Here is a 57,671-nt window from a genome sequence, read left to right as displayed (position 1 = left end):
AGCCGAAGAACTGGCGCGAGAACTCGATCCTCAAGTTCGAGGACGAGAACGTGATCCAGGCCTCGGTCGAGAACAAGAACGGCCTGTTCAGCTTCTCGAAGAACGGCGACAAGTGGGCCGGCACGTTCGCGCCCCGCGACAAGGGCGGCAAGCTCGGCGCGGCCTCCGCCAAGTGGGAGAAGTTCGACGAGGCGAAGGTGAAGGACCTGCTCCGCGCCTTCAAGACCCTCGGCGCGGAGGACTTCGGCGACGGCAAGTCGGACGCCGACACCGGGCTCGACGCGCCGACCACGAACGGCGGCATCGTCACGATCAAGCTCAAGGACAACGCGGGCGACCACACCATCAAGGTGGGCAAGACCGCGAAGGGCCAGAGCCGCTACGCCGTCAAGGAAGGCGGCGACGGCACGATCTACGTGCTGTCGTCGTGGTCGGCCGACTGGGCCCTCGCGGACCAGAAGAGGTTCGAGAAGAGCGAGAAGAAGGACGACAAGAAGGACGCGAACCCCCACGACGACGAGGCCGCGGGCCACATGGGCATGCCGGGCATGGGCATGCCGGGCATGGACGACGGCGAGTAGCCGGCGACGTCGCGCATGAGATCGGGAGGCGCCGGGCGACCGGCGCCTCTTCGTTTTTGTGCGTCGAGGCGGGCGGCCGCCCGCGCTGCGCGAAGCCCGGTTCGCACACCTGGGCCGATGTGACGAATATTCGACGCACTCTGCGCACGGATTTTCGTCACCCGGGACGCCAGGATCAGGCGGATTCATGAGCCTGCATCGCGGAATCAGGCTCAAACCCGAATTCCATTGTTTTCTGTTTGCCCTGGCCCGGATTTCGCTTATGGCTGCGCTCACTCAAGCCCCGGGCGTCCTTGTCGGACGGATACCTACGTCCGGCCGGTCTGAGCCAGCAGAGAGCCATGCGAACGTTCGTCGAAGTTCTCCAGCAAAATTCGGTGCACGCCGACCGAGCGATCACGTTCATGCGCAGCTCGGGAGACGAGCGGTCGGTCAGCTACGCCGAGCTCTGGCTCGAGGCGCGGCGCAGGGCCCACGCGCTGCGCAAGCTCGGGCTCAAGAAGGGCGACCGCGTCGCCCTGATCCTGGCCGAGGCCGACGAGTTCGTCCTGACCTTCGTGGGCGCGCTCACGGCCGGCATCGTCGCGGTCCCGATGTATCCGCCGCAGTCGCTGGCCAAGCTCGAGGCGTACAGCGAGACGGTGCAGCACATCCTCGCCGCCTCCGGCGCGCGCGTGCTCGTCACGAACGAGCCGCTCAAGGAGATGATCGACGCCCACCTCGCCGCGAGCGGCGATGGCCCGGCGGCCCTGCGCGTCGTCCTGGAGCGCGATCTGCGCGAGCCCGAGGGGTTCGACGCGTCGGACGCGGCGGAGCCGTGGCGGGTGTCCCTCGACGACCTCGCGTTCCTGCAGTTCACGTCGGGGAGCACCTCGCGGCCCAAGGGCGTGATGGTGACCCACCGCAACCTGACGGTGAACAGCCACGCGATCATGTTCGACGGGCTGCGCTCCACCCCGGAAGACCGCGGGGTCAGCTGGCTGCCGCTCTACCACGACATGGGGCTCATCGGCTTCGTCATCGCGCCGCTCTACGCGCTCGTGCCGGTGATGTTCCTGCCGACGACGGCGTTCATCCGCCGCCCCTCGCTCTGGCTCGACGCGATCCACAGGTTCCGCGGCACGATCACGTTCGCCCCGAACTTCGCCTTCGCCCTGGCGACGCGCGCCGTCACCGAGGCGCAGGCGGGCCAGTGGGACCTCTCCTGCCTGCGCGCGCTCGGGTGCGGGGCCGAGCCGATCCAGGCCGACGTGCTCCGCGCGTTCCTCGATCGCTTCGGCAAGCACGGGCTCCGCCCGGAGAGCATCCTGCCGTCGTACGGCATGGCCGAGGCCACGCTGGCGATCACGTTCAGCGACCTCGCGGCCCCGCTCACCACCGACCGCGTGGACGCGAAGGCGATGCAGTCCGGCAAGGCGCGGCCCGCGAACGGCGGCGCGTCGCTGGAGCTCGTCTCCTGCGGCCGTCCCCTCCCCTGTCACGAGCTCATCATCGCGGGGCCCGACGGCGCGCCGCTCGGCGAGCGCGAGGTGGGCGAGATCTGGGTGCGCGGCCCGAGCGTCGCCGCCGGGTACTTCAACGAGCCGGAGGCGACCAAGGCCGCGTTCGGAGGGGGCTGGCTGCGGACGGGCGATCTCGGCTATACCGTGGCCGGCGAGGTGTACCTCTGCGGCCGCTCGAAGGATCTCATCATCCTCGGCGGCAAGAACTATTTCCCCCAGGACATCGAGCGCGTCGCCTCCTCCGTGGAAGGGGTGCGCGAGGGCCACTGCGTCGCGTTCTCGTGCCTCACCGCGTCGGGGGCCGAGCGGGCGGTCGTCGTCGCCGAGGTCAAGCGTGGCGTGGCCAGCGTGGCGCAGGCGATCCTCCAGGCGGTGCGCGCCCAGCTCGGCGTCCAGCTGTCCGAGGTCGCGCTCATCAAGCGGGGGACGCTGGCCAAGACGTCGAGCGGCAAGGTGCGGCGCCGCGAGATGAAGCGGCGATTCGAGGCCGGCGAGCTCGAGGTCGCCTCGGACGTTGACGAGGGCGTCACGCCCTCTCCCCAAGCCGACGCGGTCCGCGCGAGCGGAGCGGCGGCGCGAACCGAAGGGGGCCGCGCGGGCGGCGCCCCGGCACGTGTCGAAGGAGTCATCGATGGGATCCAGTAAGTCCGAGGTCGAGGTCAGCTACGACGTCTCGAACGAGTTCTTCAGGCTGTGGCTCGACGAGCGCATGAACTACACCTGCGCCGTCTACGAGTCCCCCGAGCAGTCGCTCGAGGCCGCGCAGCTGAACAAGCTCCGGATCCTGTCGGACTTCGCCAAGGTGGGGCCCGAGAAGAAGGTCCTCGACATCGGCTGCGGGTGGGGCGCGGCCCTCGAGTACGTGGCCTCGGCGCGCGGCGTGAAACGCGCGGTCGGCGTCACCCTGTCCACCGCGCAGGCCGCGGAGGTGAACGCCCGCAAGATCCCCGGCGTCGAGGTGATCGGCGGCGACTTCCGGACCTTCACGACGCCCGAGCGGTTCGACAGCCTGATCTCGATCTGCATGATCGACCACCTCTGCTCGCCGGAGGAGGCGCGCCAGGGCAAGGCGATCGACATCTACCGGGCGTACTTCAAGAAGGCCTGGGAGCTCACGAACAAGGGCGCCTGGTTCGGCCTCCAGACGATCCTCCGCAACCGGACGCCGCGGATGACGCCCTGGGGCGGGCTCCCGGCCGGCACGAGGAAGGAGCTGGAGGACATCTACTTCGTCACCAAGGAGATCTTCCCCGGGGGCTTGAACCCGCGGCTCGAGGACATCATCCAGGCGGCGAACCCCTACTGGGAGGTGATGCAGGTGAACACGCGGCGCGAGCACTACCAGCGCACCACCGCGGAGTGGCTCCGCCGGCTCAGGCTGAACGAGAAGACCATCCGGTCGACGTGGGGGGACAAGGTCTTCGACGACTACGATCGTTACCTGTCGACGTGCGTGAACGCGTTCGACAAGCACTACAGCTCCCTCGCTCAATACGAGCTTCGCAGGATCGACTGAACCATGACGGACAAGACCAATCTGCTCGAGATGTTCAAGACGGTTGCCGCCCGCGTGGACAAGCGCGAGTTCCCCAACGTCACCGCGGCGTCGGTGATCACGGAGCTCGGCATCGACTCGCTCTCGATGATGCAGATCGTCGGAGAGATGGAGACCGAGCTCGGGATCATGATTCCGGACGAGGATCTGGTCGAGCTCATCACCGTGGGCGACCTCTGCAAGAAGGTCGGGGAGCGGCTGGAGGCGAGCGCATGAGCCGGCTCGAGGAGAAGATCTTCCGGGAGTACATGACGTTCTTCGAGAAGGCGGAGCGCGAGCGCCGCTGGAACATCTTCGAGGACATCCCCTGGGACCGCGTGAACAAGGAGGCGAGCGAGGAGCTCGCGCTCTGCGCGGAGACGTTCTGCTCGGTCGAGATGTACCTGCCCGACTACGTGTCGAACGGCATCAACCTCGTGCGCAGCTACTTCGGCCAGGCGTGGTTCCAGGCGAACTGGGCCTACGAGGAGTCGAAGCACTCGCTCACGCTGATGCAGTACCTCCTGCGATCCGGCAAGCGCACCGAGGAGCAGCTCACCGATCTGCAGCACCAGATCTTCGCGAAGAAGTGGGACCTCCCGTTCCACACGCCGCGGCAGATGACGTTCTACGGCTGCGTGCAGGAGATGGCGACGTTCGTCATCTACGTGAAGCACCGGGAGCGCGCGGCGGGGGAGGGCGACGAGTGCCTGCGGGCGATCTACGACTACATCGCCCGCGACGAGATCGCTCACTGCCGCTTCTACCAGAGCGTCATCAAGGTGCTGCTCGAGGAGGACCGGCAGGGCACGCTCGCCGACATGGCGCACGTGTTCGCGAACTTCGAGATGCCGGGCGTCGGGATCGTCCCCGACTACGACTCGCGCATCCTGAAGATGCGCGAGGCGGGCGTCGATCGGAACGTGTTCATCCAGAAGGTCTACATGCCGATCCTCAAGTACCTCGGGGTGAGCCGTCACGAGATGCTCGCGGCCCAGCGCGCCGCGCTCGATCTGCGCCGCGGCGGAGAGCGCCGCCGCGACACGTCGATCGAGGGCCTCGCGATCGCCCCCAACCTGAACGACGCCGCCCCGCAGGCGCTGTCCGCCTGAGCGCGTCCGCCCCTCCCTGAACCCCTTCCCCTTCCTAAAGCGAGCACGAGCAGTCCGATGCGAAGGCGCGTCGTCGTGACCGGGATCGGCGCCGTCTGCCCGCTGGGCAACGACGTCGCGACCACCTGGCAGAACCTCCTCGCCGGCCGATCCGGCGTGGACTACATCCGCGATTTCCCCGTCGACAAGCTCCGCAGCGACATCGCCGCCAGCGTGAAGGGGTTCGACGTCGGGAAGTACCTGTCGCCCAAGGAGGCGGACATCTACGGCCGCGTGACCCACCTGAGCCTCGCGGCCGCGGTGGAGGCGCTGCGCGAGGCGGGCATCGCGCCGCTCCAGCGTGCCCCCGCCGCCGACGACGAGGCGGCGGAGGGCGGGGCGCCGGGCGCGGCGCCGCCGGGCGACGGCGTCCTCGACCGGACCCGCATCGGGTGCCTGATGTCGACCGGGATGGGCTCCGTCGAGATCTTCGAGGAGCAGGTCGCGAGGAGCGCGGCGCGCGGCCCGAGGGCCGTGTCGCCTTACTTCATCCCGGGCGTCATGCCGAACGGCGCGGCGGCGCTCATCGCCATGCGCTACGGGCTCATGGGGCCGTCGTACAACCTCGCGAGCGCGTGCGCGACGGGCACGCACTCGATCGCGACCTCGGCCCTGCTGATCGAGGCGGGGGAGGCCGACGTGATGGTCGCGGGGGGCGCCGAGGCCGCGACGCGGCTCAACACCGTCGCGGGGTTCGGCAACGCGAAGGCGCTCGCCAAGGCGGTCGACGGCGACCCGACGCGCGCGAGCCGCCCGTTCGACCGGCGGCGCCAGGGCTTCGTGATGGGCGAGGGCGCGGGCGCGCTCGTGCTCGAGGAGGAGCAGCACGCGCGGGCGCGCGGCGCGAGGCCGCTCGCCGTCGTGGCCGGCTTCGGGATGACCACGGACGCCGAGCACCTCACGCGGCCGCACTCGGAGGGGCTCGGGCTCGCGCTCTCGCTGGAGCGCGCCCTCGCCAGGGCGGGCGTCGCGCCGGCGGCGATCGGGTACATCAACCCGCACGCGACCTCGACGCCGCAGGGCGACGCCGCCGAGGTGCTCGCCCTCCGGCGCGTCTTCGGCGAGCGCCTCCCGCGCATCCCGATCTCGGCGACGAAGTCGATGATCGGGCACCTGCTCGGCGGCGCCGGCGCCGTGGAGACGATCGCGGTCGTGTGCTCGCTGCGCGACCAGCTGCTGCACCCGTCGATCAACGTGGATGAGCTCGATCCGGAGTGCGCCCTGGACATCGTCCGCGAGCGCCGTTCGGTCGATCTGCGTCACGCGGTGAAGTGCTCGGCGGGCTTCGGCGGGCACAACTGCGCGCTCGTGCTGGAGCGGGCGTAGCCCGGCGCGGCCAGGCCCGCCGCCGCCCGCCGCCCGGCTGGCGGCCCCCCTCGCCCGGCGCTAGGTGGGCCCCATGGCATCCCCCACGAACCGGCTCGCGAGCGAGTCCTCGCCGTACCTCCTGCAGCACGCGCACAACCCGGTCGCGTGGTACCCGTGGGGCGCCGAGGCGCTCGAGCTCGCGCGGCGCGAGGACAAGCCGATCCTCCTGTCCATCGGCTACGCCGCATGCCACTGGTGCCACGTGATGGAGCGCGAGTCGTTCGAGGACGAGGCGATCGCCCGCCGCATGAACGAGCTCTTCGTGAACATCAAGGTCGACCGGGAAGAGCGGCCCGACCTCGATCACATCTACCAGCTCGTCGTGCAGCTCATGGGCCGGAGCGGCGGCTGGCCGCTGACCGTGTTCCTCACCCCCGACCAGCGGCCCTTCTTCGCGGGCACGTACTTCCCGCCGAGGGACAAGCACGGCATGCCCGGCTTCCCGAAGGTCCTCGACGCGGTCGCCGACGCCTACAGGAACCGGCGCGGCGACGTCGAGCTCCAGGCGAAGGAGATCACCCAGGCGATCGAGCGCGTGCAGCGCGCGCCGGCGAGCGCCGCGGGGCCGGCGAGCGCCGCGGGGGCGGCGAGCGCCGTCGAGCCCGCCTCGTCGGACCTGCTCCAGCGCGCGTCGCGGCAGCTGCTCGCGCGCTTCGACAACCGCCACGGCGGCATCGGCACGCGGCCGAAGTTCCCGAACACGATGTCGCTCGACGTGCTGCTCCGCCGCGGCGTGCTGGAGGGCGATCGCGTCGCGGCGGAGAGCGTCGAGCTCACGCTCGATCGGATGCGCGACGGCGGCATCTGGGATCACCTGCGCGGCGGCTTCCACCGCTACTCCACGGACGAGCGCTGGCTCGTGCCCCACTTCGAGAAGATGCTCTACGACAACGCGCTCCTCCTGCGCCTGTACGCCGACGGCTTCCGCGCGTTCAAGAAGCCGATCTACGCCGAGACGGCGCGCGAGATCGTGGGCTACCTGCTCGCCGAGATGCGCGCCCCGGAAGGCGGGTTCTACGCGTCGCAGGACGCCGACTCCGAGGGGAGCGAGGGCAAGTTCTTCGTGTGGACGCTCGACCAGCTGCGCGCGGCCGTCGGCGAGGATCCGCTCGCCTACGACGTGGCCCGCCTCGTCTTCGGCGTCACCGAGGAGGGCAACTTCGAGCACACCGGCGCGACGGTGCTCTCGCAGCACCGCACGCTCGAGCAGGCCGCGGCGATCCTCGACGCGGGCCCCGGCGGCGGCTCCGCGGCGCACCTCGAGCGGTGCCGCGAGGCGCTCGCGCGCGCCAGGGTCAAGATGCTCGCCGCGCGCGAGGCGAGGCCCCGGCCGGCGCGCGACGACAAGGTGCTCGCGAGCTGGAACGGGCTGCTCATCGGGGCACTCGCCGACGCGGGCCGCGCCATGGATGAGCCCGCCTGGGTCGACGCGGCGGCGCGCGCCTTCGCGGCGCTCGAGCAGAAGCTCGTGCGCGGCGGCCGCGTCGGCCGGTACCTCAAGGACGGCGCGCCCGCGGGCGCGAAGGCCGCGGGCGGCGACGGCGCGGCCGACGTGCGGCCGGGCTTCCTGGACGACCAGGCGTACCTCGGGAACGCGGCCCTCGATCTCTACGAGGTCACCTCCGACCCGCGCTACGTCGGCGTCGCGCGCGCGATCGCCGACGCGATGATCGCGCACCACTGGGACGACGCCGCGCGCGGGTTCTTCTTCACGCCGGACGACGGCGACGCGCTCATCGCGCGCACGCAGGACATCTACGACCAGGCCGCGCCGTCGGCCACCTCGATGGCGGCGCTCCTCTGCCTGCGCCTCGCCGAGATCGCCGACGAGCGCTACCTCCCGCCGGCGGAGCGGCAGCTCGAGGCCCTCGCCCCGGCCGCCGTCGAGAACCCCTTCGGCCTCAGCCAGACCGTGTGCGTGCTCGACCGCCTCGCGCGCGGCAGCGTGACGGTCGTCGTGGTCGGCGAGGCGGGCTCGTCCGCGTCGGGCGAGCTCGCGCGCGAGGCGTTCAAGGCTTACCTGCCGAACCGGGCGGTCGTGCTCGTGGATCCGGCGCGCCCGGAGACCGCCGCGGCGGCGCAGGTCGTCGCCGAGGGCAAGCCGGCGCGCCCGGGCTCGGCCGTCGCCTACGTGTGCCGCGGGCGGACGTGCTCGGCGCCGGTGACGACCCCGGCCGAGCTCAAGGCGCTGCTGGGGTGACGCGGCAGGCGCTGAGCTCGCACGGCCCGCGCGCCGGGACGCTCGAGCACGAGCATCCGGACACCGGGCCGGGCGCGTGGGTCTGCGCGCACCCGCGCCCGACGCCCTCGGCGCGGGCCTCGGCCTTCGAGCAGACCTCGACGTCCAGCTTCGCGTCGGCGTCGAAGTCGGTGACGAAGGTGCAGCTGCAGCGATAGGGCGTGCCCTGCTCCGGGCCGCACGCGGACGCGAGCGCTGCGCTCAGCAGGACGCCCGCGCGCGCCGCCCGGATCTCGGATCTAGGGCGTGACCGTGCCGCCACTGTTGCCGCCGGTGTTGCCGGAAGCCTTGTTGCCCCCCGTGTTGCTCTCCCGGATGTGGAACTCGACGCGCCGGTTCTTCTGGCGCCCGGCCTCGGTGTCGTTGGTCTCGATCGGCCGCCGCGGCCCGAAGCCCGCCGCCGTGAGCCGCGCCGGATCGATGCCGCCACGTTCGATGAGGTAGGTCCTCACCGAGTGCGCGCGGTCGTTCGAGAGCCGCTCGTTGAGCTGATCGGACCCGCGGTTGTCCGTGTGGCCCTCGATCGCGACGAGCGTGATCTCGGGGTTCACCTTGAGCAGCCGGACGACCTCGTCGAGGATGCCGTAGCTGTTCGGCAGGATCCGCGCGCTGCCGGTGGCGAACTGCACCTGCTTCAGGATCTGGATCTCGCTCGAGCCCGTGATGCGGCGGATGAACTGCGGGCAGCCGTTCTTCGCCGGATCCGCACTCGGCTCGCCCGGCTCCTTGGGGCAGGCGTCCTTCGCGTCCGGGATCTTGTCCTCGTCGGCGTCGTCCTCCGGGCAGCCGTCGGCGTCGTTGATCTTGTCGAAATCCTCGGGCTCGTCCGGGCACTTGTCGCTGACGTCGGGGATGCCGTCGCCGTCGCGATCCGGCAGCGCCGGGCAGCCGTCGCTGGGGTTCGGCGGCTTGTTGTCCTCGGGATCGGTCGGGCAGAGGTCGATGTCGTCCGGGTAGCCGTCCTTGTCCGTGTCCGCGGCGCGCGGCGGGGGCGCCTGGAAGCGCCTGCCGGGCGACATGGGCTCGACGTCCGAGATGCCGAACGCGTAGCCGATGACCCCGGTCAGCCGGAAATCCGGCGCATAGCCGCCGGTGAGCCGCGTGCCGCCGCCGACCCCGAGCCACGCCTTCTTCCGCTGGTCGAGGGCGAGCCGCCCCTCGGCCATCCACTCGAGCGGGGTGTTGTCCCCGTCGAACGTCGTGCCCCGGCCGAGCCCGGTCGATCCGAACAGCTGCGCGCCGAGCCGCAAGGTCCCGTTCCGCAGCGGGACGAAGCCGCCGATGCCCCACCGCCACTCGTGCGACACGTCGAAGTCGTTGAGCGAGGCGTAGGGCCGGAAGTGCACCCCGGTGTTCAGCACGAAGAACATGCTCTTGAGGTCGATCTCGCCCGAGAGCCCGATCAGCGCGCTCGCGCTCTTGTCGCCGGCGAACGAGAACCTGTGGCCCGTCGGCACCCACGCCGCCGCGTTGACGCCGAGCTTGAAGAAGCGATCGTCGGACCGGTACAGGATCGCCCGCGCGTCGAGCCGCAGGTCCATGAGCGCGGCGGCCGACGGGCTCGCCGCGTCCTGCGCGCCGGCGATGGTCGAGTCGTTCGTCTGGTTGCTCGTCTGGAAGGCGATGAACGGCAGCCCCACCTGGACGCTGAAGCGGTCGAGGAACTCGACGCCCCCGTTGAGGTACCCGATGAGCTGCGAGGACACCGGCGCGCCGTAGTCCCGGCTGAACCGCTCCGCGGAGCGCTCGTCGTCCAGCATGTTCTCGACCCGGAAGGGATTGAGGCCGAAGCCGAGCCCGAACTGACCGAAGAAGCGCGTGTCCGGCGCCACCTGCGGCCGCCAGAGCGCGATCGAGTCCTCGGGAGCGCCGGCCATGGTGAGCCGGTCCAGGTAGAACGTCCTGGTCTGCGCGCTCGCAGGGAGCGCGCTCAGGAACAGGGCTCCCGCCGCAGCAGCGCCCAGCGCGCGTCGCCCGACGCCCCGCGCAGTCACGTGCTGCTTCTCCCCCACATGTCCACCGGTGCGCGTCAAATTCCCTCCTGTGACCCCTTGAGAACGGCCGTCGCGGTCGATCGGAGGCTACACGCTAACCCAGGTGCCTAGAAAGGTGAGAGAGAACGGCGAACCGAGGCGGCGCCGCGTCGTCTGGTGTTGACCTGGACCAAACGTCGTGCTTTCTTGCGCGCCCGCTTGACGTGCGGCCAGGTCGCCGCCGTTCGCGGTCCAAACGCCAAGGGACGACCAGCCATGAAGCGCACTTACCAGCCCCACAACACCCGCCGCGCCCGGACCCACGGCTTCCGTGCGCGTATGGCGACCGCCGGCGGTCGCAAGGTCATCAACAACCGCCGCCGCAAGGGCCGCGCCCGGCTCGCGCCCACCATCTACAAGAAGTAACACGAGCGTGATGGCGCCAGCGCGCCCGCGCTCGTCGGCGTCCTCCTCCTCGTCGTTCCCGCGCGGGCGCCGCATCCGCAAGCGGGCCGATTTCGTCCGCATCCAGAACGGGGGTCAGCGTGTCACCACCCGGCACCTGCTGATCCTCGTCGCGGCCCCGAACGACGCGGTCGCGCGCGGCGCGGGCTCCCGCCGCGCGGAGCGCAGCGCGTCGCTCGCCCCCGAGCCCGTACCGGGGGCGCCTCGGCTGGGCCTCGTCGCCTCGCGCAAGGTCGGCGGCGCCGTGGCCCGCAACCGGGCGAAGCGCCTGCTCAGGGAGGCATTCCGGAGATTCCCGGAGCTCTTCCCGGAGCGCGTCGACATCGTGGTGATCTTGCGCACCGGCGCCGGCGCGCTCGGCCTCGACGACGTGCTCGCGGAGCTGCGCAGCGTGGTCCCGGTGCTCCGGCGCCGGGCGCGGGAGGCGCTCGCCGGCGGGCCTCCCGCCGCGGCGCGCGGCGCGCCCAAGGCCGCGGACGAGCGCGGCGCAGAGGATCCGTCGGTCCGATGACGTAGCTTACCTTGCGCCGTGGTGCGCCGGGCCCCAAGCTCCCCGCTCATCCACGGGTCACCGCATGCTGGCGACGCTCCTCCTCGCGCTGATCCGCGCCTACCAGATGACGCTCTCCAAGGTCATCGTGGCGTTGATGGGCCCGGTCTGCCGGTTCGAGCCCTCGTGCTCGCGCTACGCCGCCGCCTGCATCGTGGGTCACGGAGCGCTTCGGGGGAGCTTGCTTTCGCTCAAGCGACTGTGTAGGTGTCACCCGTTTCATCCGGGCGGGTTCGACCCTCCGCCACCACCTCGTCTTCGCCGTGGCGCGGCGGCTCGGGCGCCGACGCCACGGGACGCTGACCCGCGGGATACGGCACGCTGTTCGTCTACTGGCACGGAGCACGCCTCGCACGCCTCGCCCCCTCGGCGAGCGGGCTCCAGCGGCCGGGTCACCCTCATGGACTAATCCCGCTCGACCATCGACACGGCCCCGGCGGCACGACGCCCGACGCCCCGCGGGGCAAAGCCCGTCCGAAGCGACCCTGGGCAGCCTCGTGAGGCGTCACGAGACGCCAGCAGCGAAGGGCGCAGCTCGAGATCCTGGGATCGACGAAGGACTTCATGGAACGCAGCAATATCGCCAAGTGGCTGTTCCTCGGCCTCGCCATCATCCTGTTCATCCAGTTCGGCAAGCCGCTCCTCTTCGGTGAGAGCGCGGAACAGCTCCAGCCGCTCGACGTCAACGACAGCACGGCCCCCGCGGAGCGCGCCCCCGCGGAGGCGTGCGTCATCGACGGAGATCGGTTCAAGGCCGAGCTCTCCACGCGGGGCGGGTCGGTCCGGCACGTATGGATGACCGACCCGAAGTACACGACGGGCAACGGCGAGCGCAGGCCGATGGACCTGGTCACGACCTCGCTCGAGTCGCGGATGCCCCTCCGGACGGATCTGCGCCTGCCGGGCGGCAACGCGCAGCAGGTGCCGTTCGACGACCTCGACTGGAAGCTCTCGGCGCAGGACGGGAAGAGCTGCACGTTCACCTACAGCGACGACGCGACGAGGCTCACCAAGGTCGTCGCCGCCACCGGGCGCCCGTACGAGCTGTCGCTGCAGGTGACGGTCGAGAACCTCGCCCAGGAGCCGCGCAAGCACCGCTTCGCCCTCGAGCAGACCGCGTGGCGAACCCAGAAGGAGACCGAGGGCCACCTCGGCCTGATCTCGGAGTGGATCACCGAGACGGTCGCCGCGACCGACCAGACGACCGAGCGCCAGCACCCCGACGCCTTCGAGCCCGGCGACTTCAAGGACAAGGAGTTCACGGCAGAGCGCTGGCGCCGCACGCCCGGCAACGCGCGCTTCGTCGCGGTCTCGAGCAGCTACTTCAGCAAGATCGCGATCCCGCTCGAGGGGCCCGGGAAGCCGGTGGCCGAGACCCAGATCGAGGAGATCTGGGACACGTCGAAGTTCCAGCAGAAGGCCAAGGACCCGAGCCACGGGTACGTCTACCGCGCGCGGCTCGCCTACCCCGAGCAGGAGCTCGCGCCCGGCGGCGCGGTCACCTACAAGGCCCTCTCCTTCACCGGCCCGAAGGAGCGCGACGTGCTCGGCGCCGTGGGCCACGGGACGAGCGAGGTCATCAACCTCGGCTGGTTCTCGCCGATCGCGAAGCTCCTCGTCTCGTACCTCTACGTCCTCTACCGCGCCGTGGGCAGCTGGGGCTGGGCGATCGTCCTGCTCACCATCACCGTCCGGCTCCTGCTCTTCCCGCTGAGCATCCAGCAGATCAAGAGCGCCGCGGCGATGCGCAAGCTCAAGCCGGAGATGGATGAGCTCAACGCGAGGTACAAGGACGACGCCACCCAGCGCGGCCTCGCGATGCAGGAGCTCTGGCGCAAGAACAAGGTCGCCAACCCCGTCATCGGCTGCTTCCCGATGCTGCTCCAGATGCCGGTGTGGTTCGCCCTCTACACCGCGCTCCAGACCGCGGTGGAGCTCTACCACACGCCGTTCGGCCCCGTGATCCCGGACCTGTCGGCCCCGGGGAAGTACTTCATCATCCCCATCGTCCTCGGCGCCTCGAGCTTCATCCAGCAGAAGCTCATGCCCCCGCAGGGCGACCCTGCGCAGCAGAAGATGATGATGTACCTCATGCCCGGCATCTTCACCGCGATGATGCTCTTCCTCCCGGCCGGCCTCGGCGTTTACATGTTGACCAACACCTGGCTCGGCATCGGCCAGCAGGTGCTCGTCGAGCGGTACCTGAAGGCGAAGAACGAACGGGCCGGCGGCATCGAGGTGCGAGAGATCGCGAACGCGGAGCCCCAATCCGCGATGAAGAAGACTCAGGGCGACGACAAGTCGGCGCCTGCTCTCGGAAAGGGAAAAGCACGTGTCCGTGGATAGTGAAGCTGCCGAAAGGGGAATCGACGCGGCGGACGTCGATGTCGACGCAGAGGCGCAGGGCGCTGGAGACGCGGCCGAGTTCGAGGAGGACGGTCGCGCCGACATCGCGCTCGACTTCGTCATCGACGTGCTCGCGGCGATGGGCATGGACTGCACCGTCGACCTGCTCGAGAACGAGGAGGAGGATCCTCCCGAGGAGATCCGCCTCGAGATCGAGGGGAAGGACGCCGGTCGCGTGATCGGCAAGAAGGGGCAGACGCTCGCGGCGCTGCAGTTCCTCGCCAACCGCGTGATCAACCGGCCGGGCAAGAAGCGGCGCCACGTGATCATCGACGCCGAGGGCTACCGGCAGCGCCGCGAGGACACGCTCTCCTCCATGGCCCGCCGGCTCGGCAAGCAGGCGGTCGAGGAGGGCAAGATCATCACCTTCGAGCCGATGAACCCGCAGGACCGCCGCGTCGTCCACCTGGCCCTGGCGAAGTTCCCCGGCGTCGTCACGAAGAGCGACGGCGAGGGCGAGGCCCGCCGCGTCCAGATCATCCCCGTCCGTCGTTGAACCATCGATGAGCCATCGATGAGCCATCAATGAGACCGCGCGCTCGCGAGAGCGCGCACGTGCGCCGCGACCGGCGTTGACACGGGATCGCCCGCATGCATAATGCCGCACCTCTCCGGTACCCTCCGGGGAGGCGCGCGGGCCGCGCTCGCGCCGCATGCTCCCGGAACCGCAACCGGGCAAGCATCTGCGTCATGGCGTGAAGCACCGGGCCGCGCGCGGCCCCCGCTCCGCCGGACGCAGTCCACGAACTGCGGCGGCCCTGCCCCCTTGAGCACGGGACCGCGAAGACGGATCCCCGACCCCTTGAAGGATTGACCGACCATGCAGACCTCGAACATCCTCGCGAAGATCGAAGCTCCCCTGTTCCGCGAGGGGATCCCGGATTTCCGCGTCGGCGATACGGTGCGCGTCCACTACCGGATCGTCGAGGGCGAGAAGGAGCGTATCCAGGTGTTCCAGGGCGTGGTGCTGAAGCGCCACCGCGCCGGGGTCCGGAGCACCTTCACCGTGCGCAAGGTGAGCTTCACGGTCGGTGTCGAGCGCATCTTCCTCCTCCACAGCCCCCGCATCGACAAGGTCGAGATCGTCTCGCGCGGCGTGGTCCGCCGCTCGCGGCTCTTCTACCTGCGCAACCTCGCCGGCAAGGCCGCCCGCGTCCGCGACGCGAAGGATTGATCCGCGCCGGCCGGCGTCCCGGCCGCACAGAGCACTTTCCCCCAGATCAGGAGGCCAGGGGGCAACCCGCCCCTGGGTTCGAGCGCGCGCTGGCGCTCATGGCGCAGCGCCGCGGCGCCGCAGCAGACGCGCGCCGGACGGCGCGGCGAGCAGGCGCGCGCGAGCCGCATTGCCGGACTCTGGCAAGGATTCCCGCATACTTCTTCTTGATCCTCGGCCGAGCGCCCACGGTATGCTCGCGGCCGCGGCGCCGCGGCGCCGCGAAACCCGAGAAGGATCACCATGCTCTGTCCGCGTTGCGGTGCGCCCGCGACCCCCGCCGATAAATTCTGCGCCGTGTGCGCCTCGCCGCTCGCCCCGTCCGGGCCCGGAGCGTTCGGGGCGCCGCCTCCGCCGCCGCCGCCTCCTCCTCCTCCGCCGTTTCCTGCCCCGGGCTTCGGCTCGCCCCCTGAGCCTCCTCCCAACTTCGGCTCGCCGAGCGGCGGCTTTGGTCCACCGCCGCCGGCGCCCTTCGGGGCACCGCCGGGCTCGCCGCCCGGCTTCCCGCCGCCGCCCGAGGGCGGCGCGTCGGGCTTCGGTCCCCCGCCGCCCTTCGGGTCGCCGCCCGGCGGCTACGGCGCTCCCCAGCCGCCTCCTCCGCTGCCGCTGAAGCCGCCGCCGTTCCCGCCGGAGCCGCCGATCTTCGGCGCCCCGGGCGGCAGCGGCGGCTTCGGCCCGGCCCCGAGCTTCCCGGAGCAGCCGCAGGGCGGCTATCCCGTCCCGCCGGTCCCGCGGCCCGGCTTCGGCCCTCCGCCGCAGCCGCAGGGCGCGCGCTGCGTGCAGGGGCACGCGATCCCGGCAGGCGGCTCGTTCTGCATGGAGGGCGGCCACCCGATCGCCCTCGACGGGATCCAGATGAGCGGCGACGCCTTCAACCAGACGGCGTACGCGCCCAACCAGCCGGGGCCGTCCGCGCCGCCGCCCATGCAGCAGGGGGGCGGCATCGGCGGCTACGGCGAGCCGCTGCCCCAGCAGAACATGCCGCTGCCGGCGCCGCCGCCTCCGTACATGTCCGCCCCGCCGGCCGTGCGCCCGCCGACGCCGGCGCCGCCGAGGGGCCAGGAGCGGCGCACCCTCGCGGGCTTCCTCGTGAGCTTCCAGGACGAACCGCTCGGCAGGTTCTGGCCGCTCTGGCAAGGCAAGAACTCCGTCGGCCGCGCCGAGACCGGGCAGAAGGTCGACATCGAGATCGCCCACGGCACGACCTCGACCCACCACGCGACGATCGAGGTCGACGGCGGCCGGCTCGTCCTCGCCGACCTCGGCTCCACCAACGGGACGTTCCACAACGAGGAGGCGATCGGCTTCCAGGGCCGGCGCGAGCTGCGCGATGGCGACAAGATCCGCTTCGGCGGGTTCAGCGTCATCCTGTTCAGCGTGGCCGCGCGGGCCTGACCGGCCCATCGCACGAGGAGAGGCGTTGCCGAGCCTGGCCCCCTTCCCCCGCGACGTTCGACCGGCACCTGGCGCCCCGGCCAGGCTGCGTGAAAACCAACCGGATTGCCGCCGCCATCGCGCGGCGGCCGCCCCGCTCGCGCGGGGAGCGCTCCTCTGCTCCCTCGCGCTCGCTGGAGATCCCCACGCATGACTCCCTCTCATGACGCGACTCGCCCGATCCACTCCATGAGCGCCTCCGCACGTCGCGAACGGCGCCGGGGCAAGGCCCTCCGCTGCGCTCCGCTGCTCGCGCTCGCCGCCGCCGTCCTCGCGCTCCTCGGCGGACAGCCCCGCGCCGAGGCCGCGCCCGAGGCACACCTGCTCCGCGTCGACCCGCGCGCGAGCACCGTGGACGGCTCGCCCGTGCTCACGACCGTGCTCGAGGTCGTGCAGAACAAGCGCCTCAGCGACATCACCCGCAACTGCGCCGCGCTCACGGGCGACGCGAACCTCGACTGCGTCGCCGACGCGATCGAGCAGCCGTCGGCGCTCTACTCGTCGTTCGACTTCCCGGAGAAGAACGCGATCTTCTCCGTCACGGTCGACGGCACGGACCTGCCGGCGAAGTTCGAGTCGAAGGCGCGGTGGGGAGACAGCGCCGGGCAGCCGGGCGTCGGGACGGCGTGGCTCATCCTGATCGACGCCGCGTCGAGCATGGGCACCCGCTTCGACGAGGCGAAGGCGGTCGCGAGCGCGTTCGTCAACGCGATGCAGCCGAACGACATCGTCGACGTGATCTTCTTCAACGATCGCGGCGTCGTCGAGGACTCGAAGTGGGTCGGCAACAAGCAGGCGGCGGCGCAGGCCATCGCCGGCGTCACGCGCACCTACCCGACGCAGGGCCGCACGCGCCCGCTCTTCACGATCATCAAGAACGCCGCGACCGACGCGTTCAAGGAGCTCGGCAACGCCGGCCAGGGGGTCTCGGTGCCGATGCACCAGGCGATGGTCGTGCTCTCGAACGGCTCGGCCGGCGCGGACCCGAGCTCGACCGCGGCGGCGTCGAACCTGCTCCGGGACTACCTCACGAAGGGGCGGTTCCCCGAGAACAACGACGTCCTGCCGAAGACGCCGGTGCCCGTCATCTCGATCTGGTTCCCGAGCCGGCTCGTCGAGGAGTTCACGGCGAACTCCCGCGAGTTCATGGAGGGGATGGCGAACACCGAGATCGGCGGCTTCTTCAGCGTGGTGCGCGACGGCCAGCAGCGGCGCGCGGCCAACCTCGTCAACGCGATCCGCACCCGCTTCAACAAGATGCACATCGTGAAGTGGCGGGTGTCGTGCGTCGCGCCGAGCATCACGCAGACGTTCAAGCTCGCCTTCATCAACACGGATCCGCCGATCGCGGGTGACGCCACGTTCCAGAACGTCCCCGTCGGCATCGATCCCACCGCGTGGCCGCTCGACATCGACCGCGACGCGACCGACCGCGCGGCGAAGAAGACGCCGCTCTACCCCAGCGGCACGGTCAAGATCTTCGGCAACTTCTGCTGGGGCGGCAACGCGCAGCGGGCCGAGATCTACATGGTCCCGAAGAACCAGGCCGCGCCGCAGTCGCTGCAGGGCGGGAACCTCGAGGACGCGAAGAAGGCCCAGCGGACGCTGATCGAGGGCGGGATGCGCGGCAAGGCGATCTCGGCCGGCGACAGCGTCGTGGAGTTCGAGCTGCCGGACACCGACAAGTTCCTCGTCGGCAAGGGCGACCAGATGACGGCGCGGCTCATCGTCTACGACAACCAGGCGCGGCGGACGAGCGCGGTGACGGCCGACAAGATCCTCACGCTGAAGGCGAAGGAGGCGCCGCTGCCGTACCTCTTGATCGCGGGCGTGACCTTCGGCGGCGTCGTCATCGTGCTGCTGCTCGTCTCGATCTTCCGCGGCGGCGGCGGCCGCCGGCGCGGCGGGACGGCGGCGGCGGCGCCCCCGAGGCCCATCGTGGCGGGCGGCGGGTCGCCTCCGCCGTACGCGCCCGCGCCGCCTCCGCCGGGCGACTTCGGCTACGGCGGCGGGCCGATGATGGCGCCTCCCCCGGGCGGCGCCAGCCGCGCGACGCTCTCGGGGCCGGCGGGCATCTTCACCGTGCACCCCGGCGTCGAGGTGCGCGCGGGGCGCGACGGCGCCTCGTGCATGATCGCGCTGTCGGAGCCGCGCGTGTCCGGCACCCACGCGAGCGTGAAGCTCGAGGCCGGTCAGCTGTTCGTGCGGGACGAGGGCTCCAACAACGGGACGTACGTCAACGGCCAGCGCGTCGCCGCGGGCGTGTGGACGCCCGTGCCCCCCGGCGCGTCGTTGCGGTTCGGCCCCGTCGAGTTCAGCGTCCGTTTGGAGTAGCGTGTCCGGGGCCCGGCCTCACGCCCCAAGCGACGCCCCCCCATGATGCCCCCGACCGAGTCCTCCCCGCACCTCAAGATCGAGTTCGCCCAGGCCAGCGATGCGGGCCGGGATCCGAACAAGCAGGTCAACGAGGACGCGTGCGGCTATGCCGAGACCAAGTTCGGTTACCTCTGCGTCCTGTGCGACGGCATGGGCGGGCACTACGGGGGCAGCGAGGCGAGCCGCACCGCCATCAAGACCATCTTCGAGGTGATCGAGCAGACGCCGGCCACGGTGGATCCGAGGGCGGCGCTCAAGGCCGCGATCGAGGAGGCGGGGCGCCGCGTGTATCAGCTGGGCGGGCCGGCGGAGAACCGCGTCCGCCCGGGGTCGACCGTCGTCGCGATGGTCCTCCACGACAGCGGCGTCGACGTCGCGCACGTCGGCGACAGCCGCGCGTACGTGATCCGGAGCCAGCAGATCTACCCCCTCACGCGCGATCACTCGATGGTGCAGGGAATGATCGACGCGGGCATGATCACGGAGGCCCAGGCGATCGGCCACCCCGACGCGAACAAGATCACGCGCGCCCTCGGGATGAAGCCGGAGGTGGAGGTCGAGGTTCGACCCGAGCCGATGGAGCTGTATCCGGGGGACGTGCTGATCCAGGCGAGCGACGGCCTCACCGATCTCGTGCTCAGCGCGGACATCCTCGGGTGCACGCGGCAGGCGCTCGCGTCGGGCTCGGTCGATCACGCCTGCAAGATGCTCGTGCAGCTCGCGAACCATCGCGGCGGTCACGACAACATCACCGTCCAGATGGTCCGGGTGCTCGAGACGGGCAGCCGCTCGCTGACGATCGCGCACGGGCCGCCGGGGGCAGACGGCGCCGGCGACGGCGTCGCCCTCACGCGCGCGTCGGGCCCGCAGGAGACCGTCGCGATGACCCGGCCCGGCGGCGCGGCGAGCGCAGAGAAGGGCGCTGCGGATGCGCCGCTCGCCCACGGGCACGGCGCCGCGGCGGCCGGAAACGCGCCGGCTGGAGGCGCTGTGTCGCCCAGCAACGCGACGACCGTGATCCCGACGGGCAACACCGGCACGCCCGCCCCGGCGCCGAGGACCACGGGCGACGGGCTCGCCCCGGCGCCGAGGACCACCGGCGACGGGCCCGCCTTGGCCCCCACGGCCACTGACAACGTCCCTCCTGCCCTGGTCCCGACGGCGACCGACGACGTGCACGCGCTGGCCCCCACGGCCACCGACAACGTCCCTGCCCTGGTCTCGACGGTGGCCGACAACGCCGCTGCCGCGGCGCCAGCAGCCGCGAGCAGCGCGCCCGCCGTGGCGCCGACGCTCACCACCGGGGCCCCGGCGGTGCGCCCGACGGCGGCGGACGACGTCCCCACCGTAGCGCAGACGCTCACCACCGGCGCTCCGGCGGTGAGCCCGACGGCCACGGACAACGTCCCCGCCGTGGCGCCAGCAGCCGCGAGCAGCGCGCAGGCGCTGCGCCCGACCATCGACAGCACGCCGACGGTGAGCCCGACGGCGATGGACGCCGGCCTGGCGCGGCCTGCGACGGTGCCAGGGAGCCCTGCGCCCGTGCCTCACGCGATCGCGCCGGATGCGCCCGCCGTGCTGTCTCCCCTCCCCTTGAGCGCCCCCGCGGCCCCCGCGCCGCCCCCGATGGCCCATGGCGCGCCACCTCACCCGGGTTCCTTCGGCGCTTCACCTCAGCCTCACCCCGGCGCCGCCTTCGGCCCGCCGCCGCACCCGGGTTCCTTCGGCGCTTCACCCCAGCCTCACCCCGGCGCCGCCTTCGGCCCGCCTGGCGCCCACGGCCCGCCGCCGCACCCGGGTTCCTTCGGCGCTTCACCTCAACCTCACCCCGGCGTCGCCTTCGGCCCGCCTGGCGCCCACGGCCCGCCGCCGCACCCGGGTTCCTTCGGCGCTTCACCCCAGCCTCACCCCGGCGCCGCCTTCGGCCCGCCTGGCGCCCACGGCCCGCCGCCGCACCCGGGTTCCTTCGGCGCTTCACCTCAACCTCACCCCGGCGCCGCCTTCGGCCCGCAGCCTCACCCGGGCGCCACGCCTCACCCGGGCGCTCCGCCTCACCCGGGCGCCGCCTTCGGCCCGCAGCCTCATCCGATCGACCCGGACGCTCCTCCTCCTTCGGTGGCCTTCGCGGGGCACCATGCCGCCGCGCCTGGAGGTCCTCATGCCGCCGCCGCGCCGCACCTCGCCCCCGGCTCGCCGCACGCGCCTGGCTACGCCGCGACCGCGCCGCGCGCCGTGCCAGCGCCGGGCCTCTCCGGGCCCGTGTCCTCGTCCACGGCCTCGGGTATCCCGAGCACCGTGCGCGTCTCGCGCGGCGTCTACATCGCCGTCATCGCCTCGATCTCGGTCATGGTCGTCGCGCTGATCGCCCTCCTGCTCTGGAAGCTCACCGCGGATTGAGCCGAGCGGCGCGACGACGCCACCGCGTGCCCCGACGCAACCGACACAACCGCCGCAGCGTGAACGGACGCGCGGACGAACGCCGGAGCGATGGGGACGCAGAACGCAAATGCAATTGAAGAAGGACGGGATTCCGGATTAGCCTAGCTCTCCGGAGGTTCCTCCATGCTTGGAGATCAAGAGCTCGAGGTCGGACACGACATGGAGGGCGCGCCCGCAGACATGGAAGACGAGCCCCCGTCGACCCGTACGCCCTCCCTCGAAGAAGCCCGCGCCGGCTTCATGCTCCTCGACCTCTGATGCGCTGAGCCGCCCGGCTCCCGGCCGCCACCACGCGCCGCGCTGAGGCCCTGTTCGCCCAGCGACGAAGGCCTCCCGCCGCTCCACACGCCCCACACCGCGCGACGCCAGCCCACGCGCTCATCCTCACGCACCCAGCCGCCAGCAGCGCCGCGGCGAGCGACGGCGCGCACCACGCGCCTCTTTCCTTGCCCTCCCCAACGGCCTGTGGTGAAACGCGGCCCGCATGATCCCGGGGCTAGGTAAACAAAGCATCACGATCGGCAGCGCCCCCACCTGCGATGTGGTGCTCGTCGCTCCCGGCGTCCTGCCCGAGCACGCGCGCATCGTCCACCAGGGCGGCGGCAAGCTGCTCTTCCTCTGCGGTCAAGGGCCCGCGTCGGCCAACGGGCGGCCCCTCGCGCCGGGCGAGCAGGTCCCGTTCGACTTCCGCACCCAGTTCGTCGTCGCGCAGGCGCCGGTCCCGCTCAACCACCCGGCCATCACGCTGATGATGGCGTCGCCCGGCCAGCTCGCGCCCGCGCCCGGACAGGTCGTGATCGGGCGAGACCCCGCGCGCGCCTCCCTGGTGCTCCAGCACCCGAGCGTCTCGAGCCAGCACGCCACCGTCACGCTCGATCGCATGATGGTCATCGACCACAACTCGACGAGCGGCACCTACGTGGGCGCGCAGCGCATCGCCCCCGGCGCGCCGACGCCCATCGATCCGCAGGGCGCCGTGGCCTTCGGGCCCGTCCCGGTCCAGATCAGCCTGCTCATGCAGTTCGCCCAGGCGGCCCGGCAGTCGTCGCTGCCCGCCGCGCCCGGCGCGAGCGCACTGCCGCCGCAGCCCGCCGTCGTCAGCTACACGCCGCCGCAGGCCGGCTACGCGCCGCCGCCGCAGCCCGCCGCGGGCGGCTACGCGCCGCCGCCCGCGCCCGCGGCGTCGTCCGGCCCCGCCGCGGGCGCGCCCGGCAGGAAGAACAAGACGGTCCTCGGCCAGCTCGACTTCTCCGGCGGCGGGCCGAACGTCAAGAAGATCGGCCGCACCCCCGACAACGACATCGTGCTCGCCCACCCCCAGGTGTCGAGCCACCACGCCCTCCTCCACTCGATCAACGGGCAGCTCTACGTCGAGGATCGCGGCAGCGCCAACGGCACCTACGTCCGCGGCAACCGCATCGCGCCCGGCCAGAAGATCGCCGTCCAGAGCGGCGAGAAGATCTACATCGGGCCGATGCCCCTCCAGATCGAGATGGGGGGCGCAGGCGCGGTCGAGGTCGTCCAGGAAGAGTACGCCGCCGACCGGTGGGCAGGGCGCCCGCTCTACGAGATCGAGGCGTGGAGCCTCGTCCTCCAGGTCCCCGACCGGGACAACCCCCAGGAGCAGAAGACGCTCCTCGACAACGTGTCGTTCAAGGCGCTGCCGGGCGACATGATCGCGCTCATGGGGCCGTCGGGCGCCGGCAAGACGACGCTCCTGCTCACCCTGAACGGCTACCTGCCGCCGACGAGCGGCGTCGTCCGCATCAACGGCGAGGACCTCTACAACATCTACGACACGCTCCGCGGCTCCATCGGCTACGTGCCGCAGGACGACCTCGTCCACCCGGAGCTCACCGTCTTCGAGGCCGTCCGCTACAGCGCGAAGTTCCGCCTCCCGCCCGACTACACCGAGGACGAGATCGACGCGCGCGTCGAGCAGACCATCAAGGACCTCGGCCTCGAGGGCGTCAAGAACCTCCAGATCGGCAAGCCCGAGAACAAGATCCTCTCGGGCGGGCAGCGCAAGCGCGTCAACATCGCGCTCGAGCTCGTCACCGACCCCGTCATCCTCTTCCTCGACGAGCCGACCTCGGGCCTCGCCGCCGACGACACGACCGCGCTGATCAGCCTGCTGCACGACCTCACCAAGGCCACCGGCAAGACGATCATCATGACGATCCACCAGCCGGCGAAGGACGAGTTCGAGAAGTTCAGCCACGCGCTCATCCTCGGCTACGGCGGCATCCCGATGTTCTTCGGGCCGACCCGGCCCGACGCGTACCGCTTCTTCGGCAGCTGGAAGGAGCGGCACGGCCAGCCCAACGACGTCGACAACCCGCGCGACATGTTCGAGATGCTCGCGCTCCGCGAGCGCCCCATCTTCGATCAGCTCCGCGCGCGGGACCCGAACGCGTCGCGCGGCGAGGCGAGGCGGCTCGCGGCCCTCGAGTGGCGCAAGGAGTTCTTCAGCGACGCAAACCCGACGTACCGGCGGATGTACTCCGGCCGGCGGGAGATCGGCACCGGGCAGGGGCAGCGCGGCATCCCGGCCGGCCGCGCCACGACCAAGGGGCAGCTCGGGCTGCTCCTGTCGCGCTACTTCAAGGTGAAGAAGCGCGACGTCGGCGGGACCCTGATCATGCTCCTCCAGGCCCCGATCATCGGCATCCTGCTCGCGATCGTCTTCGGCGGGCAGGAGAAGGCGATCCCGGCGTGGTGCCTCGGCGCCCTCCAGGAGCTCGGCCGACGCGCCGGCGGCGCGGATCAGAGCACCGACATCCTCAAGGGGATGGAGGCCACCACCGATCACACCGCGGCGATCTTCTTCCTCGTCGTCGCCGCGGTCTGGTTCGGGACGTCGAACGCGGCGCGCGAGATCGTCAGCGAGCGGGCCATCTACCTCCGCGAGCGCATGGTCAACCTGGGGCTCGTCAACTACGTGCTCTCCAAGTACCTGCTGCTCGCCGGGTTCTGCCTCGTCCAGTGCACGATCCTGCTCGCGATCGTGTTCTTCGCCCTCGGCTTCCACGGCGGCATGCAGGCGTTCGCCATGCAGCTCGCCGCGCTGACCGCCACCTCGCTCAGCGCCGTCGCGATGGGGCTCCTCCTCTCGACGGTGGTCGCCTCGTCCGAGGCGGCCATGGCGCTCACGCCGATCGCGCTCATCCCGCAGGTCGTCCTCGGCGGGCTCATGGTCCCGATGACGACCGTGCCGCACCTCCGGCCGCTCATGTACATCATCCCGGCGCGCTGGGGCTTCGAGGGCGCGATCGCGCCGGAGCGGCTCGCCGTCGCGGAGGACCCGGCATGGGTCATCGATCTGCACCGCACCGACACGAGCGCCGCGGACTTCATCGAGGGCGGCAAGTTCAAGTGCTCCATCGCGCAGATGGCCGCCGACAACTACGCGGGCGCGTGGGGCTTCACCACGTACGATCAGACCTGGATCCCCTTCGCGGTCCTCGCCGGGATGACCGTCATCATCCTCGTCACGCTCTGCGCGGTGCTCAAGCGGCGCGACCCGGTGTGACCTCGTGACGAAGCAGGAGCCGGCCCCCGCCCGCACCGATGTCGATGGCCCGCTCCCGGGCGCGCGCCCTCGAGGGCCCCGCGCCGCGGCGCTGCTCTCGCTCGCGCTCGCCGCGCTCTCGCCGGCCGCGGCGCGCGCGCAGCAGCAGGAGCAAGGCCAGCAGGGCCAAGGCGAGCCGCAGGCGCCCGAGGGCCCGACGAGCGTGCCCCGGGGCGAAGGCGGCGCGATCGTCACGCCGGCCGCCCCCACGGCCGCGCCGGCGGGGCGGGCGACGCCGCCGCGGGCGCTCAACTACACGCCCCCGGAGTACCCGCCCGAGGCCGAGAAGCAGGGGCTCGAAGGGTCGGTGACCCTGCAGCTCGACATCGATCGCAACGGGCGCGTGAAGCAGGCGGTCGTCGTCGAGAGCGCGGGGCACGGGTTCGACGAGGCGGCGGTCGCCGCGGCCCAGAAGCTCGAGTTCGAGCCCGCCCGCCGCGCCGACGGCACGCCCGCCGCGGCGCGCATCCTGTACCGCTACTCGTTCACCCTGAAGGCGGCCGCGCCGCCGCCCGCCGCCGGCGAGCAGGACAGGCCCGCCGAGAACCTCCGCGGCACCGTGCTCGCCAGCGGCGGCGACGTCCCGCTCGCCGGCGCCACCGTGTCGGTCGCGCGCGTCGCCGGCGCGGGCGCCGCGCCGCCGGAGCGCACGACCGACGAGGGCGGCGGCTTCATCTTCGCCGATCTGCCGCCCGGGCGTTACCAGGTCACCGTCGCCGCGCCCGGCTTCGAGCCGCTCTCGGTCGAGGAGGACATCGCCGCGGGCGAGCAGCTCGAGGTGAAGTACCGCCTCCTGCCCCGCGGCGAGGGCCTCGAGGTCACCGTCCGCGGCGACAGGCCGCCGCGCGAGGTCACGAAGCGCACGCTCGAGCAGCGCGAGATCAACCGCATCCCCGGCACGAACGGCGACGCGCTGCGCTCGCTCCAGAACCTGCCGGGCGTGGCGCGCCCGCCCACCCTCGCCGGCCTGCTGATCGTGCGCGGCTCGGGCCCGCAGGACACGCAGACCTTCGTCGACGGCACGCAGGTGCCGCTCATCTACCACTTCGGCGGCCTCTCCTCGGTCGTGCCGACCGAGATGCTGGAGAAGATCGACTTCTACCCCGGCAACTTCAGCGCCAAGTACGGCCGCGTGCAGGGCGGCATCGTCGACGTCGCCCTGCGCTCGCCGAAGGAGGACGGCGCGCTCCACGGCCTCGCGCAGATGGACCTCATCGACGCGCGCGTCCTGCTCGAGGGGCCGGTGCCGTTCCTCAAGAACACGCGCTTCATGGTGGCGGGCCGGCGGAGCTACATCGGCGAGTCGTTCGGCCCGGTGCTCGAGGCCGCGGGCGCGGGGGTGACGCAGGCGCCCGTCTACTACGATTACCAGGCCCTCCTCGAGACCGAGCCGACGCCCTCGTCGCGCCTCCGCCTCACCTTCTTCGGCTCGGACGACGCGCTCGATCTGCTCCTCAGCGACCCGGCGCCCAACGAGCCGGCCCTCTCGGGCAACGTCGGGCTGCACACCGCGTTTCAGCGCCTGCAGCTCCGCTACGATCACGAGCTCACCGATCGCGACCGGCTCGACGGCGTGCTCGCGATCGCGCGCGACGACGCCGATTTCGGGGTGGGGCCGCTCTACTTCCAGCTCGATCTCAAGACGCTCTCCGGCCGCCTCGAGTACGCGCGGCGGCTGTCCAAGGGCGCGGTCCTCAACGCGGGGCTCGACGTCTTCGCCGGCCTCTACGCGGTGAACCTGCGCGCCCCCGCGCCGAGCCGCCCCGGCGAGCCGCCGAACCAGCCGTTCTCGACGCGCACCCTCCAGGAGGTCTCGCGCGACGGCAGCTTCTTCTACCCCGCGGGCTACGTCGAGCTCGAGTTCGCCCCGAGCCCCCGGGCGAAGATCGTCCCGGGCCTGCGCCTCGACTACCAGGACCTGAACGAGCAGGTCACCGTGAGCCCGCGCGTGAACGGGCGCGTCGACGTGGTCCAGGGGTTCCCGCGGACGACGGTGAAGGGCGGCGTCGGCGTGTTCCACCAGCCGCCGCAGTTCCAGGAGGTGATCCCGCCGCTGGGCAACCCGGGCCTGAAGTCGACCCGGGCGCTGCACTACGCGGCCGGCGTCGAGCAGGAGATCACCCGGCACATCGAGGCGTCGGCCGAGGGGTTCTACAAGCAGCTCGACGCGCTCGTCGTCGGCGTGAACCGCCCCGGGTCGATCCAGCTCGATTACCAGAACGCCGGGTCCGGCAGGGTCATCGGGGGCGAGTTCCTGCTCAAGTACAAGCCCGACGATCGCTTCTTCGGCTGGGCCGCGTACACGCTGTCGCGCAGCACGCGGGTGCCCGGGCTCGGCGAGCCGGAGCGGCTCGTCTCGTTCGACCAGACGCACATCCTGACGGTGCTCGGCAGCTACCGCCTCGGCGACGGCTGGGAGTTCGGCGCGCGGTTCCGCCTGGTCTCCGGCAATCTGGTCACGCCCAACGTGTGCAACGTCAACGAGCAGAGCTGCGACGCGTACCGCACGAACGCGCTCTACTACGCGCCCACCGGGACCTATACGCCGATCCCGTTCTCCGGCCCGAGCAGCGAGCGGCTCCCGGCGTTCCACCAGCTGGACCTGCGCCTCGACAAGTCGTGGAAGTTCAAGCGCTGGCAGCTCTCGGCCTACCTCGACGTGCAGAACGTCTACAACAACGCGAACAGCGAGGCGATCCAGTACAACTACAATTACACCGCCCGTCAGTACGTCACGGGGTTGCCCATCTTGCCGAGCTTCGGGCTGCGAGGAGAGTTCTGAGATGCGATCGAGGCGGGTGATGAGCGGCGCGGGCGGCGCGGGCGGCACGGCGAAAAACGCCGACGCGGGCCGAGGGCGCAGGTGGCGGCGCGCGGTGCTCGGGACGCTCGCGCTGAGCGCGCTCGCTGCGCCGGCGATCTCCTCCGGGTGCGTCGCGGGCTTCGATCCGCCGAGCCTCGTGAACGGGCTCCGCGTCTTCGCCGTGGTCGCCGACATCGCGCCGACCGAAGACCACCCGGAGGCGAGCTCGTCGTACGCCTACCCCGGCGCTCAGGTCACCTTCAAGATCCACTACCAGGACGGCCTCGGCGGCCCCGAGGAGGGGTCGCGGCCGGTCTCGGTCTACTGGTTCGGCGGGTGCGAGAACCCGGTCGGGGACGACTACTACGGCTGCTATCCGCAGCTCGCGGCGCTCGCCCCGGAGATCGCTGCATGGTTGAAGCGCCTCGAGACCGACCCGAAGGCTCCGCTGCCCGAGCTCAACGGCGTGCCCATCGGCATCTTCAGCGACACGTACACGATCACCATCAGCGACACGATCCTCGACGGCCGCGAGGCGCCCGCCACGGGGGGCCCGCGGTTCGGGAGCGCGTACGTCTTCTTCGTCGCCTGCACCGGGCAGCTCCGCCCGGTGCAGGACCAGGGCACCGGGCGCGCCGGGACCTTCCCCGTCGCCTGCTTCGACGCCGACGGGCGGAGGCTCGGCCCGGACAGCTTCGTGCCCGGCTACACGCAGGTCTACGTCTTCGAGGACAGCCGCACGAACGAGAACCCGGAGATGCGGGGGCTCACCTTCGACGGCGACGAGATGTCGGAGGACCTGGCCGCGATCCCGACGGTGGAGCGCTGCCCCATCGACCGCGATGAGCGGCGCGACACGGGGTGCAGCGCGGAGGATCCGTTCACCGCCTGCACCACCCACGCGATCGACGCGATCATCCCGCCCGACGTGGCGGAGGACGACCTCGACGCGAAGCAGAAGGCGCTGAAGGAGATCGTCTGGGTCAACTACTTCGCCGACACGGGCGACCTCGACGGGGGCATCAAGCTCGTGAGCGACGCGGCCGAGGGGTACCTCGACGACCACGCCGTGACGTGGATCCCGCCGGCCGAGCCGGGCATCGCCACGATCACCGCGGTCCTGCGCGACGCGCGCGGCGGCTCGTCGGTCGTGCAGCGCCTCGTCCGCGTGAAGTGACGGCGGCCCTGGCGGCGCGCGCGCGGTCCCGCCGCGCCTCGTCCGCGGGGAGCGACGGCGGGCCTCAGGGCGCGACGGCGCGCGACGTCGCGTGACGTCGCGGGCGTCACCCGCAGCCGGCCTCGATCTGCGAGAGCTGCTCGATGAGCTGCTCGGGGTCGCGCGCGGCGCACAGCGCGTCGGCGGCGTTGTGGCTGGCGAGCCGGGCGACCTGGGCGAGCAGCTCGAGGTGCGCGCGGCCGCCCTCGCCGCAGACGAGGACGACGAGCAGCCGGAGCGGGGCGCCGCCCGGCGTCGGCACCGCGAGCGGCTCGGCCAGCGTCGCGAGCACGGCCGCGAGGCAGGCGCCGGGGACGATCGCGTGCGGGACCGCGACGCCGTTGCCGAGCGCGGTGGGCGACTCGCGCTCGCGCCGCAGGATCTCCTGGGCGAGCGCGCTCGCGGCCAGCGCGCCGCCGGGGGGCGCGAGCCGGGACGCCGCGACGTCGATGACGTCCTCGATGTGCGCGCACGAGAGGTGCAGCACGATGCGCTCGGGCGTGAGCAGCCCGCTGAGCCGCCGCGCGGGCGAAACGCCGAACGGCGCGCTCACCGGGAACTCGGCGTCGATGAACGCCTTGATCCGCGCGAGCTGCGGGCCGCTCAGGTTGCGGCGCGCGAGCTCGACGAAGAGCGCGTTCGCCGCCGGGACGCGCTCGAGGTAGCGCGAGACGAGCGGCTCGACCTGGTGGCCGAGCTCGAGGAGCACCGCCGGGGGCAGATCGAGCGCGCTCGCGATCGCGGTGAGCCGGTCGGGCGTGGGGATGGCGTCGTGCCCGTGCTCGACGCGGCTCAGGTAGGCGCTGGAGACGCCGATGCGGTGCGCGAGGGCGCGCAGGCTGAGCCCCGCCTCGACGCGGAGGAGCCGCAGCGCGGCCCCGAACTCGGCGAGCGCCCGCGCCCGCGAGGCGCTCTCGGCGTCGGAGATGGCGGGCATGGATCTCAGGAGCGATCGGGCTCGGCCGCGAGGGCGGTCGAGAGGATCGGCGCGGACGGCGCCGGGGCCGGTGCGCGAGCGGCGGCGGGCTCGTAGCTGCGCACGACGAGCAGCGAGGTCGGGCACCCCTGGATGACGTCCTCGGCGCGGATGCCGAAGCGGCGCTGCGCGAGGCCCCACTCGGGCCCGACGCCGACGAGGACGAGATCGTAGCCGCGCTTCGACTCCTCGAGGGCCGCGTCCGCGGGGGAGTCGTGCTCGACCACCTTGAGCACCACCTTGGCGTTGCGCAGCGCGCCGCCCTCCTCGCCCTCGAACACCTCGTCGACCGCCTCCTGCGCGCCGAGCGCGTCGCCGGAGCCGCGCTTCGGCTTGACCACGTGGAGGATGGTGACGTCGGCGCCGACCTGCTGCGCGAGCCTGCGGGCGAGCGCGAGCGCCGCCTTGTCGTGCGCCGTGCCGTGGAACGGCACGAGCAGCTTGCGGACCGCGGTGAGCCCGCGATCGATGAGCACGCCGACGTCGGTGCGGGCGCCGCGCATGACCTCGTAGACGGTGCCGCCGAGCACGGTCTGGCTGAGCAGCGGCTTGTGCCAGCCGACCAGCACGAGGTCGGCCTGCTTCACGTCGGCGACGTTGCAGATGTCGTGGCTCGGCTTGGGCGACACGAAGGAGAGCGGCCGGACCTCGGCGCCGAGCTCCTTGGCCCGCGCGAGGAGCGGCGCGAGCGCGGTCGCGCCCTGCCGCTCGGGCCCCTGGTCGAGGTAGAACGAGCCGCGGTCGGTCGGCGGGATGAGGCGCAGGGCGTAGAGGCGCCTCGCCTCGGGGCCGTGGCCGGCGAGCGCGCTCGCGAGCGTCACCATGCCGGGGCCGGAGCGCTCGTAGGAGACGCACATGAGCACGGTGAACACGTCCGCCGCGACGGGCAGGGGCGTGCGGTCGGGGACGTCGGCGAGCTCCTTCGCGAGCTCCTCCGGCGGGTAGATCCAGCGCAGGAGCGGCGTGGTCATGAAGGTGGTGACCAGCGCCATGAGCACCATCATCGTGAACAGCGTGGGCGAGATGATGCCCAGATCGAGCCCGAGGTTCAGGACGATGAGCTCCATCAGGCCGCGGGTGTTCATGAGGATGCCGAGCGCGCTGGCCTCCCGCCAGCGCTGGCCGGTGAGGCGGGCGGCCACGGCGCTGCCGCCGAACTTGCCGGCGCAGGCGACCACGATGATGAGGCCGCACATGATCCAGGCGTCGACCGAGTTGAGCAGGCCGATGTGCGTGCGCAGGCCGCTGTAGGCGAAGAAGAGCGGGAGCAGGAAGACGACGGCGAAGTCCTCGAGCTTCTCGGCCAGGCTGTGCGCGAAGCCGGTGCCCTTCGGCATGATCGCGCCGAGCATGAAGGCCCCGAACAGCGGGTGGATGCCGATCATCTCGGTCGTCCAGCTCGAGACGATGAGCAGGAGGAGCGTGACGGCGACGAGGTCCTGCGAGAGCCCTTCCTTGTTGGAGCCGCGCTCGCCGAGCCGGGCCAGGAAGGGGCGGATCACGAACATCATGCCGGCGATGTAGGCGACGGCGAAGACGGTGGTCCAGACGGCGCCCACGAGCCCGGTGGCGCGCGCGATCGAGACGACGAACGCGAGGATGCACCAGGCGGTGACGTCGTCGACGGCGGCGCACGTGATCGTGAGGGCGCCGACCTTCGTGCCCAGCAGGCGCCGCTCGGTGAGGATGCGCGCGAGCACCGGGAAGGCCGTGATGCTCATGGCCACGCCCATGAACAGCGTGAACGACATGAACGGCACGGAGCTCTGGGAGAGCCGGGGGTACAGGTACAGCGCGAGGAGGCCGCCCAGCGCGAACGGCGCGACGATGCTCGTGTGGCTGATGATGACCGAGGCGTGGCCGCGCCCGCGCAGGAGCTTCGGATCGAGCTCCAGCCCGATGAGGAACATGAAGACGATGAGGCCGACCTCGCTCACCAGCTTCAGGAGCGGCAGCGACTCCTGGGCGAACAGCACCGCCGACGCGTCGGGAAAGAGCCAGCCGAACAGCGACGGGCCGAGCAGGATGCCCGCCGTGACCTCGGCGATGACCATCGGCTGCTCCAGCCTGCGGGCGACCATGCCCACGAGCCGCGCGCACGCGATGATCAGGAACGCCTGGATGAGGAAGCGGCTCAGCGGGTTGTGGATCAGGATCTCCATGGGAGCGCTCCCTCCTGGTAAGTGTTAAGTTATCGCTTATCAGCGAGCCGCCTCGACTGTCAATAAAAGGATGCGTCGCGTCAAAGCAGAGCTCGCTACGGCGTACCGGCGGCGGCGCGATCGGTGGAGGCGCGTGACACCGTGAGAGCGCGGGACTGTCCCGTCGCCGGGGAACGCTCCGCCCCGTCGGCAGCCGCTGCTGAGCTCGCTGGATTCCGGGCGCCCCCGCGCGCGGCGGCGCCTACCAGTCGGTCGGCATGTAGTCTTTGAGGAACTGGCCGTAGACGTGCTGGCCGCTCAGGAGCCCGGAGAAGATGGGGTCGCAGATGCGGGCGGCGCCGTCGACGATGTCGAGCGGCGGGTGGAAGCCGTGCTCCTCCAGCTTGCGGGCCGCGAGCGCCGCGGGGTCCTCGTCCGTCACCCACCCGGTATCGACGCTGTTCATGAAGATGCCGTCCTTCGCGTAGTCGGGCGCGGAGGTGCGCGTCATCATGTTGAGCGCGGCCTTGGCCATGTTCGTGTGAGGGTGCCTGTCCGTCTTGTAGCGGCGGTAGAACTGCCCCTCCATCGCCGAGACGTTGACGATGTGCCTGTCGAACGTCGGCTGTCGCAGCATGAGCGGCTTCAGCCGGGAGTTCAGCACGAACGGGGCGACCGCGTTCACGAGCTGGACCTCGAGCAGCTCGACGGTCGGGACCTCGGCGAGGGTCAGCCGCCAGCTGTTCATCGTCCGGAGGTCGACCTGCTGGAGGTCCGCGTCGTAACGCCCTCTGGGGAAGAGCACGTCGTCGAGGGGCTCGTCGCCCGGGGCGGGGACCTGAGAGAGCAGCGCCGGCTCGCGGAGCCCGGCGGCGGGGTCGCCGCCGGCGACGAGGGGGAGCTCGCCGCGCGCGCGGAGGCCGTCGTAGGCCTGGAGCAGCGGCCGGGCGGCCTCCGGGAGGGCGTGGACCGGCGCGGTCTCGCCCTCGATGAGGTGCGCGTAGAAGCCCGGCGGACGCCGCACGGTCTGGCAGGCGTTGTTGATGATGAAGTCGAGCCGGTCGCGCGTGTGGAGGAGGTGCCGCGTGAAGCGCTCGACGCTCGGCGTGTGGCGGAGATCGAGGCCGTAGATCTCGAGCCGAGAGGCCCAGACGTCGAAGTCGCGCTCGGACGAAAAGCGGCGGGCGGCGTCGTGCGGGAAACGGGTCGTGACGATCACCCACGCGCCGGCGCGGAGCAGCATGATCGCCGCCTGATAGCCGATCTTCACGCGGGCGCCGGTGACCAGCGCGACGCGGCCGTCGAGCGGCGCGGTCTGGCTGCGCTTGCGGTAGTTGAAGTCGCCGCAAGGGCCGCACATCGAATCGTAGAAGAAGTGCACCTTGCGGAACTCGGCCTTGCAGACGTAGCACTTGCGCGGCTTCGCGAGCTCCGGCCCGCCGGGCTCGCCCGGCGGCGCGGGATCCTCCGCGGGGGGCGGCGCGGGCTCCTCCGCGGGCGGCGGCGCCGGCGCGAGCAGGGGGGCGGAGACGGCGGGCGCGGCCAGCGCGGGGGCGTCCGGCGTGCGGAACACGGGCTCGCGGCGGGCGGCGCGGATGCCGACCGCGTCGAGGAGCGCGGTGTCGGCGGACCTCCGAGCGCGCCGCTCGCCCTTGCGGAACGCCCTGGCGAGCTCTCGCTGCTCGGCGCGCTCGGGGCGCGAGACGCGGCCGGCGGCGAGGAGGAGCCGGCGGCGATCCTCGACGCCGATCGAGGCGAGCTGCGCGCGGTCGTCGACCAGGGACTCGAGCACCCGCAGGCAGGCGTCGAGATCGGCGGCGGTGAACGGCCGGCCTGCGCCGGCGGCGTCGCTCTCGGAGCTCATCGAAGCGGCGGTGCATAGCACGCGGGCGCGCGGGCGCGAACCGGCGGCGGCCGAGCGGCCGCGGCGGATCGCGCCGGCGGAGCGCGGCGGATCAGCGCTGGTACGGGCAGGGCTTGCCGCCGTCGCCGGTCTCGACGGGAGCGCCGGTCGCGGCGTCGAGGGCGAGCGCGGTCGGGAACGGCTGGCCGCCCGGCCCCTTCGACGCCTCGGCGACCGAGAGGGAGAGGCTGTTGCCCGCGCGCTTGAACGCCCCCTGGCGCTGGATGATGCCCGACCAGATGCACGCCGCCTTCGGCGGACAGGGCGAGACGCGATCCTCCGCGGTGAAGCTGCCGCCCTTCGCGAAGGAGAGCACGCGCTCGTATTTGCGGGAGCCGCACGCCGCGGACCTCCACGTGCCGAGCAGCGGGTCGTCGCCGGGCCCAGGGCCCGCGGTCGGCGCCGCCGTGGGCTGCGCCTGCGCCGTGGGCTCCTGCGCGGTCGGCGCCGCGGTCGCCGGCGCCTGCGCGGTCGGCTCCTGCGCCGTCGGCGCCGCGGTGGTCGGCCGCTCCGAGGGCGCCGCAGGCGACGAGGCCGGCGACGGCGGCTCGGGCGACGGCTCTCGCGGGCTGTTGCCGGTGCACGCAGCGAGCGACGTGAGCAGCACGGCGAGGGGGAGGATGGCTCTTCGCGGCATGCCCGCTCATCCCATGGCGACCCAACACTCGCAAGCCGGCGCGGCGCCGGCTCGGCGTTGACGCGCGCACGCAAGCGGATGCAATGCGGGACGATAGGTTCACCACCACGGGAGGTTGAAGTGCTCTTTTCGACGTGCAATCGCTCGATCGGGATCGTCGCCGCGACGCTGATCCTCGGATGCTCCACGCGGGTGCGGGAGTTCAGCGCCGGCGCCGAAGGGGGCGGCGGCGACGGCGCCGCGTCCTCGTCGAGCGCCGACGCGAGCTCGTCGAGCGCCGACGCGAGCTCGTCGAGCGGCGGCAGCGGCGGCAGCGGCGGCAGCGGCGGCAACGGCGGCAACGGCGGCAACGGCGGTGGGCCCACGGCGCCCAGGGCGGCCCTGCCGGTGCCCCCGGGCCCGGATCGCTTCATGTGGCAGGGGTCGCAGACGGAGTTCCTCGATCAGGCCGGGGAGCCGTGCCAGGGGCTCATCGCGATCGCGGTGGGCGACAGGGCGGTCTGCTATGGGGGGCCCGGGGGCGTCCTCCGGTGCGCGGGCAGGATCTACACGAGCGTCTTCGGGCCGCAGTTCACCGACGTGCCCGGCGCGCCGCCCGTCGCCCAGATCCTGATCTCGGCCACGTTCAACAGCGAGGACGGCAACGGCCTCTGCGTGAGGACGCCCGGCGGCGAGGTGCGGTGCATGGGCAACTACAACAGCTGGGGGCAGTTCGGCGACGGCACCACGGAGGCGGCCGCCGGCTTCGCCTCGTGGGCGACGACGGCGCGCGCCGCCGGGATCGCCACGGGGACGTGGGATCAGCTCTGCGCGCTCACGACCGGCGGCGAGGCGCTCTGCACCGGGTACAACTTCGACACCACGCCGGAGCCGGTCGGGAGCGCCAGCCGATCGGTCGCGGTCGATACGTTCGGCAAGGCGCTCCTCGACGCGCCCGACGTCTTCCGCGTGGAAAACGGCCGCGCCGAGTGCCGGGTCGGGCCTGGCGGGTTCGACTGCCGCAACCACTCGGTCGGTCAGCCGGGCGCGGTGGTCGATGGCACGCACTCCGGTCGCGCCGCGCGCACCTGCTGGCTGACCCCCGCCGGGGAGGTGTCGTGCGCCGTGATCAACGACCGCGATCCGGGCGCCACCCCGCAGATCCTCGCGCCGATCTTCACCCAGGGCACGGTGCTGGCGATCGCGGGCAACTACTACACCGACGCGCTGTGCGCGGTGTACGCCGACGGCTCGATCTCGTGCGTCGGGAACAACGACCACGGGCAGCTCGGCGTCCCCGACGCGCGGCTCGTCACCGAGAAGATCGTGCAGCCGCCCGGCTCCGTCGACGTGAGCTGCAGGTGACACCGGGCGCGTGACGAGCCCCGGCGAGGCGCGCCCGTCCCGCTCTCGCCTCGCGCTACCCCAGCAGCGCGAGCAGGTCCTCCCGGGTCAGCGCGACCGCCCGGTCCGCCTCGCCCAGCGCGGCGCCCGCGATCGCGCGCTTCCGCTCCTGCAGGGCGAGGATCCCCTCCTCCACCGTGTCCTTCGCGACGAGCCGGTGGACCAGCACCGGGCGGTGCTGCCCGATGCGGTGGGCCCGGTCCGCCGCCTGGTCCTCGACCGCCGGGTTCCACCAGGGATCGAGCAGGAAGACGTGATCCGCCGCGGTCAGGTTCAGGCCGGTGCCGCCCGCCTTGAGCGAGATGAGCATCACCGGCGGGCCGCCCGGCGACTGGAACGCGTTGACCACGCCGGCGCGGTCGCGCGTCGCCCCGTCGAGGCGGCTCCACGGGATCCCCGCCTCGGTGAGGTGCGGCTCGACGAGGTCGAGCAGCGAGGTCCACTGCGAGAAGACGAGCGCCTTGTGGCCGTCCGCCACGCACTCCTCAAGCGCCGCGAGCAGCCGCATCATCTTGGACGAAGGCGCGCTCCGCGCCGCGGGCGCCGCGCCCGCCTCCGCGGGGCCGGCGCCCGACCCCGGGATCAGCGCCGGGTGGCAGGCGGCCTGGCGCAGCCGGAGCAGCGCCTCCAGCGCCGCCATGACGCTCGCCCCCTGCGCGAGCCGCTCCACGACGTCCTTGCGCGTCGTCGCGCGCACCGCCTCGTAGAGCTCGCGCTCGGCCTCCTCGAGCTCGCAGTAGAGCACCATCTCCGAGCGCGGCGGCAGCTCGGGCGCCACCTCGCGCTTCAGCCGCCGCAGCACGAAGGGGCGGATCTTCTGCCGCAGCTCCGCCGCCGCGCCGGCCGCGCCCTCGGCGATCGGCCGCCCGTAGCGCTCCTGGAAGGCGCTGCGCCCGCCGAGCAGGCCGCGGTTCGTGAAGTGGAGCAGGCTCCAGAGCTCGTCGAGCCGGTTCTCGACCGGCGTGCCGCTCAGCGCCACGCGCAGCTCGGCGCGCAGCGCGAACGCCGCGCGCGCCGCCTGGCTGTCGGGGTTCTTGATCGCCTGCGCCTCGTCCAGCACCACGATGTCCCACGCCTGCGCCGCGAGCAGCTCGACGTCGTTGCGGAGCACGGCGTAGGTCGTCAGCGTGACGTCGGCCGCGGGATCGAGCGCGCGCCGCGCGCCGTGGTAGATCGCGAACCTGAGGCCGGGGCGGAACCGCCGGATCTCGTCGGCCCAGTTGTGGACGACGCTGCGCGGGCACACGACGAGCGTCCGGCCGCGCACCGCGCAGAGCGTCTGCAGCGTCTTGCCGAGCCCCATGTCGTCGGCGAGCACCGCCCCGAGCCCGGCGTCGCGCAGGAACGACAGCCAGTCGACGCCGCGCCGCTGGTACGGGCGCAGCGTCGCGGTCAGGTCGGCCGGCAGCGGCGCCTCCGGGAGCGACGCGAAGCCGTCGAGCAGCGGCATGAGCTTGTCGAAGCCGGACGGGCGCGGGTACTCGATCTCGTCGCACAGGGCGGCCAGCGCCGGGAGCGCCGCGGGCGGCACCTCCTTGTCGTCGCGCCGCGCCGCGAGCAGGTCGGCGACGCGCGCGCCGTACTTCTCGAGCCACGCCCCGGGCAGCGGCGCCCACCCGCCGCCGAGGAGCGGCACGAGCGGCAGGCCGTCCTGCCACGCCCGGATCACGGCCGCGGCGTCCGCGCGCCTCGGCGGCGCGCCGGCGCCCTCGCCCGCCTCGCCCTCCCCGTCCTCGCGGCCGGTCGAGAGCTCGAACTCGACGTCGAAGGCGCGGTCGTCGATGACGAAGCGCGGCACGAGCTCGGCCTTGCCGAAGAGCTCGCCGCGCGCGTCGGCGAAGGCGCGGGCGTCCCACGCCTCGAGGCGCGAGGCGAAGCGGATCGCCTCGGCGCCGTCGAAGTCGACCCGGCGGCCCGGGATGAGGTGCAGCTCGTCGCGGAGCCGGATGAGCAGCTCGCGCTCCGCGGCTTCGTCGCGGACGGGCACGGGGCCGGACAGGTGCACGAGCCGGCCGCCCTCGATCCGCGCCTCGGGCGGATCGCCGTACACGAGGCTGGGCACGACCGAGAGCGTGTGATCCTTCTGGCTGAGATCGAGGAGGATCCGCGGCTTGGACGCGCCGCCCGCGCGGGGCAGGCGCTGGCTCTGGACGGTGACCGGGACGCGCTTGGTCAGCTCGGGCAGGACCTGGGTCACGAGCTTGCCGAGGTCGCCCCGCGAGAAGACCCGCCGGAGCGGCAGCCGCTCGAGCTTCGGGCCCGTGAGGTCCGTCTCCCGGAGCAGGTGCAGCGTGCCGCCGCACCGGACCACACCCGACGCGATCACCTCGTCGACGCGCGGGTCGCGCTCCACGACGAGCGCCACGCCGTCGTCGTGATCGCGCACCGCCGCGCGGGGGCCGATCGCCTCGCTGGAGACGCGGATGGGCGCGCCGTCGAGCTCCACGTCGGCGACGCCGGCGAGCGCGGCGAAGAGCTCGGGCTGGCGATCCGAGGGGAAGTAGCCGTGCTGCTTGGTGCCCACGAGCCGATCGATCGCGAGGTCCTCGTGCGTCGGGTAGAGCTCGGGCAGCCTCGGTCCGGGCCGCTCGGCCCCCGCCGGGGCCCTGACGCCGCGCCCGGCGAGGCTGGCGAGCGAGCTCCGGAGCGGCTCCTCGGCGCCGCTCGCGTGGACGATCATCCGCTCGAGCGCGAGCACGAGGCCCTTGCGCCGGAGCCGGTAGCGCAGCCGCGCCGCCGGGGCCGCCACGGCGGCGGCGCCGCCCTGCGCGGCCGGCTGCCCCTGCGCCGCCGGCTGCCCCTGCGCCGGCTGCCCCTGCGCCGCCGGCTGCCCCTGCGCCGGCTGCCCCTGCGTCGCCGGTTGCGAGAGCGCGATGGCCGCCGCGACGGCGTGGGCGCAGGGATCGACCCTGCCGCCGCAGTCGCACGTCCACTCGGCGTCCGCGGGGTAGAGGGTGACGGTGGGCGCGACCGGCTGGCCGGCGGCCTTGACGCGGACCACGACGGCGTCGCCGCGGTCCTCCCGGCCGAAGGCGGCGCCCTCGCGGGCGAGCTTCACGCCCTGGGACCAGAGGCCCGGAAGACAGGCTTTTCGGATGGCTTCGAGAAGACCCTGCACAGCGACTCCAGGCGCCGACCACCTGCCCTGGCGAGGCGCGCGCTCGCGCGCTCTCCGGGGGCCGACGCCACTTCTTGAGAATGTTCACAGGAAGACGGAGAGGACGGGAAGAGGCTCGGGCGCCTTTTTCCGCCGCCCCGCCTTCCAGAGTCCAGGAGCTTGCCCGGCGAGCGCGGGGCGCTCCTGTAGCAGGAATTCGCGCGGCGCGCGGCTTGACCCGGCGAGCTCTACCTGCGCGTCAGGTGCTCGCGGTAGCGCGTCGTGAGCTCCATCCAGCGCAGCGTGAGGATCGGCTCGCGCTCGAGCCGGTCCTGCCAGCTGCGATCGATCGCCTTCCACAGGTCCCGGTCCGCGATGCCGTGGCGCAGGAGCGCCCGATCGAAGGACGAGGCCGCCCCGACCGACGACTCGGCGCAGAGGGCCGCGTACTGCTGCAGGCTGAGCGAGGGCAGCGCGCCTCGCTTGCCGGGAGGGTCCTGCCCGGCGGCCGGGTCGGGGGCCGCGGCGCCCGCCGGCGCCGTCGCGGCGCTGCCCGCGCCGGCCTCGCCGGGCGGGCGCCGGAGGGTCACCCCCGATCGCGCGTTGCCGCCGTCGAGCTCCATCAGCTCGGTCTCGGGCGGGGGCTTGATCGAGGGCAGCGGCATGGCCCGCGGCACCTCGACGGGCTCCTCGGCCTCGCCCTCCGCGGGCTGGCCCTTCCCGCTCGACAGGGGGACGATCGCGGACAGCGGCGGCGAGGCCACGCGCCGCGGGGGCACGGACGACTCTCCCCTCCGGGGGCCCCGCCGCGCGCCGGGGCGCTCGCCGTCGGGCGCCGCGAACGACAGCACCGGGCCGGCGTCCGTGATCTCCATCTGCAGGACGATCTCGCCGTCCTTCCCGCGGACGATCAGCCGATCGCCCGCCACGGCCGCCTCGATCTCGTAGCGTCGCCCGGACGAGAGCTCGACGGTCGCGGACGGGACCGGCGCGCCGCACGCCGCCCCCCGGCCGCCGATGTCTTCCTGAGGATGGGTCGCCGTCGGATGCAGCGAAGGCTCGGTATCGGGTGGATCCCCACTCATCAGGACGCAGAGCCTAACGCAGCAAGCGCGCGCTCCGCGAGGGCTTTCGGCGGCCGCGCTCGGGCGCAAGACGACCAGAGGGTGTGCGGCTCTCCGCCTGGGAACCGGAAGGTAAGGCGGCCCGCGTCCCGACGGCGAACGACGTGGATGAGCGCGGTTGTGCGAGGTTGCGCGCCGCCGCGGAGAGCTTACGGGAGGAGAGGAGTCTTCATTTCGCAAAGTGCGTCGCTGCGCCGGCGCCGGCGCCGGCGCTGGCCACCCCGCGCGCAAAAACTGCCCACCTTCACAAACGGTTAGAATTCGCCCGCTCGATCCGCAATGGGTCCAGCAGCGCCATTCCTCGCATTGCGCGGCTCGTTTTCGACGGTGTCCTCCGGATTTGTAGTAAGCCGGGGGCTGCGAGCTCTACCCGAAAGGAGGTCTCATGAAGAGGACAGGTCTCGCGCTTGCGCTGCTGTTCGCCGCGTGCCTCGGAGGCTGCGAGATGCTCGGCGGTGGGACGTACCAGACGTGCGCGGAACACTGCAAAACGGAGCTCGACCCCGACGCGTGCATCGAGGCATGCGGCACGTGCGCGGGCCAGTGTGTCAACCCGGTTCCAGAGGGCTTCGACGGCCCTGCGTTGCTCTGGGTGGGCAGGACGACGGATGAGCCGCAGTGCCCTGCCAGCGCCCCGAGCACGGTGTACGTGGGGTACGAGACCCCTGACTTCCCCTTCGCGTGCGACCCGTGCCGGTGCAGCGAGCCGGCGTGCGCCCTGCCCGACGGCCTCAGGACGGCCGCCTCGCTGAGGTGCGATGGCGTCGAGCTCTCGCGGCACGACGCCCGGAACATCCAGGGCGGCACCTGTGTGGTGCCCAGCCAGGCGCTGGCGAGCGATCGCAAGGCGCTGCTGCTCGGCGCGCCCGAGATGACGCCGTGCGAGCCCAGCGTCGAGCCCCCCCCGGTGCCGCTCATCGTCTCGCGGTGGTATCGCTCCGGGAAAGCCTGCTCTGGCGTCGTCCCGGAAGATACCTGCATGGCTCCGAAGAGGTGCGTTCCGGTCGATGACCGGCCGCAGGAGCACGTGTTCGCGCAGTGCATCATGCACCTCGGGCGCGGCGAGGTGACCTGCCCGCCGGACTACCCGGAGGATGTCGTCCTCTACGACGGCATGGTAGACGATCGCCACTGCACGCCTTGCGAGTGCGGCCCTCCCACGGGCGGCGAGTGCTCTCTGATGCTCCTCTCCTTCCAGGACGAGGCGTGCAGCGAGCTGCTCGCCACCGGCACGACGTCGGGTATGGACCCGGCATGCCTCGATCCGGTGCCCGGGATGAAGCCCAAGAGCATGAAGGCGGTCTGGCATGTCAACGAGCCCGGCCGCTGCGAGCCGAGCGGCGGAGAGCTGCGAGGCGGGATCACCCTCACCGGTGCGACCACGTTTTGCTGCCAGACACGCCCGGACGAGCGTCCGGGCGAGAACGAGTGACGGCGGCGCGCCCTCGCCGGCGCCGCGGCGCCGGCACCGCCCGGGGCGCGATCCAGGCTCTCCCTGAACCGGGGTCGGGCACAACCAGAGCCGATGTCGCGGAGAGAAGATCCTCAGTGCAGGGCTCGACCGGCCCGACAAAAATCCCTCGATAGGGAGAAATTCAAAAACAAAAATACAATGCGTTACAGGCGATCGGGCGCGCGCACAAAAGCCTTTACGTGCGCTCCAAAGTCGGTATCTACAGGATCACGACGTGGGAGTGGTGACGTCGAGCCCGCCTCCGCCACGCGGCAGAGGTGCACTGTCCTATGGGCGCCGGAGACGTTTGAGGAGGGGGGGCACATGTCGGGGTGTAGCGGCCGGATGAGAGGCAGCGGGGTGCTTCGGGTCGGGGTGTTCCCTCCGCGCGGTGCGGTACAGATCCCGCCCTAGCCGGGACGCCGATGTCACGCGCCGGTTGCGCCGTCATGGTCGCTGTCGTCACGGCAACGACCCCGGTGCACGCGGATACGCCTCGGTCTGAATCGCGACAGGAGACGGATGAGCCGCGACGGGGGACGGATGAGCCGCGACGGGAGACGCAGGAGGGAGACGACATGTTGCGCGGCGAGCTCTCCGCGTCGCCGCTGCTGGCGACGGGCTTCCTGCCCGCGCTCGCCGGGGGCGCCTCGTTCGCCACGACGTTCCGCTGGCCCAGCCTGTCGATCGCCGTCGAGGCGCGCATGCTCACCTCGCTGGCGGACACCTTCGAGGACGGCGTCCTGGTCCACGCGAGCCTGGCGATGCCGACGCTCGACATCTGCGGCCACCGCGGGGTCCTGTCGCTGTGCGCCGTCTTCGACGCCGGCGAGCTGCAGATCACGAGCGATCCCGGCGTGGCCATCCAGGCGCGCAAGGCCTGGATCAGCTCGATCGGCCTGCGGGCGGCCGGAGACTGGCGGTTCTCCGATCAGCTGTCGTTACGCGGGTTCGTCGAGCTGCACACGAACCACAGCCGCCCATCGCTCTGGGTGAACGGCAAAGAGGTATGGCGGGTCCCGCCGCTCTCCGGGGTGATCGGCCTGGGGCTCGCGCTCCCGGTGGACGCCTTCTAGCGGAGGCCCTCGGCCGCTCCTCGACGGAGCGCATTCGTCGTCGACACCTGGCCTGAACGAGCGGTCACCACGCCGCGATGAGCACCATGTCAGCAATCTCAGCAAGAAACACCGGGGCCAGCGCGGCGACGCCGGGGCGACCGTGGGGCCGGACGCCGGCGTGGCTCGCCGCGGCGGCCGCGGCCCTGCTCACGCCCTGGCGCGCCGCCGCCGCGCCGCCTCGCGCCGCGGTGCAGCTCGAGTACCGGCGCGCGCCGGGGACCGAGCGCTGTCCGGACGAGGGGCTCTTGCGCGAGGAGATGGCCAGGCAGCTCGGCTACGACCCGGTGGCGCCCGAGGCGGCTTTGCAGGCCAATGCGCTCGTGTTCCGCGGGCCGGGCCGGGAGGTGCACGCCGCGATGGAGCTCCACGACGCCGAGGGCTCCATCGCGTGGTCGCGGCACCTGGTCGCCTACAACGACGACTGCACGGAGCTCGTCATGAACATGGCGCTCTCGCTCCGGGTGGCGCTCGATCCGAGCCTCCACGTGCAGCCCGCGCCCGCCCCGCTCCCCGCGCCCGCGCCCCCGGCCGAGGCTGCGGCCGAGGCGCCGACGCGGCCTCCGGGGCCCGGGATCAGCGTCGGCCTCGCCGGCGCCGCGGTGTTCGGGATACTGCCGGACACGACCGCCGGGACGGCGCTCCACGTCGCGCTCCGCTATCCGTCCTTCTCGCTCGGCCTGGAGGGCCACTTTCAATGGCCGGCCGCGGTCCAGATCGACAGAGGCGGCATCGTCACGACCTGGCTGGCGGCGGCGAACGCGATCCCGTGCTCCCAGATCCGTCGCCTCTTCGCCTGTGCCTTCGTGTCGATCGGGGTCGTCGAGCAATCCGGCTCCAACGTCGAGCTCGTCGATACGCCGTCGCTCTGGCTCGCCACGGGGCCGCGCGCCGGCGTCGAGATGCCGTTCTCGGATCGGATCAGCGTGCAGCTCTATGGCGATCTCGTGCTCCGTCTCACCGAGTTCCGCATCGAGGGGCCGTCGGGTGTCCTCTGGGCTCCGCCCGCGTCCGGTGGGCTCGTCGGTCTCCGGGTGGACGTCCACCTGCATCCGCGACGCGAGGCGCCCGCGCGGCGCGCTCCCGCGGCTCGGGGGGCGTGGGCGCCGCATTGACCAGCTTCGCGGCGGCGAAGTCGCCGCGCTCCAGGGGGAAAAGACATGGGGTCACCGTCACGCAAGCGCACGTCCGTGGAGCCTTCCCACGCCTTCATGGCGGCCATCGCCGGCGAGCACTTCTCGTTCATCGCCCGCTACCTCGCCCGCCTCGGGGTGCGCGCGCAGGACATCGAGGACGTCGCCCAGGAGGTGCTCGCCGGCGCCTACCGCGCGCTGCCGCGGTTCGACGCGACCCGGGGCAGCGTGCGGTCGTGGCTCATGGGGATCGCGACCCACCAGGCGTCGAATCATTTCCGGCGGGCCCACCGCCGTCGCGAGCGGCTCAAGTCGCTCGACGATCTCGCGGAGCTGCCCGACGCCACCCCCGACTCCGAGCAGCGCGTCATCGCGCGGGACCGGCGGGGCGTGCTCGATCAGCTGCTCGAGGAGCTGCCGATGGAGCGCCGCTGCGTGTTCGTCGCCCACGAGCTCGAGGAGATCGACATGGCCGAGATCGCGCAGCAGCTCTCGATCCCCCTCGGCACCGCGTGGAGCCGGCACCGGCTCGCGTGGGTCGACATCGAGGCGGCGATGCGCCGCTGGCAGGCGCGGCAGCGCGGCCGCGGGCTCGCGTTCATCCCCTTCAGCGCCGGCGCGCTCGTCGAGGAGGCGCGCGCCGATCGCGAGATCGGGCGCTCGCTGCTCGCGCGGATCGGCCGCGCGTTCTCGCCGCGGCGGCTCGCCGGCCGCTCGGCCGCGCGCGCCGGCGCGCTCCACGCCGCCGCCAGCGCCGCGGCCCCGCTGGCCGCCGGCGTCGCCGCGGCGGTCGCGATCGCGATCGCGATCGCGATCGCGATCGGCGCGCTGCGCGCCGCCTCGCCCCTGGCCGCCGATCCGCGCGCCTCGACCGCGCCGGCCCTGGCCGCCGTCGCGGCGCCGCAGGCCCAGGCCCCCACGCCGCAGGCCGCGTCGCCGGCCCTGGCCGCCGTCACGGCGCCGCAGGCGCAGGCGGCAACGCCGCCGTCGCCCGTGGGCGCCGCGCCGCCGCCCCACGCAGCTGCCGCGGCGGACGCTTCGCGGGATCGCGGAAGCGCGGTCGCCCCAGGCGCCGCCGCCGCGATCTCGCCAGCGGCCAGCGCGGCGCTCTCCGGCCGGAAGGCCGCGCTCCGTCCGGCTGGCGGCGCAGCCGCGACCGCCGGCCGGCGGGCCGCCGCGTCGAACGACGAGGAGATCGCCGCGGAGCGCGCCCTCATCGACGGCGCGATCACGGCGCTCTCGAAGGGCCGCTACGCGGAGGCGAACAGCCGTCTCGCCGAGCACCGGCAGCGTTTCCCGGCGGGCCGCCTCACCGCCGAGAGGAACGCGGCGCTTCGCGCCCTCCGCGCCCGCGCGGCAGCCGCTCCCCTCCCCTCTTCGCTCCACGACGTCGGTCAGGCGAGCATGAATTGACCCGCCAAGCCGCCAAGCCCGCCAGGGAGCGAAATCTCCGAATCTCCCCCACCGCCTCGACGATTCCCATCCTCCGCATCACGCCCCCTCTCTGGCCCCCGCGCCGCCGAGCGGTGCTCTCCCGCACAGGAGACGGGCCCAGATCGGCGTTTTCGGCGCACAGGCGTGCTCCCGCACGCCGAGCACCGAAAACGCCGAGGTGGGCCCGGATCCGCCGCGGGAGAGCACCGCTCCCGTCCGTGGCGCTTTGGGGTGGGGCGTCGGGGGATCGCGCTCGCACAGAAGATCATTTTGAGAGGGCCATGGCTTTTTTGTGAGATGGGGGATCGGGTCCTCCTAATTAAGGGAGCATGGGACAACCGCACCGCACGCTCGCTCCATCGATGCCGCTGGATAGACAGCGCGCCTTTGTCCGGCTCTTTCGGGGGAAGACCTACGACTCCGTGTGGAACTGGCTGAAGCGGCTCGGGGTCCCACGCCGCGACCGGAGCGACATCCTTCAGGATGTCTTCCTCGCCGGATACCAGAGCTTCCCCACCTACGATCCGCTCCGCGCGCGGCCCGAGCGGTGGCTCAACCGGATCACGGTCCACGTGGCCGCGCACTACCGCGATCGGGCGCACCACCGTCGCGAGGAGCTCTCGTCCGGCCAGGCCCCGCGGCGCGTCGCAGACGAGCGTCCGAACGCCGAGGAGCAGATCGACGCGGAGCAGACGCGCTCGCTCATCCTGTCGCGGCTCGGGTCGCTGCAGACCGAGGAGCAGCGGATCCTCATCGAGCACGACATCGAAGGGCTGCCGATGGCGACGATCGCCGAGCAGCACGGGATCCCGCTGTCGACCGCGTACAAGTGGCGCACCCGCGCGATCGCCTCGCTGCGCGCGCTGATCGAGGAGCCCTGCGCCGAGCGCAAGCGAACGCGGCCGCCGCGAACCGCGGAAAGCCACGCCGGGCAGCCCGCGCCGCGGCCCGCGGAGGCCGCGGGCGAACGAGGGGCCGCGCCGCGGCCGGCGAACGCCTCACGACGGGCGGCGCCCGCGGCACGGGCCGCCCGCGCGAGCGCGAAGCGGACGGCGGCGCCCTGCCGCACGCCCCCGAGCAGCGCCCCGCTCGCCCGCAGATCCGGCGCCGAGCAGGCGCACGCGCCCGCGGGCGCGTGAGCCGCGGAGACCGCCGGCGCGCCCAGGGGTGCGCCCGCGCGAGCACCCACGCCGTCCCGCGACCGACGTTCCGGACGCCTACGCCTCAACGGCGCGCAAGCACCAGCGAGACAACTCTTCAGGCCGACCGGAATCGTTCATCCCTGGCAAACCCCGGGCAGCCCTGGCCGGCGCCGCCCCGAACCGATCGGAACGGACCGGGAGGCGATCCGGAAGAAAAAATGCCTTCGTTTCACGCGCGGGCAGCCGGGGCATATCGCGGCGCGCTGCGACGCGCTATGCTGGCATCCTCACGATGTACTACTCGACCGACGACCTTCGTATTGCCGGGCTCAGGCCCTTGATCCCCCCCGCGATCCTTATCGAAGAGATCCCCGTCAGCTCCGCCGCCTCCGAGACGGTGGCGTTCACGCGCCGGGCCGCCGAGCGCGTGATCTCGGGCGAAGACGACCGGATCATCGTGGTCGTGGGCCCCTGCTCCATCCACGACCCCAAGGCCGCGCTGGAGTACGCGGCGCGGCTCCGGGAGGCGCGCGACCGGCTGAGCGACGACCTGCTCGTGATCATGCGCGTGTACTTCGAGAAGCCGCGCACCACGGTCGGCTGGAAGGGGCTGATCAACGACCCCGACCTCGACGGGAGCTTCTCGATCAACAAGGGGCTCCGCGTCGCCCGCGGGCTGCTCCGCGACATCGCCGAGCTCGGCCTCGCGAGCGCGAGCGAGTTCCTGGACACGATCTCGCCGCAGTTCATCGCGGATTTCATCTCCTGGGGCGCGATCGGCGCGCGCACGACCGAGAGCCAGATCCACCGCGAGCTCGCCTCGGGGCTCTCCTGCCCCGTCGGCTTCAAGAACAGCACCGAGGGCGACGTGCAGATCGCCGTCGACGCCGTGCGGGCCGCCCGCGAGGCGCACCATTTCCTGTCCGTCACCAAGCAGGGCATCTCGGCGATCGTGGCGACGCGCGGCAACTCGGCCTGCCACGTGATCCTGCGCGGCTCTCAGCGCGGGCCCAATTACGCGGCCGAGCACGTCCGCGAGGCGGCCGACCGCCTGACCAAGGCGGGCCTGCCGCGCCGCCTGATGGTCGACTGCAGCCACGGCAACAGCCAGAAAGACCCGGCGCGCCAGCGGATCGTGGCCGAGAGCCTGGCCGACCAGCTGCGCTCCGGCTCGCGCGACATCCTCGGCGTCATGATCGAGAGCCACCTCGTGGGCGGCCGGCAGGACCTCACGCCGGGCAAGCTCCCCATCTACGGCCAGAGCATCACCGACGCCTGCCTCGGCTGGAACGACACGGTGCCGGTCCTCGAGCTCCTCGCCCAGGCGGTGCGCGACCGGCGGGCCAGCAAGGCGGCCTGACCTCGCCGCCCGGCGCGGTGTGACCCCGCCGCCCAGCGCGCCTGCCCCGGCACGCCAGCCCTTCCAGAAAATTCCACCGTAGACGCAACCACCGATCGCAGCGCGACGCGGTCGGCGCGGCGCGACGATCGCTCGCCGGCCCTGTCCGTGCATGCTCCGCGTCGCTGCCGCGCCAGGGGGCGACGCGCTATGCCCCCGGAGCGCCTCGGAGGAGACCATCATTTTATCGGAGATTCTCGTCATCCTGGCGCTCGTGCTCGTGAACGGCGTCTTCGCGGGCGCCGAGATCGCGGTCGTGACGGTCCGCAAGACGCGGCTCGACCAGCTCGTGCAGTCGGGGAGCCGCCGGGCGCGCGCGGTGAAGCGCCTGCGGGGCAACCCGGAGCGCTTCCTCGCCACCGTCCAGATCGGCATCACCATCGTCGGCGCCACCGCGAGCGCCTTCGGCGGGTCGACCCTGGCGCAGGACCTCGCGCCCTTGCTCCGCGCCGCGCCGTGGATCGGGGAAGCCGCGGACGAGCTCGCGCTCGCCGCGGTGGTCGCGCTCGTCTCCTTCCTCTCGCTCGTCCTCGGCGAGCTCGTCCCGAAGTCGCTCGCGCTCCGCTCCTCCGAGCGGTACGCGCTGCTCGTCGGCCCGCCGCTCCGCGGCCTGTCCTCGCTCGCCCGCCCGCTCGTCTGGCTGCTCACGGCGAGCTCGAACCTGGTGCTGAGGCTCTTCGGCGACCGCACGAACTTCGTCGAGGCGCGCATCTCGCCCGAGGAGATCCAGCAGATCGTCGACGACGCCGCCGAGGCGGGCTCGGTCGACCGGCGCGCCGGCGAGATCGCCTCCCGCGCCCTGGATTTCGCCGGGCTCACCGCGCTCCAGGTGATGCTCCCGCGCGTCCGCGTCGTGGCGCTCCCGCGCGAGGCGACCGCCGCGGAGGTCCAGCGCGCCGTGCTGGAGCACGGCCACACGCGGATGCCGGTCTACGAGGGGTCGAACGACAACGTGATCGGCTACGTCACGACGCCGGAGGTGCTCGCGCTCCTCTGGGGCGACGGGCCGTTCTCGCTGGAGAGCGTCCTGCGCCCGGCCTACTTCGTGGTCGCGTCGATGCCGGCCGTCGACCTCCTCGCCGAGATGAAGCGGCGGCGGCTCCAGCTCGCCATCGTCGTGGACGAGCAGGGCGGCATGATCGGCATCGTCACGATGGAGGACCTCGTCGAGGAGCTCGTCGGCGAGATCTTCGCCGAGAACGAGGCGCACGCGCACTCCGCCGAGGCGATCCGGCGCGAGCCGGACGGGTCGGCGCTCGTGCCCGGGGACATGCCGGTCCACGAGCTCAGCCGGCAGCTCGAGATCGAGCTGCCGGACGACGCGCGCTGGTCCACGGTCGGGGGCCTCTGCATGGGGCTCGCCCGGCGCATCCCCGCGCCGGGCGACGTCCTCCGGACGCCGGCCGGGGCGGAGCTCCAGATCGTCGACGCGAGCCCCCGGCAGATCCGGACGGTGCGGGTGCGCGTCCCGCCGGAGCCGGCCGAGCGCGAGGACGAGGAGCAGCGCGACGCGGGGTGAGGGCGCACGGCGCGGGTTGAGCGCGCGGCGCGGGTTGAGCGCGCGGCGCGGGTTGAGCGCGCGGCGCCGGCCGAACCCGCGCGGCGCCGGCCGAGCGCGTCACGCCGCCGGGACGGGCGGCGCGCCGGCGGGCCTCGGCTGGAAGTGGTCGACCACCACGTACCGCCGCGCGAGGAGGCCGAAGACGAGGGCGGCGAGCAGGATGAGCGCCGCGAAGAAGAGGTACTGCATCGCGCCCGTGAACACGTTGAGCGCCGCGACGCCGGCGGTGATCAGGTTGCCGACCGTCACGGTGAGGTTCCAGAAGCTCATGATGGTGCTCTTCATCTCGCGCGGCGCCTGGGAGTAGGCGAACTCGAGGCCGGTGGTGGACACCAGCACCTCGGCGAGCGTGATGAGCAGGTAGGGCCCGGCCTGCCAGAGCACGCTGAGGCGGTCGCCCGAGCCCATCGCGAGCTCGATGGCGGCGACCGCGACGAACGAGAGCCCGGCGATCGTCATGCCCGCCGTCATGCGGCCGAGCGCCGTCAGGCGGACCCCGCGCCGCTCCAGGGCGGGATAGAGGATCATCGTGTTGAAGGGGATGATCAGCATCACCATGAGCGGGTTCAGCGCCATAAGCTGCGATGGGGCGAGCTTGTGGCCGAGCACCTCGAGATCCATGCGGGTCGCCTGGACGATCCAGGTCGACCCCTTCTGGTCGAACAGCGCCCAGAACACCGGGATCGGGGCGAAGATCGCCATCACCCGCAGGACGGCCTTGGCGCCCTCGACGGCGCCCTCCGGGTGCCTCCCGCGCGCCGCGTCGAGGAAGTGCCCGCCCTCCGCGGCGCCGCGCCCGCCCCGGACGGCATCCCAGAGGACGCGAAGGAACGAGTGCGGGTTCTTGCCGGTCGGCGGCACGTGCACGTACTTGTCGCGCCCCATCCAGAACACGACCGTCGCGATCAGCATGAGCGCGCCGGGGATCCCGAACGCCACCCTCGGCCCGAACCACTCGAGCGTCTTCGGGATCAGGGCCGACGCGAAGAACGATCCGAAGTTGATGATCCAGTAGAAGAGCGCGAACACGTGCTTGACGAGGTGCTTGTTCTCCTCGGAAAACTGGTCGCCCACGTGGGCCGAGACACACGGCTTGATCCCGCCCGAGCCGAGGGCGATGAGCGCGAGCCCGGCGTAGAAGCCGCTCGGGCTGCGCTCGAAGATCGCGAGGCAGGCGTGCCCCGCGCAGTAGACGAGCGAGAGCCAGAGGATCGTCCGGTACTTCCCGAGGAAGCGATCGGACAGGAAGCCGCCGAGGAGCGGGAAGAAATAGCAGGCGCTCACGAACAGGTGGTAATTGGCCTTGGCCACGTGCTCGTGGATCAGCATGTAGTTGATGAGGAAGAACGTCAGGATGTTCTTCATGCCGTAGAAGCTGAAGCGCTCGCACCCCTCGTTTCCGATGATGTATTTGATCTGCGGGGGGAATCGATTCGTGCTCGAAGCGGTTTGCGTCATGGCAGGGCCCTCGCTCGCGCCTTCGCCGTCCTAGCACCACTGTGTCGCGACCGGGCGGGGTGAGCCGACGCTCCCCGCAGGAATCTCCCGGAAGGCTGGAGCCTTTCTGCGGACCGGAGCTTGCCGCCCTGCAGGGGCGACACAGCCTGATGTGTCGTGGAGTACACAATGAACGCCGCCGCCCAGCGGCGGCTGGACGCCTACTTCTCGGACATCGGGGACATCCTTGCCCATCCGCTGCGGCGCGAGTCGTTCGCGATCTATGCGATGGGGCTGCTCGGCGAGGCGGAACGCAAGAGCATTGAGCCGCTCGCTGCCCGAGCCTGCCCCGACCCGGCGCGCGTGCAGGCGGCGCACCAGAGCCTGCAGCATTTCATCTCGAACGCGCACTGGGACGATCACGCCGTGCGCCGGTACGCGGCCCGCTACGCCATCGCGGCGATGGCTGAGCACGCTCCGGTCTCGGCGTGGCTCATCGACGACACGGGCTTTTTGAAGAAGGGCGAGCACTCGGTGGGGGTTCAACGGCAGTACACCGGCTCCGCCGGCAAGATCACCAACTGCCAGATCGGCCTCAGCCTGAGCGTGGCGACGCGCTACCACCACGTGCCCATCGATTTCGAGCTGTACCTGCCTCGGAGCTGGGCCGAGGATCCGGCGCGACGGCGCGAAGCCCGCATACCTGCGTCCGTGCAGTACAAGAGCAAGGTCGACTTGGCGCTCGGCATGATCGAGCGCGCCGTGCGCGAAGGGATCCCCGGTGACATCGTGCTCGCCGACGCCCTCTACGGCAACGCCCATGAGTTCCGGGAGACGGTGCGCCTGCTGGGGTTCGACTACGCCGTGGGGATCGAAGCGCCCACCAAAGTCCTGCTGCTCAGCGGAAGCGACTCCGAGCGCTGCACCCCGATGAGCGTGGGCGAGCTGGGGCGACGTCTCGGCCGTCGGGGCTTTCGGCGGATTGCCTGGCGCGAAGGGACCGGACGCACGCTCTCGTCGCGCTTCGCGCTGCGGCGCGTGCGCGTAGCGAGCCGCGATGGCATTCCGGTCGCGCAGCACGAGCCGGTCTGGCTGCTGATCGAATGGCTCGACGGAGAACGTCAGCCGACGAAGTTTGCCCTCACGACACTGCCGGCCCGGATGTCCCGGAGGGAGATCGTGCGCCTCTACAAGGAGCGCTACCGTACCGAGAAGGTCTACGAGGAGCTGAAGGGCGAGCTCGGCCTGGATCACTTCGAAGGCCGGCGCTTTCCCGGCTGGCACCACCATGTGACCGTCGCCCTCAGCTGCTACGCGTTCGTTGTCGCCGAACGCGCGCGGCATTTTCCCCCCTCGGCCGAACGAACGCGTTTCCCCACGCCGTTCCCACTCGCGGCCTGAGCGCCATGTTAGCGACTCCTTCGCCACCTGCCGTCTTGCCATCGCCCGCGTGCTGACCCGCTGGCTGCCCCGGTGTCCCAGCTGCCACCGTCGACACGCCGAGGTCCCCAGGCTCCAGTCCCTCCGGCTGTGACACAGTGGTGCTAGACCGCCTCCCACGCCCGGGCAATCCGCCCCTCGCCCCTCACCTCACCTCCCCTCGCCTCCCCTCCTTCCCGCTCCGAGCGCGCCGCGGCGCCCGCGGCCGGCGCCGCCGCTCCTCACCCGCCTCGACCGGGCGCGCGCTCCCTCCCTTGTTCCCGCGCAAACACTCTGCCTCGAATGCCCGGTGCGAAATGCCCCGCTGCGGCGAGGCGCCGCGGGAACGCGCCGCTCGCCCGGCCTGCCGCCGCCGTGAAATCCGGTACGCGCGTTGCTTTGCAAGCCCCGAGGATCGTCGAGCAGGCATCGAGAGATCTCATGACCCAGCGACCCGGCCGCACCGCCAGGCGCGCGCGGTCGTCGGCTTCTCCCGCGCCGTGACGCGCCGCTCGCGCGCATCCAGCAGGAGCCAGACACCATGAGATGGTCATTCAGGGTCGCCAGGATCGCCGGTATCGACGTCAACGTGCACGCGACCTTCGGGCTCATCGTCGCCCTCGGAGCGCTCCAGTGGAGCGGCCACCACGGCGCCCGGGGGGCGCTGTTCGGCGCCGCGCTGATGCTGGCGCTCTTCGCCTGCGTGGCCCTGCATGAGCTCGGTCACAGCCTGGTGGCCAGGCGCTTCGGGCTCACCGTGCGCGAGATCCTGCTCCTGCCCATCGGCGGCGTCGCGATGTTCGCGGGCCGCCCGCAGAAGCCGCTCCACGAGCTGCTCATCGCGCTCGCCGGCCCCGCCGTGAACGTGGTCCTCGCCGCCGTCCTCCTGGTCGTGACCGGCGCGTTCGGCCTGCTCTCGGAGCTCCCCTCGCTCGGGACGGGGGCGAGCCCCTCGCTGCCGACGGCGCTGCTCTGGCTGCTCGGCGCCAACGTGGCGCTCGCCGTCTTCAACATGATCCCGGCGCTGCCCCTCGACGGCGGGCGCGTGCTCCGGGCCGGCCTCTCCATGGCGATCGGCCCCGCGCGCGCGACCTCCGCGGCGGCCGCGATCGGGCAGGTCATCGCGGTGGCCCTGTTCGCCCTCGCCGTGCTCTCGGGCCACCTCGTGCTCGCCTTCATCTCGGTGCTCGTGTTCCTCGGCGCGACGCAGGAGCGGACCACGGAGCGCGCGCGGTCGATCCTCGGCGTCGTCCCCGTCGGCCGCGCCTACAACCGCCGCGCCATCGCGCTGTCGCCCTGCGACCGCGTGAGCGACGCCGCCGAGCACATCCTCACGACCTACCAGACCGACTTCGCGGTCCTGCTCGACGGGCAGCCGATCGGCGCCTTGACGCGGGGCGACGTGGTCCGCGCGCTCGCCGAGGGCGCGAGCGGCGCGTACGTCGCCGGGATCATGCGGCGCGACGTCCCCCGCGTGAGCGCGGAGCGCTCGCTCGACGACGTGATGCGTCTCATGTCCGAGAAGAGCGCCCCTGTGGCCGCGGTGTACGACGGTGAAAGGTACCTGGGCCTCATCAGCCAAGAGGACATCGCCGAGGCGCTCGCGCTCCTGCAGTTCCTCCCGGCCTCGCGGCCCGGCGGCGCCGCGTCGCCGGCGGCGCCGCGCACGCAATGGACGTGACGCCCTGACGCCCTGACGCCCTGACGCCCTGACGCCGTGACGCCCTGACGCCGTGACGCCCTGACCAGGCCTCCCGGCCGCCGACGCGCCGACGCGGCGCGATCCGCGCGCGGGATCGGGCTGCAAGCATTGACAGCCCGGAAGGCCATCGGCGTATCCTCCCCGGTAGCTCTTCGTTACGACCCCCGTCGCCGGCATCTCTGCCGAGGGAAGGCTCATGGAAATGGTCAAATCGCGCTTCAGGCTCGCGCCGACGTACACCCTGCTCTGGCTCGCCGCGGCGGTGCTCGCCTCCGTGGCGTCGTGCTCGGATGGCGGTCCTTCCACGAACGTGTGCGTCGCTCCGGCGACGCAATGCGACGGCATCTGCGTCGACACGAGCTCGAACACCAGCCACTGCGGCGCGTGCGGCACGGCGTGCTCGAGCGGGCAGGTCTGCAGCGCGGGCGCGTGCGTCGCGGTGTGCGAGTCCGGGCAGACGCTGTGCGGCGGCAGCTGCGTCGACGTCGACACCGACGAGGCGCACTGCGGCAGCTGTAACACCGCCTGCGAGGAGGGGCAGACGTGCCGGGGCGGCGACTGTCAGGGCGGCGGCTGCGCCGAGGGGCGCACCGAGTGCGGCGGCGAGTGCGTCGACACCGCGTCCGACCCGGAGAACTGCGGCGACTGCGGCGCCGCGTGCGAGGAGGGGCAGTCCTGCGAGGACGGCGCCTGTCAGGACGAGTGCTCCGCGGGCCTCACCGACTGCGGCGGCGCCTGCGTCAACCTCCGCAACGACGAGTCGCACTGCGGCAGCTGCGGGACCGCGTGCGGCGACGAGCAGACGTGCGTGGCGGGCGCGTGCAGGGACGGCTGCGGCTCGGGGCTCACGGCGTGCGGCGAGACCTGCGTCGACGTCCAGACCGACGCCGCGAACTGCGGCGGCTGCGGGACCGCGTGCAACGACGCGCAGGTCTGCCAGGCCGGCATGTGCGCGTGCACGGTGAGCCCGGGCCAGGACCTCGGCTCCGCCGTGCCGCAGGTCGCGAACAACACGACGGTCGGGCTGCCGAACTCGTACGCCCCCACGTGCGTGTCCGCGAGCTCGAGCGAGCGCATCTACGCGTTCACCGCGGCGACCGCGGGCGTCTACTCGTTCGATGCCAGCAACTCCGGGTACAACGTCGTCCTCGCCCTCCTCGACGCCACGGGCTGCTCCGAGATCGCCTGCAGCGCCGACCCGAGCGCGCCCATCACGGCCGACCTGGCCACGGGCCAGACCGTCTACGTCGTGGTCGACGGCGCGGACGGCGAGGCGGGCACGTTCGAGCTGGAGATCACGCGGGCGAGCGCGCCGAGCTGCCCGGCGGGCTCGTTCACCGGCGCCGTGCCGCAGACGATCACCGGCAGCACGGTCGGCCGGCCCAACAGCGTGCGCCCGACCTGCCGCAACGCGGCCAGCCCCGACGCGGGGTACTCGTTCACGGCGCCGGTCGCCGGCGACTACGTCTTCGATACGTACGGGTCCGCGTTCGACACGGTGCTCCACGTGCACGAAGCCACGTGCCGGGGGGCGGAGCTCGCGTGCAACGACGACACGCTGGTCGAGCAGTCGGAGGTCACCGTGACGCTCGCCGCGGGCCAGACGGTCGTGGTCGTGGTGGACGGCGCTCGCGACACCAGCGATGGCACGTTCAGGCTCACCGTCCGGCGGGCGGTCCCGCCGCCGGTCTGCGACGACGCGGGCGTGTGCGGGGACGGCAGCTCGGGGTGCATCCGGTGCGCGTTCGAAGGCAACTGCCGCGACGAGTTCGATGCCTGCATTGGCAGAGATGCGTGCATCAACTTCATCGACTGCTACCGCACGTGCAACAGAAACGCCGACTGCGAGGACGCCTGCATCGCCGCCGATCCGGACAGCTCCGCGCTCTACACTGCGGCCCTCCGGTGCGCCTTCTGCGACGAGTGCGCGGACTCCTGCAGCGGCGACCCCGAGTTCACGTGCCGGTGAGCCGCGGCGCCAAATAGAACGAGCGCGCTGGCCGTGGTAGGAGCGCGTCGATGCGGCGCATCCTCCTCCACGGCCACTTCTGGACGATCGCCCCCTGGCTGAAGCACCAGCTCCGGGCGCCGCCGCTCCCCCCTTCCTCCCCCTTCTCGGTGCACGTCGACGAATCGCCGGCCGGGCCCGTCCGGCTGCTCGGCCGCGTGCGCCACCGCGAGGGCGCGACGTCGATCCTCGTCGTGGTCCACGGCCTCGGCGGCACGCTGGAGAGCCATTACGTGGTCGAGGCCGCCGCGCAGGCCGAGCGCGCCGGGCTCTCGTGCCTGCGCGTCAACCTGCGCGGCGCCGGGGGCGACGGCGCCGATCTCTACCACGCCGGCCTGTTCTCCGATCTGCACGCCGCCATCGCGTCCCCCGAGCTCGACCGGTACGAGCGCGTGCTCATCGTCGGCTATTCGCTCGGCGGGCACATCGCGCTCCGCTATGCCGCGTCGGGCGCGCTCGACCCGCGGGTCCGCGCCGTGGCCGCGGTCTGCCCGCCGCTCGATCTCGAGCGGTCCGTCGCGGCGATCGATCGGCCGGAGCGCTGGATGTACCGCCGGCACGTGCTGTCGGCGCTGAAGGAGATGTACAGCGCCGTGGCGTCCCGCCGCCCCATGCCCCTGCCCGTCCGGGAGGCGCTCGCGATCCGCACGATCCGCGACTGGGACCGGCGCATCATGACGCCGCGGTTCGGTTATCCGAGCCCGGAGGCGTATTACTCGAGCGAGAGCGCCGCCCCGCGGCTCCGCGACCTCGCCGTTCCGTCGCTGATCGTCGCGACGGAGGCCGACCCCATGGTGCCGCTCGACACGGTGCGGAGGGCGCTCGAGGCCTACCCGCGCTCGCCGCTGCTCGACGTCCAGTGGCTCCGGCTCGGCGGGCACGTGGGCTTCCCGCAGACGCTGAGCCTCGGGTTCGGGGGCGCGCCGGGCCTCGAGTCCCAGGTCATCCACTGGCTGCAGAGGCGCTGACGCGCGGGCGCGCGCGCCGGAGGCCGCGCTGCCGCGCGCGGCGACCGCCTTACGCCCGCGGCGCGGCGGGCTTCAGCGCGTAGACGTCGACGTCCACGCCCGGGCTGAAGAGCACGTGCGGCGCCCCCTCGGGCGCGGGCAAGCCGGCCGCGGCCACGACGCTCTCCTCGACGTGGCCCACCTCGGCGCGGTGGAGCGGATAGGGCGCGTGGTGCACCTGCCCGACCTTGAGCGCGCCCCGGCTCGACGCGAACAGCAGGTATCGCTCGGCCAGGAAGTGCTCGAACGTCCCCGGCGCCGCGACGCCCCCGTCGATCGCCGCGCCGACGCGGTAGCGCGCCTCGAAGCGCGCGGGCACCGGGCCGGGCCAGCGCCGCTCGCTGCGGTAGTGGACCTCGCCGTCCCGCGGCTTGAGCGCCATCGAGGCGAAGTGATACGGCAGGTGCCAGCCCGCCCGGGCCACGAGGACCGCGAGGGCCTTGGCCGCGTCCAGGCTGAAGAACCACACGCCCGGATCGCGCCCGTCCCGGTGCACGTAGGTGCGGACGTTGAGCTCGTGGAAGTTCGAGATCCCCGGCACGCTCGGCGACCACCACGGCGTGACGTCGCGCATGGTGAAGGCGACGACGCCGACGTAGGCCCTGCCCTCGAACGTGTCGAGCTCGATCGCCGGCGGCACGACGGCGCGGAGCGCAGAGGCCGGCGTCTCCCAGTGGAGGAAGAGCAGATCTCTCCAGCGTTGGAAGCCCGCCGGGCGGCCCGGCGGGCGGAGCGTGGGGGCGAGTCGGTCCATGGCGCCTGAAGCGTAGGGCAGCGCG

General features: G+C 72.3%; 42 protein-coding genes (1 of these 42 only partly in view). 33 read left to right on the top strand and 9 right to left on the bottom strand.

Annotated features, from left to right (window positions below):
* The 8 genes from WMF20_RS14605 to WMF20_RS14570 form a co-directional block, all read left to right on the top strand.
* Positions 1–581 carry the 3' portion of a DUF4340 domain-containing protein gene (locus tag WMF20_RS14605; RefSeq protein ID WP_129574919.1) on the top strand. The gene continues 526 nt to the left of window position 1, outside the view, so only the last 581 of its 1,107 coding nucleotides appear in the window; the start codon falls outside the window, past its left edge; it ends in the stop codon at positions 579–581.
* Positions 582–922: 341 nt separating this feature from the next.
* Positions 923–2,728 carry a fatty acyl-AMP ligase gene (locus tag WMF20_RS14600; protein ID WP_437614120.1) on the top strand — a complete coding sequence of 602 codons (1,806 nt, stop codon included), beginning with the start codon at positions 923–925 and terminating at the stop codon, positions 2,726–2,728.
* Positions 2,715–3,599, top strand: coding sequence for a class I SAM-dependent methyltransferase (locus WMF20_RS14595; protein ID WP_129574917.1), 885 nt, complete (start codon positions 2,715–2,717; stop codon positions 3,597–3,599). Before WMF20_RS14600 ends, WMF20_RS14595 begins: the two co-directional genes overlap by 14 nt.
* A gap of 3 nt (positions 3,600–3,602) precedes the next feature.
* Positions 3,603–3,854, top strand: a complete 252-nt coding sequence (locus WMF20_RS14590; protein ID WP_061617417.1) for an acyl carrier protein — start codon at positions 3,603–3,605, stop codon at positions 3,852–3,854.
* Positions 3,851–4,729, top strand: a complete 879-nt coding sequence (locus WMF20_RS14585) for an acyl-ACP desaturase (RefSeq protein WP_129574916.1) — start codon at positions 3,851–3,853, stop codon at positions 4,727–4,729. The genes WMF20_RS14590 and WMF20_RS14585 overlap by 4 nt, the downstream gene beginning before the upstream one ends.
* 57 nt (positions 4,730–4,786) lie before the next feature.
* Complete coding sequence (locus WMF20_RS14580; RefSeq protein WP_437614117.1) at positions 4,787–6,094, top strand: beta-ketoacyl-[acyl-carrier-protein] synthase family protein; 1,308 nt, start codon at positions 4,787–4,789, stop codon at positions 6,092–6,094.
* A 73-nt stretch (positions 6,095–6,167) separates the two neighbouring features.
* Positions 6,168–8,336 (top strand): thioredoxin domain-containing protein, encoded by a 2,169-nt coding sequence (locus WMF20_RS14575; RefSeq protein WP_437614115.1) that lies wholly within the window; start codon positions 6,168–6,170, stop codon positions 8,334–8,336.
* Positions 8,333–8,533 (top strand): hypothetical protein, encoded by a 201-nt coding sequence (locus WMF20_RS14570; protein ID WP_129574913.1) that lies wholly within the window; start codon positions 8,333–8,335, stop codon positions 8,531–8,533. Before WMF20_RS14575 ends, WMF20_RS14570 begins: the two co-directional genes overlap by 4 nt.
* Positions 8,534–8,614: 81 nt before the next feature.
* On the opposite strand, the gene WMF20_RS14565 is transcribed toward WMF20_RS14570, so the two are convergent.
* The gene (locus WMF20_RS14565) at positions 8,615–10,369 is read right to left on the bottom strand and encodes an OmpA family protein (RefSeq protein ID WP_437614113.1); all 1,755 of its coding nucleotides are present in this window, start codon (positions 10,367–10,369) and stop codon (positions 8,615–8,617) included.
* A gap of 255 nt (positions 10,370–10,624) precedes the next feature.
* Between WMF20_RS14565 and rpmH the strand changes: the two genes are divergently transcribed.
* The 13 genes from rpmH to WMF20_RS14500 all read left to right on the top strand — a co-directional run bounded on the left by rpmH (position 10,625) and on the right by WMF20_RS14500 (position 28,782).
* Positions 10,625–10,774 (top strand): 50S ribosomal protein L34, encoded by a 150-nt coding sequence (gene rpmH, locus WMF20_RS14560; protein WP_012235155.1) that lies wholly within the window; start codon positions 10,625–10,627, stop codon positions 10,772–10,774.
* A 10-nt stretch (positions 10,775–10,784) separates the two neighbouring features.
* Positions 10,785–11,324: a ribonuclease P protein component gene (gene rnpA, locus WMF20_RS14555; RefSeq protein WP_437617122.1), complete on the top strand. Its 540-nt coding sequence runs from the start codon at positions 10,785–10,787 to the stop codon at positions 11,322–11,324.
* Between the two features lie 64 nt (positions 11,325–11,388).
* Positions 11,389–11,772 carry a membrane protein insertion efficiency factor YidD gene (yidD, locus tag WMF20_RS14550; RefSeq protein WP_437614111.1) on the top strand — a complete coding sequence of 128 codons (384 nt, stop codon included), beginning with the start codon at positions 11,389–11,391 and terminating at the stop codon, positions 11,770–11,772.
* Positions 11,773–11,927: 155 nt separating this feature from the next.
* Complete coding sequence (yidC, locus tag WMF20_RS14545) at positions 11,928–13,709, top strand: membrane protein insertase YidC (RefSeq protein ID WP_437614109.1); 1,782 nt, start codon at positions 11,928–11,930, stop codon at positions 13,707–13,709.
* On the top strand, positions 13,702–14,265 hold the full coding sequence (locus tag WMF20_RS14540) for a protein jag (protein ID WP_236644599.1): 564 nt from the start codon (positions 13,702–13,704) through the stop codon (positions 14,263–14,265). Before yidC ends, WMF20_RS14540 begins: the two co-directional genes overlap by 8 nt.
* 324 nt (positions 14,266–14,589) lie before the next feature.
* A complete protein-coding gene (gene rplS / locus WMF20_RS14535; RefSeq protein WP_020734977.1) occupies positions 14,590–14,943 on the top strand; it encodes a 50S ribosomal protein L19 in 354 nt (117 codons plus the stop codon).
* A gap of 282 nt (positions 14,944–15,225) precedes the next feature.
* Positions 15,226–16,377: an FHA domain-containing protein gene (locus WMF20_RS14530; RefSeq protein WP_437614107.1), complete on the top strand. Its 1,152-nt coding sequence runs from the start codon at positions 15,226–15,228 to the stop codon at positions 16,375–16,377.
* Positions 16,378–16,605: 228 nt separating this feature from the next.
* The gene (locus tag WMF20_RS14525; protein WP_437614105.1) at positions 16,606–18,750 is read left to right on the top strand and encodes an FHA domain-containing protein; all 2,145 of its coding nucleotides are present in this window, start codon (positions 16,606–16,608) and stop codon (positions 18,748–18,750) included.
* Between the two features lie 42 nt (positions 18,751–18,792).
* Complete coding sequence (locus WMF20_RS14520) at positions 18,793–21,189, top strand: protein phosphatase 2C domain-containing protein (RefSeq protein WP_437614103.1); 2,397 nt, start codon at positions 18,793–18,795, stop codon at positions 21,187–21,189.
* Between the two features lie 165 nt (positions 21,190–21,354).
* Positions 21,355–21,489: a hypothetical protein gene (locus WMF20_RS14515; protein WP_257792778.1), complete on the top strand. Its 135-nt coding sequence runs from the start codon at positions 21,355–21,357 to the stop codon at positions 21,487–21,489.
* A 226-nt stretch (positions 21,490–21,715) separates the two neighbouring features.
* Positions 21,716–24,763: an FHA domain-containing protein gene (locus WMF20_RS14510; RefSeq protein ID WP_129574906.1), complete on the top strand. Its 3,048-nt coding sequence runs from the start codon at positions 21,716–21,718 to the stop codon at positions 24,761–24,763.
* A gap of 4 nt (positions 24,764–24,767) precedes the next feature.
* Complete coding sequence (locus tag WMF20_RS14505; RefSeq protein WP_437614101.1) at positions 24,768–27,584, top strand: TonB-dependent receptor domain-containing protein; 2,817 nt, start codon at positions 24,768–24,770, stop codon at positions 27,582–27,584.
* 1 nt (position 27,585) lies between these two features.
* Entirely contained in the window at positions 27,586–28,782 is a 1,197-nt protein-coding gene (locus tag WMF20_RS14500; RefSeq protein WP_437614099.1) for a hypothetical protein, read from the top strand.
* 106 nt (positions 28,783–28,888) lie between these two features.
* Here the strand turns inward: WMF20_RS14500 and WMF20_RS14495 are convergent, their stop codons facing one another.
* The 4 genes from WMF20_RS14495 to WMF20_RS14480 form a co-directional block, all read right to left on the bottom strand.
* On the bottom strand, positions 28,889–29,758 hold the full coding sequence (locus WMF20_RS14495; RefSeq protein ID WP_437614097.1) for a PTS sugar transporter subunit IIA: 870 nt from the start codon (positions 29,756–29,758) through the stop codon (positions 28,889–28,891).
* Positions 29,759–29,763: 5 nt separating this feature from the next.
* Positions 29,764–31,959 carry a cation:proton antiporter domain-containing protein gene (locus WMF20_RS14490; protein WP_437614095.1) on the bottom strand — a complete coding sequence of 732 codons (2,196 nt, stop codon included), beginning with the start codon at positions 31,957–31,959 and terminating at the stop codon, positions 29,764–29,766.
* 241 nt (positions 31,960–32,200) lie between these two features.
* On the bottom strand, positions 32,201–33,802 hold the full coding sequence (locus WMF20_RS14485) for an SDR family NAD(P)-dependent oxidoreductase (RefSeq protein ID WP_437614093.1): 1,602 nt from the start codon (positions 33,800–33,802) through the stop codon (positions 32,201–32,203).
* A 91-nt stretch (positions 33,803–33,893) separates the two neighbouring features.
* Positions 33,894–34,478, bottom strand: coding sequence for a hypothetical protein (locus WMF20_RS14480; protein WP_165373974.1), 585 nt, complete (start codon positions 34,476–34,478; stop codon positions 33,894–33,896).
* 120 nt (positions 34,479–34,598) lie between these two features.
* Between WMF20_RS14480 and WMF20_RS14475 the strand changes: the two genes are divergently transcribed.
* On the top strand, positions 34,599–35,822 hold the full coding sequence (locus tag WMF20_RS14475; protein ID WP_437614091.1) for a hypothetical protein: 1,224 nt from the start codon (positions 34,599–34,601) through the stop codon (positions 35,820–35,822).
* Between the two features lie 55 nt (positions 35,823–35,877).
* Here WMF20_RS14475 and WMF20_RS14470 read toward each other — a convergent pair whose 3' ends face one another.
* A complete protein-coding gene (locus WMF20_RS14470) occupies positions 35,878–38,919 on the bottom strand; it encodes a DEAD/DEAH box helicase (protein WP_437614089.1) in 3,042 nt (1,013 codons plus the stop codon).
* Between the two features lie 287 nt (positions 38,920–39,206).
* On the bottom strand, positions 39,207–40,043 hold the full coding sequence (locus WMF20_RS14465) for a hypothetical protein (RefSeq protein ID WP_437614087.1): 837 nt from the start codon (positions 40,041–40,043) through the stop codon (positions 39,207–39,209).
* Between the two features lie 424 nt (positions 40,044–40,467).
* Between WMF20_RS14465 and WMF20_RS14460 the strand changes: the two genes are divergently transcribed.
* From WMF20_RS14460 to WMF20_RS14430, 7 genes are all read left to right on the top strand, one after another.
* Positions 40,468–41,514 carry a hypothetical protein gene (locus WMF20_RS14460; protein ID WP_437614085.1) on the top strand — a complete coding sequence of 349 codons (1,047 nt, stop codon included), beginning with the start codon at positions 40,468–40,470 and terminating at the stop codon, positions 41,512–41,514.
* Between the two features lie 599 nt (positions 41,515–42,113).
* On the top strand, positions 42,114–42,611 hold the full coding sequence (locus WMF20_RS14455; RefSeq protein ID WP_437614083.1) for a hypothetical protein: 498 nt from the start codon (positions 42,114–42,116) through the stop codon (positions 42,609–42,611).
* 86 nt (positions 42,612–42,697) lie between these two features.
* Positions 42,698–43,765: a hypothetical protein gene (locus tag WMF20_RS14450; RefSeq protein WP_437614081.1), complete on the top strand. Its 1,068-nt coding sequence runs from the start codon at positions 42,698–42,700 to the stop codon at positions 43,763–43,765.
* Positions 43,766–43,810: 45 nt separating this feature from the next.
* Positions 43,811–45,196: an RNA polymerase sigma factor gene (locus WMF20_RS14445; RefSeq protein ID WP_437614079.1), complete on the top strand. Its 1,386-nt coding sequence runs from the start codon at positions 43,811–43,813 to the stop codon at positions 45,194–45,196.
* A gap of 383 nt (positions 45,197–45,579) precedes the next feature.
* A complete protein-coding gene (locus tag WMF20_RS14440) occupies positions 45,580–46,356 on the top strand; it encodes an RNA polymerase sigma factor (protein WP_437614077.1) in 777 nt (258 codons plus the stop codon).
* A gap of 295 nt (positions 46,357–46,651) precedes the next feature.
* Positions 46,652–47,719 (top strand): 3-deoxy-7-phosphoheptulonate synthase, encoded by a 1,068-nt coding sequence (locus WMF20_RS14435; RefSeq protein ID WP_129574892.1) that lies wholly within the window; start codon positions 46,652–46,654, stop codon positions 47,717–47,719.
* Positions 47,720–47,870: 151 nt separating this feature from the next.
* Positions 47,871–49,277 carry a hemolysin family protein gene (locus WMF20_RS14430; RefSeq protein WP_437614074.1) on the top strand — a complete coding sequence of 469 codons (1,407 nt, stop codon included), beginning with the start codon at positions 47,871–47,873 and terminating at the stop codon, positions 49,275–49,277.
* Positions 49,278–49,376: 99 nt separating this feature from the next.
* Here the strand turns inward: WMF20_RS14430 and WMF20_RS14425 are convergent, their stop codons facing one another.
* A complete protein-coding gene (locus WMF20_RS14425) occupies positions 49,377–50,777 on the bottom strand; it encodes a POT family MFS transporter (protein WP_437614072.1) in 1,401 nt (466 codons plus the stop codon).
* Between the two features lie 168 nt (positions 50,778–50,945).
* On the opposite strand from WMF20_RS14425, the gene WMF20_RS14420 reads away from it, so the two are divergent.
* The 4 genes from WMF20_RS14420 to WMF20_RS14405 all read left to right on the top strand — a co-directional run bounded on the left by WMF20_RS14420 (position 50,946) and on the right by WMF20_RS14405 (position 56,853).
* Complete coding sequence (locus WMF20_RS14420) at positions 50,946–52,157, top strand: IS701 family transposase (protein ID WP_437604873.1); 1,212 nt, start codon at positions 50,946–50,948, stop codon at positions 52,155–52,157.
* A 559-nt stretch (positions 52,158–52,716) separates the two neighbouring features.
* A complete protein-coding gene (locus WMF20_RS14415; RefSeq protein WP_437614070.1) occupies positions 52,717–53,856 on the top strand; it encodes a site-2 protease family protein in 1,140 nt (379 codons plus the stop codon).
* 217 nt (positions 53,857–54,073) lie between these two features.
* Entirely contained in the window at positions 54,074–55,846 is a 1,773-nt protein-coding gene (locus WMF20_RS14410; RefSeq protein ID WP_437614068.1) for an MXAN_6577-like cysteine-rich protein, read from the top strand.
* 50 nt (positions 55,847–55,896) lie between these two features.
* Positions 55,897–56,853 (top strand): YheT family hydrolase, encoded by a 957-nt coding sequence (locus WMF20_RS14405; protein WP_437614066.1) that lies wholly within the window; start codon positions 55,897–55,899, stop codon positions 56,851–56,853.
* Positions 56,854–56,902: 49 nt separating this feature from the next.
* On the opposite strand, the gene WMF20_RS14400 is transcribed toward WMF20_RS14405, so the two are convergent.
* Positions 56,903–57,646, bottom strand: coding sequence for a YqjF family protein (locus WMF20_RS14400; protein WP_437614064.1), 744 nt, complete (start codon positions 57,644–57,646; stop codon positions 56,903–56,905).
* Positions 57,647–57,671 lie beyond the last annotated feature (25 nt).

Origin of the sequence: Sorangium sp. So ce834 (assembly GCF_051521425.1) — a bacterium.
Lineage (GTDB): Bacteria > Myxococcota_A > Polyangia > Polyangiales > Polyangiaceae > Sorangium > Sorangium cellulosum_D.
The sequence above is the reverse complement of the archived record's forward strand: the minus strand, read 5'-3'. Positions and strand labels throughout refer to the sequence as shown.

Coding starts and splice junctions, on each gene's coding strand:
- WMF20_RS14490 (WP_437614095.1), bottom strand. CDS start 31,959: ATGGAGATCCTGATCCACAACCCGCTGAGCCGCTTCCTCATCCAGGCG.
- WMF20_RS14445 (WP_437614079.1), top strand. CDS start 43,811: ATGGGGTCACCGTCACGCAAGCGCACGTCCGTGGAGCCTTCCCACGCC.
- WMF20_RS14440 (WP_437614077.1), top strand. CDS start 45,580: ATGCCGCTGGATAGACAGCGCGCCTTTGTCCGGCTCTTTCGGGGGAAG.
- WMF20_RS14400 (WP_437614064.1), bottom strand. CDS start 57,646: ATGGACCGACTCGCCCCCACGCTCCGCCCGCCGGGCCGCCCGGCGGGC.
- WMF20_RS14420 (WP_437604873.1), top strand. CDS start 50,946: ATGAACGCCGCCGCCCAGCGGCGGCTGGACGCCTACTTCTCGGACATC.
- WMF20_RS14580 (WP_437614117.1), top strand. CDS start 4,787: ATGCGAAGGCGCGTCGTCGTGACCGGGATCGGCGCCGTCTGCCCGCTG.
- yidC (WP_437614109.1), top strand. CDS start 11,928: ATGGAACGCAGCAATATCGCCAAGTGGCTGTTCCTCGGCCTCGCCATC.
- WMF20_RS14510 (WP_129574906.1), top strand. CDS start 21,716: ATGATCCCGGGGCTAGGTAAACAAAGCATCACGATCGGCAGCGCCCCC.
- WMF20_RS14460 (WP_437614085.1), top strand. CDS start 40,468: ATGAAGAGGACAGGTCTCGCGCTTGCGCTGCTGTTCGCCGCGTGCCTC.
- WMF20_RS14450 (WP_437614081.1), top strand. CDS start 42,698: ATGTCAGCAATCTCAGCAAGAAACACCGGGGCCAGCGCGGCGACGCCG.
- WMF20_RS14595 (WP_129574917.1), top strand. CDS start 2,715: ATGGGATCCAGTAAGTCCGAGGTCGAGGTCAGCTACGACGTCTCGAAC.
- WMF20_RS14520 (WP_437614103.1), top strand. CDS start 18,793: ATGATGCCCCCGACCGAGTCCTCCCCGCACCTCAAGATCGAGTTCGCC.
- WMF20_RS14530 (WP_437614107.1), top strand. CDS start 15,226: ATGCTCTGTCCGCGTTGCGGTGCGCCCGCGACCCCCGCCGATAAATTC.
- WMF20_RS14430 (WP_437614074.1), top strand. CDS start 47,871: ATGCTCCGCGTCGCTGCCGCGCCAGGGGGCGACGCGCTATGCCCCCGG.
- WMF20_RS14425 (WP_437614072.1), bottom strand. CDS start 50,777: ATGACGCAAACCGCTTCGAGCACGAATCGATTCCCCCCGCAGATCAAA.
- WMF20_RS14465 (WP_437614087.1), bottom strand. CDS start 40,043: ATGAGTGGGGATCCACCCGATACCGAGCCTTCGCTGCATCCGACGGCG.
- WMF20_RS14575 (WP_437614115.1), top strand. CDS start 6,168: ATGGCATCCCCCACGAACCGGCTCGCGAGCGAGTCCTCGCCGTACCTC.
- WMF20_RS14590 (WP_061617417.1), top strand. CDS start 3,603: ATGACGGACAAGACCAATCTGCTCGAGATGTTCAAGACGGTTGCCGCC.
- rnpA (WP_437617122.1), top strand. CDS start 10,785: ATGGCGCCAGCGCGCCCGCGCTCGTCGGCGTCCTCCTCCTCGTCGTTC.
- rpmH (WP_012235155.1), top strand. CDS start 10,625: ATGAAGCGCACTTACCAGCCCCACAACACCCGCCGCGCCCGGACCCAC.
- WMF20_RS14525 (WP_437614105.1), top strand. CDS start 16,606: ATGAGCGCCTCCGCACGTCGCGAACGGCGCCGGGGCAAGGCCCTCCGC.
- WMF20_RS14410 (WP_437614068.1), top strand. CDS start 54,074: ATGGAAATGGTCAAATCGCGCTTCAGGCTCGCGCCGACGTACACCCTG.
- WMF20_RS14585 (WP_129574916.1), top strand. CDS start 3,851: ATGAGCCGGCTCGAGGAGAAGATCTTCCGGGAGTACATGACGTTCTTC.
- WMF20_RS14500 (WP_437614099.1), top strand. CDS start 27,586: ATGCGATCGAGGCGGGTGATGAGCGGCGCGGGCGGCGCGGGCGGCACG.
- WMF20_RS14495 (WP_437614097.1), bottom strand. CDS start 29,758: ATGCCCGCCATCTCCGACGCCGAGAGCGCCTCGCGGGCGCGGGCGCTC.
- WMF20_RS14415 (WP_437614070.1), top strand. CDS start 52,717: ATGAGATGGTCATTCAGGGTCGCCAGGATCGCCGGTATCGACGTCAAC.
- WMF20_RS14455 (WP_437614083.1), top strand. CDS start 42,114: ATGTTGCGCGGCGAGCTCTCCGCGTCGCCGCTGCTGGCGACGGGCTTC.
- WMF20_RS14480 (WP_165373974.1), bottom strand. CDS start 34,478: ATGCCGCGAAGAGCCATCCTCCCCCTCGCCGTGCTGCTCACGTCGCTC.
- WMF20_RS14515 (WP_257792778.1), top strand. CDS start 21,355: ATGCTTGGAGATCAAGAGCTCGAGGTCGGACACGACATGGAGGGCGCG.
- WMF20_RS14600 (WP_437614120.1), top strand. CDS start 923: ATGCGAACGTTCGTCGAAGTTCTCCAGCAAAATTCGGTGCACGCCGAC.
- WMF20_RS14405 (WP_437614066.1), top strand. CDS start 55,897: ATGCGGCGCATCCTCCTCCACGGCCACTTCTGGACGATCGCCCCCTGG.
- WMF20_RS14435 (WP_129574892.1), top strand. CDS start 46,652: ATGTACTACTCGACCGACGACCTTCGTATTGCCGGGCTCAGGCCCTTG.
- yidD (WP_437614111.1), top strand. CDS start 11,389: ATGCTGGCGACGCTCCTCCTCGCGCTGATCCGCGCCTACCAGATGACG.
- rplS (WP_020734977.1), top strand. CDS start 14,590: ATGCAGACCTCGAACATCCTCGCGAAGATCGAAGCTCCCCTGTTCCGC.
- WMF20_RS14485 (WP_437614093.1), bottom strand. CDS start 33,802: ATGAGCTCCGAGAGCGACGCCGCCGGCGCAGGCCGGCCGTTCACCGCC.